Source organism: Priestia sp. BR_2, from assembly GCF_041954005.1.
GTDB classification, from domain to species: Bacteria; Bacillota; Bacilli; order Paenibacillales; family Paenibacillaceae; genus Paenibacillus_AQ; species Paenibacillus_AQ lautus_A.
In genome coordinates, this window is record NZ_JAVFHM010000312.1 from 113581 (window position 1) to 170935 (window position 57355).

A 57355-nucleotide genomic window follows, 5' to 3' on the forward strand; every position below is an offset into this window, starting at 1 on the left:
CGTAAACCTTAAAGGAAATGCCGTCCCAGGTATCGCCCTGTATGGTTGTGTACATCGTCATGCAAAACTCACCCTTTGCTTTTGTTTCGTGTATTTTTTCATCCGCTGCTCGAAATCATCGTGCTGTATCCGCGTAATCTCTTGGGCCTTCTCTTTCGAGACGTCTCCACTCCAGTAGTTTTTCGGCGCATAGGTAATGTAGATCGGGCTGGAGCTCGCAGCTGCTGAAGGTCCACCCATAATCTGATTAGCCTTATCCAGCAAAGCATGTGAACGCGGTTTGTTATTCAGTGGAATCGCCATTTCAGGACCAGCCTCGCCAAATATGGAAGGCTTGGTTGCAATCCCGCCTTTAGCGAATCCTTCAAGTTCTGGAATCAAGCCAACATTAAACCCGAGGGTACCGCCGCCTAACCAATCCGGAATATCGACGCTGACATTATTGATACCTTCGATGGCTTTGTTCACTAGGCGTATAACCGCATTGATCGGTGCAGCGACCAATGCTTTCAGCCCGGACCAAATTCCGCCAAACGTGCCCACAACACCCGACCACGCAAGCGACCAATCTCCGGTAAACACACCACTCACAAAATCCAAGATCCCGCCAAGGGTCGTCATTAAGCCATTGAACACACCAGACACTGTATCGATGGCTCCCACAACGACCGCTTTAATCACAGGGAAGGCTACGTTAAACGCACCTACCAAACCGTCAATGATCGGTTTGACTACCGTAAATACAGCGGAAATCGTTTGGCCGATTTTCCCGGCCACTGAAGTAAAGACCGGCACCATGCTGGAAAATGCACGGGAGATGGCTGGAGCAACATCATTGGCAAGGAATCCGAACACCTTGGAAGCTATGGGCCAAAGCTTGGCTCCGATATATTGACCCACGGGTAACAAGGCTCGAACAATTTTCGTGCCTGCCTGGTACACCCCGATTGCAACCTTCGCCACGACTGGAGCGAATTGCTGAAAGATCCTCTTCCCGGAATCCATAATGCTCTTGATGTGAGGCATTACATTGTCCCAGCCTTTCAGGAATTGATCTTTCAAGGCCATGACTTCGGAGAAGACACCTGCAAAGCCTTTACCAATCGCCGCTGCATCTCCATCGGACATTCCTAGCATTTTTGCGTAGTTGAATCCTGCCCCGCCGATATCACCGCTGAAAAAGCTCTCAAAAATCGGGCCAATGGTCTTCCCGATACCCCCGAACACTTTATCGATAGATCCCCCGATTTTCCCGAAAAAGCTTTGAATGCCGGGCATCGCTCCTTGAAACCAATTACTAAAATCATTAAGCAGCGGAAGCACTTTATCGCCAATGGGCATGATGAACGTCGTCATGAGCTGACGACCGATTCCCCGAAAGGCATATTTCACGGAATCATATTTAATTTCAGTGATCTCCCCCATGGTATCCTTGGTCATGTCAAACTGACTTCGGGCGGCACCCATGGCCGCAACCACATCTTTTTCAAGATCTTCGAACATGGTCCCGAAGAGTCCGACGCCAATTGCGTTTTTCTTGACCGGATCTTCAATAGATGAAATCGAATGAACAATCTGTTTGAAAGCTGCTTGCGCCTCTGGCCCGCCTTTTGCAAAGGTTTGGGACATCTTTTCCGCATTTAGCCCGAGCGCTTGGTATGCTTCAACCGATGTTTTGGACATGTCCTTGGATCGGATATTGAACTCTTTTACCGCATCCCCGACTTTATCCAAATTAAAAGCGCCGGACTCAAGTCCAGCGCTGAAAGTATCAAACATTTGATTCGCTGAAAAACCCAGCGAGGCAAAATGCGGTGCGTATTCATTTGTAGAGTCCAGCAACTCGCCGGATTTATCTAAGCCCTTTTGAGCGCCTTGAGCCATCAGATTAAACGCTTGATCGCTCGTTATCCGGAAGTTTTTTACCATCGTATCCGAGGCTTTAACCGACTCCGGAATATCTTCTCCGAACACGTCCCGATAAACAATCGCATTTCGGGCCGTCATTTCGAGCTCTTTGCCTTCTTCCTTTGTGACTTGTTTCGCCCTGCTTAACGCATCGGCCAAGTCATTCCAGTTTTCCCCGATGTTTTGGTTGTACAAATTTTTTATCGAACCAGACAGCGCGGCCATCTCTTGTTTGCTTGTCCCTGTTGAGGCTTGAAGTTGGTTCATGCTGTCTTGGTAATCCGTAATCGAACTAGCTAGATCTCCGATAGATCCAGCTGCACCTTGGACAAGGGCAAAAGCGCCTGAATACTGTGTAACACGGTAAAGAGCCTTTCCGAAATCACCTGTTACCTTGCCCAGTTTACCAAAGACTCCTCGGGCTTCCTTCGCCTCTTGGTTCACCGCTTGCAACCCATGCTCCATCTTTCTTGTTGCATCGCCGGCGGATTTGAACGTTTTTTTGAACGTCGGGCTTATTTGTCCACCCAAGGCAAATATCGTTTCATACGTTCTAGCCATCCCTAGCCCCGCCTCCTTGCTTTCACCTTACGGCTGGTATTTGGGCTCGGTTTTTGGTTCTTCTTTCGTTTTTCGACGTTCTCGCAGGCTGCAAGCCAGCCGTCAAGGTCTTTGAGCGGCTGGCTGAGCCAGAACGTTAAGGATGAACCTGGAATAAGCGAACAAAGGATGATTGCCGTTTCTCGTAGATCCTGAACAATGTCCCCGCTTATTCCTCCCTGATTAAAAAATTGGCTGCCCTTTGAGTCACTTGGGTAAAGTCTTTTGCCTTCAAGTTCAAAATCACATCAGGAGCAACGCCCGCTGCTCTCGCCGCTACCGCAACCTGATAGTTAATCGATAAGGCTCGATACACTGGAACCTCTTCCGGATTCATGCTTTGGGCTAATTTTGCACAATTCATAAGCTCGTGCCCACCTAAGCTGTCGAAATCCAGATTCAAGGATTTAATTTCTTCACCTTCAAAGGTTATTGGTCGGGTCAATTGGTAAACAATCTCGTTGTTCACCGGTTGGCTTTCTTGCTTTTTTTCTGCCATAATTCTTTGTTCCTCCTTTTATTAAAGCCCTAGATTCTCACGAACCTGGGCTAGATAATCGACGCCATCAATGATACAAATGAAATTCGTTTTATCAATTTCAACCACTGTCTCGCCGTTGTAGACAATTTTGATATAGAACGTTTCCAGCTCATTCGAGTTATCCATGGTACCACCAACGGACAAGCTTCCGAGTGGCGTTGTTTTCGGCATGCCTCGGATGGTTACGCGAACTGGGATATGAATATAGTTTTGCGTAGCGTCTAACGTTTGGATCGAGCCTCTAAAGTCAATTTGCTGCATTTCTTGCCGGGCCAATTTGAAGTTGGCGCGATCCAGCACACGCCAATTCAGTGTCGTAACCATGGAACCAAAGTGTCCAATCAACGGACTTTCGACCTCTCCGGCTATGCCTGCACCGCTGATCGTCTCCGTCAACGACTCTAAATCCGGAAGATCAACGTCGGCGACTCCCAGGTATTCCGATCCGTTGCGATAACCCGTGAAATTCGTTAATCTATCAGGTATTTGTTTGCCAGCCAAGGGTACCCCTCCTAAATTGCAGACAAGTATTCTGCATCATATTCCACCATGAATTCCAACTCTTGACCTGGAGACGGTGGTGTAAAGTAATTCCGGAATTTCAGCTTACCGTTCATCGTGGATTCCTTCGGATTGTCTTGTTTGTTAAACTCAATCCGTCCACCTAGGATAAAGCCAGACGACTGCAACCCATTTAGGCGAATGTTCAGCGAATCAACGACAGCCTCCACCAAACGTTTATTTGCCGGATCATCAACATACATCCACTGAGTCAAAATGATGGTGTTATTCCACCAGTCAAACATGCGCCTTACCGGGATAAAGGAGCTCTGAGGATCGATAGCATCCGGGAACGCCCCCGTACGATTGCCCCACGAACGAAAACCACCAATAAAATTCAAAGCGGTTACGATCCCTTCCGCATTGATCAATTCCGCCTCGTCAGGGCCAAGGGCAACTACTTTACCGTCATCGAGTACAATGCCGTCGATCTGAAGGGCCTTATTGGACGGCGAACGATATGGAACACCGTCGTTCTCTGCATCAGTTTGACAAATAACACCTGCCAAATGCGTCGATAACCGATAGGTACGGCCAGACTTGGTTACTCTAGGCCATGTATTGAACTGAGCTTTGTCTGTGTAGAGATTGTCCTCTTTCCATTTATCAACTTGAGCTGCCGTTTGATTTCCCGGAAGATCCGTAATCGCTTGAGCGTTAAAATTCCCGTTGATCTTGCGTGATTTTGCAACCATGACCGCGCCAACCACCGGGTCATGAGAAAAGCCAGGAGCTAAAATCAGACCTGGAACAACTCTTAAGCGAGGAAACACTTGTTTCAATACTTCAAGGCCCGTAACCGCTCCGGTAACGCCGTCCGTTCCGCCGACGATGACCCCCGAATCCACATCTTCAGGTTTCAGCTTGTCATATCCGACATTGACGGAGCTTTCCGCAATCATTGCCCCGCCTGGCTTCGCGGTCAGGATAAGATGCCCAGCTGAATTGAATGAAAGTGTATAATCGGTATCCCGCACATAATCCGTTGGCGTCTGACCCGTGGACGATACTTTAACCGTATTTGTCAAAATTCCCTGAACGTTAATCGTGCCAGTGCCGCTCGTCAAAGTTACCGGGGAAGGATTTACACTCTCTTTATGCACCTCTGGATCAAGCACGTTAATGAAAACGGCTGGAGACTGTTTATACAGTTGAAAATGAGAGAAAGCAAATTCGCAAAGCGTATAATTCTCCCAATCCTCCGAGTATCCTAGAGCGTCTTTGTACTGCTCCCAGCTCTCTGCCAAGAAAGGCACATTCACTGGAGGCGATACCAGCTTAGACATGTGAATAGGCGCTGTTCCGAACACGACCGGAATTGTCGCCAGTGGCGAAACCGGCGTGAGTATAGATGCCGGTACCTCTGTTACATAAACACCATGACGTTCTGCCATACGTTAAACACTTCCTTTCTGCGTCTGTCCGTACAATACTGCCTGATAGGCCGCGTGTAACGGTGTGCCTACCGTTTCGCTTTGTAACCGCACTTTGGGAAACTCAGGAACGGGAACAAATAAATCTTTGAGCGCAGGAATTTGTTCCATCAACTTTTGAATCCGGCGCGGAAAACCTGCTCGGAAAGTCGTATATCGCGCCAGCTTCGGTATGGTAGGGCCAACATAGATAACGGCTGTCTCATATTCCCAAGCGTTTGGCAATTTGTCCGATTCCGGGTTTTCTTTCTTCTTCCGTGGCGTTTTATCGAATTTCGGATTTAATATTTCTTCTTGGATTTCATTCATCGTCATCCACCTCCTGTTGAACCGCTGGCAGGGTCCAATTGGTTTCTGCTCCGCCGAAATAATACGGATGCAGGTCTTCATCATCATAAATTTGCCAGTTGTACGGATACTGAATAGCAAACTTCCCGTCAATGATTCGTTTTGCCAACAAATGCGTTTGAATCCGCTGCAAGATATTCAAAATAGTCTGATTTCCCTGATAATCCGGATTCGAATCGTAGATGCCTGCAACGAACACCATTCGGCAAGCCGCTGCTTCTTCCTCACTTCCAATCCCGCCGTCGATAATTCGAACGACGATATATGGGAAATGGGCAGAATCCTCTTCATCCGTCTTTTCTGGCAGCGATTGAGGATAAACATTCAACGACACCAGTTCCCCCGCTGCATTTTCCGTTTCAAAGCCAGCAAAAAGGACCTTGATCTCTTCGACCAAGGCTTTTTGCAGTAGATAGGGAGTAGCCATCAGTTCCCCTCCATGACTCGTTTTATCTCATGATCCAATCGTTTTTCGAAGGTCTCCACGGCCTGTCCATCAATGAATTGTCGTACTTCCGGGTTATCCACCATTTGAGGCACCGGAGGGCCGAACAGGCGCGTTATAGGTAGCCTTTTCTTGCTTGTACGCTGGAACACCTTAACGCCACTGATATTGGCGACAAAGCCCCGTAGAATCGTTCTCAGACTGCCCTGTTTTTTGACAGCCGCTTTAAAGGTCCGTGGTTTTTTCGATGACGGTTCCCGAGCGTTGGTTTTAAATTTCTCAAGCCCGATGCTCCCGCCAGTCGAAACTACCGAAGCCCCTAAATTGTTTCGCGAAGCTCGGTTGATCTTAAAGGACTTGTTTACGTCCTGGGCTTTGATCCGGTAGATTTCGCGTGCTTTCTTCGAGGCATTGGATTTTACATTGGTAGCCGTCCGATTTAATGCCCTGGACAGGACTGCTGGCGCTTGCTTCGGATACTGGCTTAATCGCTTCTCAACCTCTTTCAGCTTGTCGGCGTCAATCGTAATCATGATCCGACCCGCTTCAGCGTAATTGTGTACATGACCTCATCCTCTTGGACATCCGCGACCTTGAAATTACGGTCATCTATCCGTATGGACGAATCCGTAATTGGCCGTTTTTCGAAGTCCGTTTTCAAGGCATAAAAGAGAAGAGAAGCGTTATAAACCCCATCTGTTGGATTTGAAGCGCTGGATTTTCGGTGCTGCAATTGATCTTCATCGATGACAATGATCATTTCACGGCCATTCACGATATGCGGCGTGCCGAACTCTTCCGGATTCAGAAAGACATTTCGTGCATCCCGCTCCAATTGCTCCTGAAAGAAACTCATTGAGAATTCGGGTCGGCGTTGGCGACCTGTTCAAAATACCAAGTTTCATATTGCTCAAGACGGTCCTCTGCCTTGCTGGCTGGCTCGATCTCCAAAGCCTTGAGGCGATCTTTTTGGTCAGGAGCAGACAACTCTTTGAAGTCTTCAGGAGAAAGAATCGTATTCCCAACAATCGGGAGATTGCCCAGGTCGTTTGACCCTCCGCCACCATAAAGATTGAAATCGTCTTGTGTCTGTTGCGTGACTTCCATCTCCGTGTCATTCGCGACCTCATCCAGCTTGTTATTCTTGCGTAAAGCGTCGATCATATCGAGGGGGAGCTGACCTTTCACGCTCTCCCCCGCTGCATACAACCGGCCAGCAAAATTCAAAGGCTCTCTCAGTATCATTTTGCTTCATCCCTTCCAGTAATAGATTATCTAAAGCTTATGGAGTCGTTGGGGCTTCCCCAGGATTTTTGAAGAGTCCGCGGCTGTCCAGGATCGTAACACCGTAATCAAAGTAGATTCGGAAATCCATGCCCAAACGATCAAACGGAATATCCGTTTCGAGCGTTGGTTCTTCCTGGCCGCGTAGGTATGTGACTTCAACGGTATCTGCAATATTCGGATCAGCAGCCAAGTACCAAGCGAACTCGGAATATTGGTCCAGTTCTGCATCCACAATGATATCCATCGCATTACGGAACACATTCGTTACACCGCTGTGTTTAGCTTCCGGATCAGCCTCGCTTCGGAGGTATTGTCCTGCTGCCGTTTCCTGTTCCGCTGGAACGATCAAGTACTTCGGAGCAATGTTCAACGTCGATTCGCCCCGAATTCCTTTTTGCGTACGCATCATTTTGCGTCCTTCGCTCATGGTTGCTGTTCCGATAGCGCCAGCGGTACCAAGATTGTTATGTGGAGAGCTGAACAACGTTTCGCCATCAAATATAACCGGGTTAGACGCAAGCATCTTGTAAACGAGTTTGTTGATGCCGCGTTTGGCCGCGATAACATAAGCAGCAGGCACCCGGCTTAAAACGCTCAAGTCGTCATTAATAAATGCTTCGCGAGTAAAGCCCCAACGTTCGGCATAGGTCAGTACCGCTTTCGTTACTTTTTCATCCTTCATAGCTGAATCATACGGAATAACTCCATTTTGCGGAGTACGCTGCAATTCACCAGCTTCCGAAATTCGATAGTGTTCAGCTGCTTTAAAGTCGGAGTTCGAACCCTTACCTGTCCAATATTGGAAGGTCGTTGGGGCTTCCTGATACGCCTGAGAAAGTGATTTATTAGCTGCATTAGATAGAATCGACTGGAATGTTGTATCCGGAGACAATGCCCGCTTCAACAATTCCTCGTCACTCATCCGGTGTGCACCTTGAATACCTGCACGCTGCAAGCACTCCACCGCTAGATCCCGCATGCGCATGGACCGGAGCTCTGGCGCTCCTGCTGCTGGCTTTACAACCGAACGGCCGGCACGCATTAACAGAGCATCGGAAGCAGCTGAGCGGAATTTGTCTTGGTCTTCTGCCCCGAATTCAATACCGGATGGATGCGGCGCATGATTCTCCCGCTGCTTGGTTAAAATCGCATCTTTGACCACTTCCAAGGTGCTACCGTCACGAATAAACAGATCCGCATCCATTCCAAAATCCCGGCAGAGCTGAGAAATCTCTGATACTCTGGATCGCTCCGCCTCCATGGCCTGACGCTTCAGTGCCTCTGTATCTATTGCAGGTGGCGTATGAACTGGAACCCCTGCCCGTTCACCGCCTTCAGGGGTTGAGCTTCCACCCACTCCTGCCCCTGTATCCGGTGCATGCATCAAACCTTGTGCTGCCAATGCCAACATTTTTAATCCTTTCATTCCTTCGTCCCCGCTTTCATCATTATGACTTCTTCCCACGCCGACCGATGGATCAGCTGGCGTAGGTTCAACACTGATTTCAAATGGCTGCCATTTCAGAGCCACGTATGCCGGACCTGCAAAGCGTCCGTTGGCTGAAGATTTTCCAGCCTTGACCTCTTCCCATGAACTAACGGAATAACCAACGGACACGCCCTTGATAATTCCCTTCAGGACCTTTTTGAACACTCGGTCGCTATCTTCATCGTCATCAAATCTAACAAGCGCTCGAGCCTTCCGCTCTGCATGATCCAGCCAGACTTTTTCAATGCTTCCAATCGGCATGCGTCCATACTTGGCATCCCGACCATGAGAAAAGAGCAGTACACCAACTTCCTGAAGCCGGGTCAGATCTATCGATTCAGGATCGTGATTCAAGATTTCAGAGCCAAAATAGCGTTCGTACGGCGCCTCACTGGAGAATGACAACTCTACTGTTCGCGCTTCTTCATTAATCGTTTCACGTTGAAATGTTAGGGTACGTGTTAATGACGGCGGTGTATCAGCTCTCGTCCTCGTCAGTGACATCGGCAGTATCGGATTCTTCCCCACCGTTATCCTCCTTTAGTAATTCATTAAGATATTTCAATTCGGCTACCCGCTGCTTCACAACGTCACGCCAGTCCTCACCCCGTTCAGCGCAGATGCGGGCAAGCGTATCCTGGTTGGACTCCAATGCAGCTTTATTGGCGTTGACTTCCTTGCCTGGATCAATCCAGTTATAGCCTGGTGGTATCCAAACATGGGTGCCATACTCTTTTCGAGACTTGAAATAATTCGGTAAATCCAACTGTCCAGTTAGATGCATGGCATCAAGAAATTCAAGATAGATCGGAGTAAGCACCTTCTTAATCAGCATCTTTTGCAGCTTCTTATACAGCTTCCGGTCCTCGATCAGCCCCTGACGTGCAGAAGAGTAATTGACTTGCGATAAGTCCCGCGAAACCGCTTCATAACTGAGTCCAATCCCTGCCGAGGATAAACGGACCAGCGTCGTAATAAACTCCTTGGTATTGGATGCTTGTCCAGCCGGTATCACGGTCTGTACGTCATCCCCCGGATTCAATTCTCCGATCATACCCGGGGATAGAGTCATGCCGCTGTAATCTTTGCGATCGCCGCTGCCAACTTGTCCAATTCCACGACCAGGACCACCACCGGATGGCGTATCCCGTTTAATAAAGACAGACAAGCAAGCCAACACTCGCTCCTTAATGGATACCGCTTCAATAAACTGATTAGCATCCTTGATCCTTGGTAAAGCTGTCGCGAGCTGAGAAATCTCACGGACCTGCTTCGGAGAATTTTTTTTGAATAAAAAAATGACGTCCTTCGCCTCTATCCGGACACTTTCTCCAGGCAGCAGCGATTGGCCGTCTAATTTCTTGAAGTGATATGCAATAGGTTTGTTGTACTTGTCCAGCTCGATCCCTTCTACAATCCGGTTTCCATTCTCCCCCGGAACAATCGTATTCAAGGTATTCAGATCATCCACCGACCGAACTTGAATTTTAAAAGGAAATTTATCATCCTTCGTGTAAACTTTAACGACCAAGATCCCACCATCGACAAAGTAACGCCGGAGTAAGGTTTCTTCAATCTCATCCAATGACTGTGTACCTGTAATGTCGATATTTTCTGCTTTGCAAAACTCTTCCCAAAGGGCCTCGATAGCTTGGTTCATCTCGCCATTTTGATTCCCAGGTTTGGTATGTGGGATCTTCGCTTGCAGCATCATGCCTGAACCAACCACATTTCGCTCTAGTGCAGATAAGATGGCGCCGGCTATGTCACTATTTCGCTCCAAGTCCTGCGCTCTGTAGCGTATCCGCGTACGCTCCCCCTGCGAAATATTGTCAAAGCCTTCCGTGCCCGGATTCCAGTTCCGGTTTAATCGCCCGGTATTCCCACTGTCAAAAGCAGACACCGCCGAACGCCAAGCCATTCGTTTATATGCCCATTGCGGACTGACCGTGGCAATGGAGCGTTCTAGCCAATTCAGATTCATCACCTCCCTTCAAAGTATGTGGTGCGAAACATACCGCCATGTTCAATTTCACTGATTTCCTTTTCGAGCCGTGTACGCTCCGCATACAGCAAACCAAGATCCGGACGGCGAACCGACTTGCTCCCGATCCGATATTCCTGAGCTCCGCCTAAAATAGCGGAAATCGCGGTCCGTACCTGTAGCAGCTCCGTATTAAGTTGAGTCAATCGTTCCTCTGGCATCATAACCATGACCCTCCACCTCCTACCCAATTGTTATTGGCAGGCTTTGCCGGAACATTTTCACTTTCCACCGCCTTCTTCTCAGGCACCTGCTCATACCGCATATATCGGATACCCAGACAATCCGCTGCGAATGCGGCATAGACCTCGCAATCCAAATAATGATTGTCCGCGTGGGCTGTTTTCTTACGCCATACTTCAATTTCACGTTTACCCTGCTTTTCTGTTACCTTTTCTTCAGCAGTGATTTGTTCAGCGTAATCCTCATCGCAGTCAAGATAAACGAACCAACCTCCGGCCTCATCTTCCTTTCTGGATAAACGACCCGCTATAAAATCCTTATAAAATCCGCCATCCACGTGATATAGTGACAAGCCATAAACCCCGCGTTCTTCACGGTCAATTTTGGTTAGCCTGTACTTCGATGGCAGCGGTGTACTGGAGCCCTTGATTGAAACGGCCCATTCAGGGTTTCGAGCGCAAAAATCATAAGTTTCATCGGCATTGTATCCGGAGTCAACCGCGCATAAATTAACAAAATGCTCTGTTCCGTCTCGGGTCAGGTACGAAATATTCATAACATCCTCGATCTCGGTCCAGGTTTCCACGACTCCATGACGAATGTTGGAGCTTTCCATTTTCTCACCCCAGGCTCTGATCGTGTAATAAAACCGATCCTTCTGAACATCGACGCCACCGGTTAACAAAAGTGTGCGGTCCGGAACAACGCCCTCTTCATATCCACTGACTCTCTCTAAAACCTTGCTGCTATTGAGCTTGATTTGAGTATTCTCCCAAGGCTCTGCCAGCCAAGAATTTATAAAGTTCATCAGTTCTTCGGGTGTGTCCTTTGACGAGACAAATTCGTAAGCCACATCACCAAACCGAACCCACGGGCTATAGATGGCATTCAAGTGGTACGCAGTTTTCGTGGCTGGAACGGTAGAACCTGTCTCGGTCCTCCACTCTCCTCCTCGTAGCATAAAGGGTTTATGCGCGTCTCTTATGATCTGCTCGCAGTGCTCACATTCGTAATGGGCCGTTTCCTTGATCTTCTCTCGGCTCAGGCTCTTGTTGTAAATGATCCGCTTATATTTAAACGTTTGAAACTGCCCACAATGAGGGCATGGGACGTAATATTGCATTCGAACGTCTGCAGATAACCACGCTTGCCAGATCGGACCGTTTTTCAGCGTCGGTGTGGAGGTTTGCATGATTTTCTTATTAAACGGGAAGGTTTTGGTGCGTTCCCGTGCAAGGGCTCTTGGATCCGCCTCCTTGCCTGCACTTTTCGGGTATTTGTCCACTTCGTCCATAAACAGATAGCGAATAGCCCGGCTCGAAAGTGACGCCGGACTGTTGGCTCCTGCAATGACCGCATACATCCCGTCGAATTGAAGTTCCAGAAGCTTGCTGTCATCGGATTTAAATCGATCATTCAAGGCAGGACTTAATTCCACCATCGGCTGCAGACGGTTTTTTGATGTGTATTCTGCCAAATCCAACATCGGATAAACAATCAATGCCGGATTCGGGTCCTGTGCAATGACGTACCCAAACATGTTGTTCAGGCTTTCTGTACCTCCGACCTGGGTCGGCTTCACGAATATAATTTCTTCGATTCGTGGATCAGTGAAAGCATCCATGATCCCCCGCAAATACGGGGTTCTGTCTGTTGACCATGGCCCCGGTTCCGCTGATGTTTTGCTGTCCAGGATCCGGTATTTATCTGCCCATTCCGATACCGTGAGTTTCTCCGGTGGCCGCAGCACTCGGAGGGCGGATAACAGCCATTCCGACCATTCCTCATCAATCTTTTTTCGCATCATACACACCTCGTACGGACAGCTGTAATAATGCGGCGTTGGTGGTATCTGAAATGCTCTGCTCGATCATTCTCACCTGATCCGGTTCCACGTATGGCGCTACCTCCATAGCGATTTTGCGGCTGAATCCGCCCATAGATCTTCTGAGTGAAACTAAAAAACGTTGGAGCTCACTCACAACGTCTTCCCTTTTAATATATTCACCTTTGGCTATCGCATTTTTTAGAGTGGCTGCCTCTGCCTGCTGCTCTTTCAGCTGTGCCTCGTATTTCAGCTTTTGTTGGGAGAGTGTCATGCCTTCTTCGTCATCCTGATTCTTCTTCACGCCTCGGTTATCCATTACCCAAGAAATGACTTCTTTTAGCGAATACCATCCTCGAGCCTTTTTGGGCATTCCACTTCGCTCCCACTGTGCAATCGTATTGCGGTGGACATCGAGCACTTCACAAAGCTCGGAAGTCGCGATACATAAGGCTCCGTCAATCATTTTAGCTTTCACTTTTTCACCCATATAACCCCCTCCTTTTTGCACAATGCCTAGTGTGCAATTTTTATGAAATCCGGTGGAATGCCGGGCTCACTCGTACCCGCATAGGCACCCACCCCCTGGGAAGGACCCGTGACCCAAAAATCCGCGAGGCCGCGCCACAAAAGGACTCTCAGCTTCTGCTATATCATTAAACCTATGCTGCACTCTGTTTTAACCCTCTGAGTTATCCTTATCTTATATTCTGGAGAACTCATAGAGTGGCCCAACCCCCTTGTGTATCAAGGCTTTGCAATACTTCACCTTTACCAGTTCGCCATGTGTAGTTTATGGATAACTCACAACTTAAATCGCTTCGTTGCGAGGTTGATTGTGTCCTGTGCAATGCCGATATATCTCAATGTAATATCGGGCGTTGCATGATTGAATATCTTCTGAAGCATGGCAATATCTTTAGTTTCTTTGTAGAAATGGTACCCGTAAGTTTTTCTGAGAGTATGGTTTCCAATGCCTTCGAGTTTATATTCCTCTGTGATTGCTCTCATGATCTTATAGGTCATGGACCGGCTTAATGGCTTATTAACACCCTCACGGCTTTTAATCAGGAACTCGTCATCTGGACGATCCTTAACCAATGCCAGCAGCTCACGCCTGATTGTTGGGTTCATTTCAAACGCCTTTTGTTTCCTCGTCTTCTTCTCCGTAATGTACAGCAACGGTCTTTTCAGATCCCTTACACGCAATGGTAAGATGTCAGATATCCTAAACCCTACATTGATGCCGATAACAAACAGAATATAGTTCCGAATATCTCCATTCAACAGGAGCCGTTTCTTGATATTTTCAATAATTTCCTTGTCTCTTATCGGTTGAACATACTTCATATCACCACCTCACAAATTCCTAAGCATTTGGAAAAAATGATTTCAAACAAAAATAGCCGCTAAAAGCGACTATTTTCTACCAATGTTGTATGTATATCTCCCATCACTATCGACAGAGAGGATTTTCATCCTTACATGATAATCTACAGCATCATTAATTAACTTCGCTAATTTGTTTTTAAAAGAGAAATTCCCTTTAAAATGAAGTGCAAATTGTTGATAAATCATTAGAAATGAAAATTTACCATCCTTGGATTCTTTACTTAGATTTTCATATACTTTAGTCAATATGTTGTTTAACAGTTCCCAGTTATCATCCTTGTTAATTGTTTGAATATCAATTGCTATTATTTGTGTTAGCTCTTCTTTAAGCTCTTCTTTAAGCTCTTCTGATAGCACTTCCCATGTAAGCTTCACTTTTTCATTGATTAGTTGACCTTCAGGAGTATCAGCGTGTTCCTCATTTTCTTTATACTCTTGAACCTTTTCTGTTAACTTACTAAAGACCTGATCTACCCTCTCGTTTATTTGGTTTATACTGGTAAAATCGATGCTACTTACCTTACTATCTACCTGGCTAATTCTTTCTCTAATCTCTACTAAAGTCGATAAAGTCTCGTCCTTGATTCTGTCAGTTTTAGTCGCTTCTCTAACTGATATATAAATAGCAATAAAAGCAAGTGCAATAGAAACGAAAGTTGAAGTGTACGAAATTAGACTCATAACTTCATTTTTATACATGTAAGACGTTCCGGAGACAAAAATCGTTAGCCCTAATAACCAAAACCAATCTCGATTTTCCCACTTCATAAGCTTACCCCCATATTTCATCTGAGGTAAGTATACAAGAATCGATATTTTTTTTCCTTATTTTTCTTTTGTCATCATCAGTCTTTGACAAACAACCCGGCTGCAGAACTGCACACTGCCTTCCCATCTGCCCCACACACATCCCCTGCATTTTAACGGCTGCTTCACCAGCTGTTTTTCTTGTTTCACTATGTAATTAATCCCTCCTTTATCGTAAAAGAAAAAACCATCCGATTACCGGATGGTCATAAAAAGGTTATGAAGAAAATCTCAATCGGCCCCGACAGGATTCGAACCTGTCTGATACCATGTAGGCCATATAAAATAATGGAGTGATCTTAACTCCATTCCCCGCACAGCACCCTTGACGATCCACGTCTAAGGTCATATTATATGACCTACAGCACAGCCGAGCGCCTACAGCGATAAGGGGGCAGTAGACATGTTCCCAGGTAACTTTTACCTGTCTCCACTGTATCCCTTATCCGCCGTCAGAACGCCGTCGTTGTGCGGTCAGTTCACCGTCAGTTATTTTGGAGATACCCCCATAACTTTAGGCTGTCTGCAATCGCTTCGACCCCTTTGTCGATGTGACGATCCACTGTCTTCTCACTCAGACCTCTGCCATTGTAGTACTTCACGGTTTCTTTCCACTTTCGAAGCTTGAAGAATCGATGCTCTACGATCCGCTTAACCTCTGGATCCTGGATCAAATTAAACGCAAGCTCTATATTCTCCACTTCTTCTTTTTTGGATTGGTAAACCTTTTGTTTCTGATCGGGTAGAGTTGCTTGCTGGGCAAACGCTTCTACCATCTGTTTGTTTAACATATAGTTCTCTAATAGCTTACGCGTGAACAACTTATCAGCAGCCGTTACCGACGGAAAGAGCTCCCCTTGCTCCCATGGTTTTTCAGCCAATAACATTCCCCTCATTCCCCTCTTATGTTATATTTATAAGAGAGGAACACTTGTTTGAGTCCACCGTGCGACGACCAAATCACTGCGGTGGATTCTTTTATTTGTCATATAACCCCGGGATAATCGAATAGATCGATCTGCCCCTCTTTCATCACCTCCTTTGCAGAAGCATCCATAATCAACCCTTCCTCTAACCATTCAGCCGGTGCCTGATGTAAATAATGAGGCCATATGGGTTCTCCAGCTCTCGAATAATGCGGATTCTTCGCTGCTGCCTTCTCTGTCCAAACCCAATGTGTATTGGCGGTTACTCTATCATTGTTTCTTGTCACTGCTCTTCCTCCTTAAACTGAATGATCCCACTTTCACTCAATGTGATGAACAACGTAGCCAGAGCCCTATTCCGATGCTTCGTATACGTATCCTTTGACATCGAAGGCTTAATGTAGCTACTGAACACCTCATAATCCTTACGATAACAATCAATCATAAACCGCTGAGTTATGATTTCCTTTTCTCTTTCAGCTAGGCGTCCTACAGCTGATTCAACAGCAAGGACGTAACTGTCCCGTTCTGAATTCCCGGGTATTCTCTTACATAAATCGTACTGTTCAAAGACGAGCTTCATCAAACGATTAAGTTCGATATTATTAAGGTTTGGGACAACCGATTTAACGATCATATTATCTGCACCTCACCACAAGATTTTCTATTCTTTTCAAACCTAATTAGCTTAGATAAACTTAGAATGCGGCTTATTTTTCAAAAGGGGACAATTTCATGATTGAATTAATTAAAGAGATATGTGTTTTTCGTCAGAATCATCCAAGTATCAAAGGTAATAAAATTCTTGTGCGCGATCCAAAATTGATTAACGTTAAAAATCATTTACTAGATTTGAAAAATTCTCTATCCCTCAAATTTCAAAACTTCCATGGAATAAATTTTGAATTTGTAGAATCCAAAGGGGAAGGTTTTTTTCCGAACGTACTCCATGTTTCAATTCTTCCCCCAAACCAGAGGGTTTCAGATGGTATTTATGTCGTAATATGTTTCGATGTCCTTGGTAGAGGAATTTTAGTTGGCTGTGCTGAATCAAAGACTAATCCCAAGGGGTTAACGACTATCAAACGTTCAGTTAATAAGGACTTGCTAATTGACGTCAACGGTGGAAGGCCTACAACGAAATACAATGATGTATTTGTAAATCCAAAAGAATTTCTGGTTAACTCAATCGAAGAAGAAGCTTTGCATACTCATATTGAAGAGTCCTTATTATATTGCCTGTATTATTTAGGTATTCTGGATGAAAAATTGTTGAGTTTTAAAAACCGCGTCAATTTGTCAAACAGTACATTTGAACCCGAAAATCTAGAAGATGCCAGAAACAAAACTTTGAAATTTATTACTGCAAGAAGAGGACAACAGAAATTCAGAAATCAGTTATTAGCAGCCTATAAAAATAAATGCGCTATATCAGGTTGCAATGTAACTGAAGTTTTAGAAGCTGCCCATATAGTTCCTTATAGCGGTAATAAGACAAATACACTCTCCAATGGGATATTACTTAGGGCTGATATACATACACTTTTTGATCTAGGTCTTTTGACAATCGATGCAAAAACTAATCGTGTTAAAATAGCAGTTTCTCTCAAGGGATCTGCTTACGAACAATATTTGGATCAGTTCATACCATTTTCAACTGATGTCACGAGATCCCTCAAATACCATAATGAGAATATATTTCAAAAGTAAAAATCATGGGGCGGTTAATACCACCGGCTGATTCTCAAAGAAAATTCCTGGATGCCGCCCTCAACTTCATCCGGATCCAATTCGCCGAATTGATTTATAAGGTCTTGCCGCGTCGGGATATGTCCCGTCGCCAGCGTCCGGTCCTTTAAGTACTCAAACACACTCCATTTATTGAGCTCCATATCATGCCGACCTCCGATCATAATTCACGAACTTATTGAAATTCTTGAGGAAAACCAGCTCCACGGTGCCGATCGGACCATTGCGCTGCTTGGCAATGATGATCTCGATGATGTTCTTCTTCTCTGACTCCTGATCGTAGTAATCATCCCGGTAAAGGAAAGCCACTACATCCGCGTCCTGCTCAATAGAACCGGATTCCCGCAGGTCACTCATCATCGGGCGCTTGTCCTGACGCTGTTCCACGCCCCGGCTGAGTTGGGATAATGCAATCACCGGCACCTCAAGTTCCCGAGCCATTTGCTTAAGGGTCCGAGAAATCTCAGAGACCTCCTGTTGCCTGTTCTCCCCACGTTTCCGGTTGCCGGCTATCAGCTGCAAATAGTCGATAACCACCAGGCCTAGCCCCTCCTGTTTCTTTAAGCGCCTGCACTTATTTCGTATTTCATGAACTGTTATGTCAGGTGTGTCATCGATCAGGATATTGGATTCACCTATGTAACTGACGGCCGTTGCTGTCTTCTCCCAATCCCCGATTTCGAAGTTCCCCGTTCTAATCTTACTTGCATCAACATTCCCTTCCGCGCTTATCATGCGCTGTACCAGCTGAGGTGCCGACATTTCAAGACTAAAGATTGCCACGGTTTCTTTTGACCTTACCGCCACATTCTGAGCGATATTAAGGGCAAATGCCGTCTTACCGACGGACGGACGAGCCGCTACGATGATCAAGTCACTTTTTTGAAAGCCGGCTGTCATCTTGTCGAGATCCGTAAATCCGCTCTCTATCCCGGTAATTCCGCCGTTGTCCCGATTGGCGTATCGTTCTTCAAGACTCTCATACACCTGAATGACAACGTCCCTCACACGGATAAACTCTTTGGTTGGTGCTGATTGATCCGAGAGCCGTGCTGCTGCTACTTGCATCTGAGTAATTGCTGCCTGCGCGTCTCCATTCTCTGACGCTTCCCGGATCTGCTTCATTCCTGCCTGAATAACCTGCCTCAGCATATGCTTGTCCCGCAAAATACCCGCATAATATTCAACGTTAGCCGATGTAGGGACAGATCCGGCTAGCCGCGATAAATATTGCACGCCTCCCACATCCGCCAAACGCTTTTGCAGATCCAGTCGCTGAGCCAAAGTAACAATATCGATAGGTTCACATTCTTCACCGAGCTCCATAGCGGCCTCATAGATGAGTCTATTGCCTGTTTCATAAAAGGCATCCGCAGATAACGTTTCGACTGCCTCAAGGGCCATAGGATCAATCAGAATAGCTCCTAGAACCGATGCCTCAGCCTCTGGACTGTGCGGTAGTTCAATTCCTGTTAGTGCTTCGAAGAAGCTTTGCATATAACGCCTCCTTCAATCCGGCCGGGGGCGGTACGGCTCCCTGTTTCCAGTTATTAAGTTGCTCAAAATAGGTCGTCGTCTCTTGTCTCATACGCCGACGCTCTACCTGTTCCCCAACTCGTCCTCTAATATCTGCGATATTCGGCGGGAACCGTTCGGTAAGAATATGCTTGTCCACGTTGGATAGTGCAGTTTGGTAGGGGAAATCACGAAGGTATTTAAGATGCTGCTCAACACTTTCTCCGCTGGCGTCAAACCCTGGGTAATTCTTCTTAATAACCTTGAGCAGCATAGCTACTTCCGCTTTGTTCACGAATCCTCTCCTCCTCGATAATCCGGTCAAGCTCATCGATTTGCTGTTGCTGCTTGCCTCTACGATCCGGCAGGTCCCTAATCACTTTTGGATTGTCCCTTGATGCTTCAAACAGTTCGTCGAGAGCAATTGCTTCTTCAAGGGTCGTGCACTTGGACCGGAAATAATCATCCAGAATCTTAGTGATCAGGTTGAAGCTGTATCCCTTTGCAGCCAATGCAGATCGTTCGATTGCCCTAATGACAACAGCCTCTTCCATTCCGTCTTGATCGATGTAAGCAATTAACTTCTGTGCTTGGAATGGATTGCATTCGAATCCATACACTCGTTTATGAGCTTGGTAAAATGATTCATTCGCTTCCGCGTCAGAAGAAGCAGAAGAAGAATTAAGATCTTTAAATAAAGCCGAACCTTTTACCTGATGTTTTACCTCATGGTTTACCGCACGTTTTACCTCATGGTTTACCTCAATATTTGCGGTAAGTGGGATCAATTTATATTTGCCTGCCTTTTGTTTCCCCTGAGACTTATACTCAAGCCTACCCTTCTGGACCAAATAGTTTCTGTGCTTGTTCAGCGTGTTTTCTGAAATGCCGGTCTTTGCCATAAGCGTAAGATTGGCTACAGTAAACCATTCTGGATAACCACTCTTATTTGCGATTGTCATAAGGTGAAACCACAAAGTTTGTGTGGTTGCTTCCAACGGGTTTGTTTCGAGCCAATCAATAAAGCCGTTCACTTCATTTAGATAATCCACGGTATCACCTCTAAGTTTTCACTTCCGATGAAGGAACCGGATCTGGAGAGCATCGATCACCAACTTTGTATTTATATCATCAAGGCGATCCATGCCGGACAGATCGACTTTATGAATGGGGTTGAATAAATGCAGTGCCAAATCAAGAAGGAACTTCTCTGAACTTGACCATGGCTTGGCAAGCTCCTTCAGCTTGCGGACATGTACGATCCCGCCCGGGATATCAAAATACTTCGTAGTCAGGTACTGCTTTAGTTTTGGGTGATTTCGAAATAGATACAACATACTTGACCAGTACTTATCAATTCCAGGCAACGTGCTCATTCAACGATTCCCCCTTGTTGGTAAAGTCAGAAGACGGTATAATATTAGTAAGTAAATTAGCTTCATCTATCGAAAAATGGTGGCCGGCCAGGGCTGCCATTTTTTCTTTTGCAGCAGTGATTTCTTCTTCGATCTCTTGTATGCTCCCGAGCAAAAATGTGCTGCTATTCTTATCCAACATGCCTCTATATCTCAATCCACGATACATCATCGTTAACTCTTGAATATGACTCCGAGCTGCCTTAAAGTCGTAATCGTTATCGTTACCCATTTTCACACCTCAGTTCAGATATTTTTTGGATTTCAGATACGCCCGATGTTCTTTCCAAACTCCTGTCCATGAGAAACAGTATTCTTTACAGAGGATCGCTACATAGTGGGTCAATGCCGTTATAGCCTCAACACACTCCATCAATGTAAGCTTGATCTGCTTCATATCAGCCTCCAACAATTGCTCCTTTGTCTTCGTAATTGGTGCCTTCATCAAAGCTTCTGTAACCTCGCGTATTTCCTCCAGGGTTTTCAAATGGACGCTTGATTTGTGAAGGTCGGCGTTATTGAGCCATGGGACGAATGCACCTTTAGTGACTTCCCCAGCTGCAGCGATATAAAGTTGTCCATCATCATAATGCTCGGTCGTCGATGACATAACTTCTTTCGATGGGTTCCGAGTGCCTTTAACAATTTTGCCTATTAGAGAAGCATCTACATGTGCTGCAGCTCCTGCTTTAGTGCGAGTTTCCCCGGTCCTTTTTAATACTTCTTCAAGTGCTGGTCCGAATTGTCCAATTGCCATCTTTGTTTTATTCTCCTTTGTCCGTTTATTAGGATGAATTAGGACAAGGGGATGACGTATTATTTAGTTGTAAGCAAGCCCTTCCCCTTATCCCCTCACTTGCCGCTGATTGCAGGTACCGCGCCAGCGGCTTTCTTCTACTCTTCTAAGTTCCTGCGATGAAGCTTTTAGCAACCTTCTATATTCCAACTGTGATAGTAAATCTGAATTGATCGAATAACGTGGAAGAGATAATTTAAGTGCAGATTCCAAATCCATCTTTTTAAGTAACGATCGAGTGACCGTAGCCGAAATGCAGGCTGTACGAGAAGTATCCTTCATCCATTGAAACCTCATTAGCTTGTCCACCCGTAGAAGCCTATAAGGCTTCGCCCTTCTCTTGAAGATCTCGAATAATGGCCCAAGCTTTCTCATGCATATTCTTGATGACCTTGTCTTTCTCTTCAGGCGTTCTTGCCATGTAATCATCACAGATGTGGATCGTACTCTCACCGATCGTATACGTCTCAACAATGTTTCCTTCCGGTAATTTCACTTTTGGATTCGGCAACTGCACATCCCTCCCGGGATTATGTATATGCAGTGCAGTCTGTGGGACAGCCATTCAAAAACACCTCCTAAACTGCGTTGTTTTCCTTGCAAACTTCGCGTACTGCGTAGCGACTAACTAAAAAAATTTGTTCAACCTTGGTTTTATACAGTTCAGCAATCTTAAGTGCCCTCTCAGAATCAATATGCCGGTGGCCATTTTCAATCTGAGATAAATAACCTACCGGAATTCCAAGGTTCTTTGCAGCCGCGCCAAGTGTCAAACCAACCGATTGTCTAGCTACTTTTATCGGACTATCCATCTTCACCACCACCTTAAAATTCTTTGCATAACGTGAAGTTATTTATATATTATATCGCGATACGCAAAGTGTCAACGCATTTTGCAAAGTTTGTGCACATATTATTTTCATTATGCAAAGTGCAAAGTATAATTAAATTTAGGTGATGAAAAATGTTTGTTGGAGAACGTCTGCGTAAATTACGCAAAGAACAAAGACTCACAATGAAAGACTTTGGTGCAAAGTTTAATCTTGCTGAGTCAACAATTTCCGGTTACGAAAACAGCACCAGAAAACCTGATTTGGATACCATTGATAAATTCGCTGATTTTTTTGGGGTCTCGGTGGACTATCTAATGGGTCGAACAATTGTACCAACACCTCCAGATGAGATAAACATGTCATTCTTCGGAGGACCAGACAAATATACTGCCGACGAAATAGAAGAAATGGAGGCTGCATTAAAGCGATACCGTGAAATGAAGCAACGTGCAGCCGAACAAGCAGAGAAGAAATGATAAATTCAAACATCTCAAAGAGAATACAGGCCAGCAATGGCTTTTCTTTTTAACATAAATAAGAACATACATTCCCGTCATGAGGTAAAATAAGTATGAATATTACATTTTATAATGAAACCTCACTTGAGTTATGGATCACAGAACGCTTCATTCTCAACAATATTCTTACACCTATAGATCTTGATATTGAGAATATAGCAAGAGCCTTTAAAATCGAACTTCAATATGCTTACTGCAGATCATTCTCAGATAATGAGAGTAGGCTAATTGTTTTAGACAAACGCGAGAATAAGATCTCAAAACATCAAATTTTCTTTCACGAGTTGTGCCATGTACTAAGACATACTGGTGACCAGCGCAACATGCCTGAGCTCTTTAAAGACGGACAGGAGAATGAGGCAGCACATTTCACTCTATACGCTGCCATGCCCTTCTTTATGATCAAAAATTTACCTCTACCTGATAACCAAAATGAAGCTGTCGAATACATAGTCAACTCATTTAAAGTAACTCATAGACTCGCCGGGCAGAGATTAAAACAAATTCAACGTCGTATTCTTCAAGGGGAGCTTGATAACAGCGTCGCTAAAGCGATTCTGAATCAGAATCATGCCCCTATGCAGGATTTACCTGTTGATGGTATCCGTGTTTCTGCCTACTATGACTCTGCATCAGATATTTCGGATCCATCCCAAATCGTTCTAGAAGTCAGCGCAAAAGCTATGAGCTCCGAAAGTGAATTTTTCTTCACAGTCGATGATCGATTCACAGCCTTTGAAGGTGAAGATCTGGACTCCATACCTTGCACCAAATTAGCCGTAAGTGACTTGTACTACCGGAACGATCAGATTGGAATCAATTTGTCCAACCTTAGCTTGAAATACGGGCAAACGGGAAGACGTTTTGTTATACAAATGCGGGACATTGAACAGGTCCTTATCTTTGAGAAGGGGTATTTCTGATTGTTGATAAACATAATTTAAACTGGGAGGGTTCGTACTATGGAAGAATACTGCATGTATTTACGTAAGTCTCGGGCCGATGCTGAGGCCGAAGCTCGTGGCGAAGGCGAGACTCTTGCTAGGCATGAGAAGCATTTACTTGACCTTGCTTTTAAAATGGGGATCAACATTTCTGCAATCTACAGAGAAATTGTGTCTGGTGAGACAATAGCTCAGCGGCCAGAGATCCAGGAGCTCATTCAGGATGTCGAGGCAGGTAAATGGGCTGGTGTCCTCGTTATGGAAATTGAGCGTCTTGCCCGCGGTGATACTGTCGATCAAGGTATCATTGCTCAAACCTTTAAATATGCCGGCACCAAGATCATTACACCAACGAAAACATACGATCCTAATAATGAATTTGATGAGGAATATTTTGAATTCGGCCTGTTTATGTCTCGTAGAGAATACAAGACAATCAACCGCCGGCAACAAACAGGCAGGAAAGACTCCGTCAAAGAAGGTAAATTTATTGGCAATATACCTCCTTACGGCTATGAGAGAATGAAACTTGAAAAGGAAAAGGGCTTCTCTCTCATCCCCCATCCTGAACAAGCGCCTATCATACAAATGATTTTTGATTTATATGTGAATCAGGGATTAGGAACCGGTCTTATTGCTAAGAAACTCAATTCACTCGGTATACCAACCGCCCGTAATTCTTTATGGACCGTGGCTACAATTAATGGCATCATTCGAAACCCCGTATATTACGGAGTCATAGCTTGGAGACGGAGGCCTGAGAAACGCGCAAGAGTTAAAGGCGTAGTTAAGAAGTCTCGCCCCCGTGCTTCGTCTGAGGAGTGGCTGGTTGCCGATGGGAGGCACGAACCAATTGTCTCGAAGGAACTATGGGATAAGGCTCAGGAAACGCTTCAGACGCGCTCTCACCCGCCTGCACCGGCCGGGATCATCGCCAGCTCACTAGCTGGTTTAATCCGATGTGAGATTTGCGGCAGGCTCATGATCAGAAGACCATATAGCAGAAATCAAGCTCCCTCGTTAATGTGTGTAACACCCATGTGTAAAAACATCAGCTCATCTTTCGAATTAGTGGAGCAACAAATCCTTGAAGGACTAAAGAAATGGCTCCAGGAGTATAAAGCACAATGGGAATTAACGATAAGCAACCATGAAGCGAATCCTGAGCAATCGCTCTTGGCAGCCAAAGAACAAATTGTTAAGTCTCTCCAAACAAAATTAGGGAAATTGAAAGATCAAAATAATAATCTACATGATCTAGTGGAACAGGGGCTTTATACTATCGAGGTTTTCATGGAAAGATCACAAGTGCTCAAGAAAAGAATCGAGGAAGCGGAACTCTCACTTTCGAAAGCTATCGAGGAATTAAAGCTGGAAAAGAAACGGCAGCATGCCAAGGTGGACATTATCCCGAATATTGAACACGTATTAGATGTGTATCCAAAAACTGAAGACCCTGCCATGAGAAATGAATTGCTTAAATCCGTGTTAGAAGTATGCACATACAAAAAAACTGTCCGAGGTCATTGGTCCAGACCTGACAGCATGCGGATGTTTGATTTGAAATTATACCCTAAGCTCCCTAAGAACTAATCCCCTCATCTTCATGACTGATAGCTATAGTGTGCGAATTCCTCGGTTCCGATATCGTTGAGCAATCCGATCACTTTGTCTGGAATCGTATACCGCTGGTTCAGATAACGCAGCGCGGCGGCCAGCTCGCCGTCAGCGCCTCCATATTGCTCCATCAAAAATTTTGCCATTCTCGGATCACATTTACTTACGCGCACCGGATACTGAAGCTTTTTTTCATATACCCACATGGGCTCTTCCGCCTCCTTGTTCTCGCTTTTCCTCTTCGTGAGGGCTGCATGCAGGTGGTGAAGCAAGCAGCAGCCCGCTGGCCAACGCCGTCAAACCTGCCAAGGCCAAGGGCCTTGGGCCCATTCGAACGGATATTTGGAATAAGCACGGCCAAAATTTTGCAGGGGCCCATACAACTCCTGGAATTGCTTCGCGAGCACCGTCCTTTCCTGCGTCAGCTTGTTGAATTGCTCGATGCTCTTGAGATCATCCGGATGGGTGTCCAAATACAGGTTCAGCTCGACGAGGACAAAATCCAATGCCTGAAGCTGCTCCAGCATTTCGTAATACTTCCGATCTCCAACCTGGGGTCTGGCTTCGTTCACGGCCGATCACTCTCCTTTAAATTTTCGCGAGGTATACGGGCTATACAAGGACGGCCATAACGTTCCGTGTCTCAATGCCTCGGCAGGGCTAAACTGCGGCAGGCCGGGCGGTTGAAACACGAGATACTGGTTAACCGGCACCACATACGTTCTGTAGAGCTTGGGCGGGCAAGGATCAAATGGCGAATGAAATACCGGGTATACGCGCACCTCAGGGTTTTCCTTCAAGGGTATTCCTCCTTATCGTTACTATCCGTCGTTTTCAAGGACTCTTCGTATTTAACATATGTCTTCCGCCCAGAAAATGAACTCCAAAATGACAAAAAAACCCTCTTCCCTGGAATATTCCCGGGAAAAGGGTTCGCATCAAGTTGTCCTTCAGAATTTGATCTTGATTTGGAACAAGCCCGCTTTACGCATGGCGGAATAGATAATGACGACCAGGGGGCCGATAAAAAATCCGATCACGCCAACCAGCTTAAATCCGACATACATGCTGACCAGTGCCGGTAATGCGCCGATGCCGACGGCATCCCCAATGACCTTCGGCTCCAGCACGCGGCGGATCACCGTAATCAGGATGAACAGGAAAATCAAGCCGATCCCAGTAAAAATATCGCCTACCGCGAGCAGGTAAATGGACCATGGGATCAGTACGGAGCCTACGCCAAGGATCGGCAGGATGTCGACAATCGTGACAAGCAGGGCGATGGCAAGCGGGTAATTGATACCTAATACCAGCAAGCCGAGCAGCGTGATCACGTACGTGAACAAACTGAGGATCAGCTGGGCCCGTAAAAAGCCGAATATCGATTTTTTCAGGCTGAGCAGCACTTCATTCACCTGCGACTGGGAAGACTCGTCGAACAGCGACAAGACCTTCTCGCGCATCGTATCGAGGCTGAACGCAAACAAGTAAACCGCCACGCAGAATACGATGAACGTGACAAACAGGTTAGGCAGCGTTTTGGCAAAGGACAGGAAGGTTGAAGATACCGAATTGACCAGCGACTGCACATAGGAAGAAATATTCGACATAAATTCGGTAAGACTGTCGGCAAGGCCCGGCGAAACGCCGTTCAGCATGTCCTGAGCCTGAATAATCGTATGCTGAAGGAATTCATTGGCCCCCGCAAAATATTGCGGAGCCCTGCTCCAGTATTCGACCAGCTGGTTAAACACCTGAAGCCCGATCAGATAAGCCAGAAGCAGCATCAAGAGAAGAAATAGCGTGCTGGTCACGGTTGCGGCCGCAATGCGGTTCAGCCGGAGCCTTTTCATCAAGAGCCGATTTAACGGCTCCAGTGCAATAGCAATCACGATAGCCAACAGGAACGGAGCTCCGACCGTAAACATTCCGTAAAGCAACAGGAGCCCCAGACCGATAAAGATCAGCTGCTTAATCGACATAATCCACTTCCTAACAAATAGAGTCTTGCTAGTTCTGGGTGAGGCTGCTTTCCAGCTTCTGATGAATCATGACACGGGTTACGCGCAACCGGGTAGATTCCTCAACTTCAAAGACCACCCCGTCAAAGGTGGTTTTCTTCCCGACTGCCGGGTTCCCTTCCAGCTCCTTGAACAACCAACCGCCAATGGAATCGACGTCATGCTCATCAATCATCAAGCCGGTCAAATCATTCACTTCTTCGATGAGCATTCGACCGTCTACCGAAAAGGACTCATCATAGACTTCGATTTCCGGCCGCTCGTCTTCGAACTCATCGTACAGGTCCCCGACAATCTCTTCCAGAATCTTCTCAGCCGTGAGAATGCCGGCGGTCCCTCCGTATTCGTCCACCACGAGCGCAAGCTGCTCATGTCTCGCCTGCATCTTCCGCAGCACCTGGCTGATTTCCATAGATTCCGATACGTCCATAATCGGTCTCACCAAGGATGTCAGATCACGCTGTTTCTCCGGCTCTGCCAGAAGGAGATCCGTAATGTGGACAAATCCGATGATGCGGTCCTTGTTGTCCGTGGCAACCGGGTAACGGGAATGCTTCGTCTCATTGACGATCCGAAGGTTCTCCTCCAAGGTAAAATTGGTGAACAATACGTCCATATCCGTCCTCGGCAGCATAATTTCCCTGGCTCTCAAATCGGAAAAATCGAACAGGTTGTCCATCAATTTCATCTCGTTCTCGTCGATGACACCGCTCCGTGCGCTCTCGGTCATCAGAATCCGAATCTCTTCCTCGGAGTGGGCTGCCTCGGCCTCGCTTGCGGGCTCGATGCCGACCAGCTTCAGAATACGGTTAGCGGAAGCATTGAGCACCCAGATCACCGGCAGAAAAATGCGGTAAAACCAGAGAAGCGGGGCTGACAGAAGCAGTGCCGTGCCCTCCGTCCGCTGAATAGCCAAGGATTTCGGTGCAAGCTCCCCTAACACAATATGCAAAAAGGTGATAATACAGAAGCCCACCGCGACCGATATCGTGCTGATCAATCGCTCATCCGCAAAGCCGATGCTGTGCATGATGGGAGCTACCAGCAATTCGGAAATGGCGGGCTCCCCGATCCAGCCGAGTCCCAGGGAAGTCAGGGTAATCCCGAGTTGGGTGGCGGATAAATAAGCATCCAGCTTTTGGTTTACTCTCAGCGCAATGCCGGCAAGCCGGTTCCCTTCGCTAACGAGCTGGGTCAGCCTGGATTGGCGCATTTTCACGAGTGAAAATTCGGCGGCTACAAACACGCCGTTCAACAAAACGAGCAGGAAAACCAAGAGTAAATTCAAAATCAGTTTCCCGACCTCAAATTCCTCTGCCATGATGACACGCCTTCTTTCTAGGGTTCTAGTTTGTCTTTGCTTTTCTCGACTTGAAATCCACACCCCGATAGTACATGTCGGCTACCAACAGGTTCGGGCCGCAGCAGCTCACTGCATCGCAGTGACAGTTGACCGTTTGATTCAACGGATGCCCTGTAGACCATGCGTCAAAAATATCGTCCAGCTTCTGTTCCTTAATATTACCAAAAGCCGGGATATCAGCAAAATCCGTTACGTACACGTCGCCCGAGAATAAATTCACATTCACCCGGTTACGGCCATCCGGATCGTTCCGCACCGTTACGTTCGGTTCTTGCCGCAAGCGGCGAATGATCTCCTGGTCATGATCGTCCGAGCTGCAGGCATAGAACGGCAGCGTTCCGAACAGCATCCACATGTCCCTGTCTCGGACATCCAGCAAATGATGGATGGCGGCTTTCGTATCGGCCAAAGACAAGACGGGCAGCGCGGATGCAAAGTTCGAAGCATACATCGGGTGAACCTCGTGCCGCTTGCAGCCCATGTCCTTGATCAGCTTATGAATGCCGCCCAGTTTCGTATGCGTTCTGTAGTTAATCATTGATTCGGCGGATATGTACATGCCGGCCGCGCTCAGCTTCTCGGAATTGATCAGCATCGTGTCGTACATCTTGTATGCCGTTTCCTTGGAGACAGGGCGAGCGCTATTCGCAAATCCTACCTCATAAAAGTCGTCCCCGTTCAAGTAATTGAACGAAATATGCATAACGTCCAGATAGGGCAGCATCTTCTCGTACCTGCCGATATCCAGCGTCAGATTGGAGTTGATCTGAGTCCGGATTCCCCGTTCCTTGGCGTACTTGAGCAGGGGAACAATCACGTTATCCACCGTTTTGCCCAAAAACGCCGGTTCACCGCCCGTCAAGCTGATCGTCTGCAGATGCTCTACCTCATCCAGCCGCTTCAGCATCGTATCCAGGGGCAGCATCGGGGCTTCCTTCATGACGAGCATATCACCGACAGCGCAATGCTCGCAGCGCATATTGCACAGATGCGTCACTGTCATTTCCACGCTGGTCAGCACGTGGCGGCCATGCTCGCGCAGGGAAGTTATCGGATCCCACGGATCATAACTCGGCGAAATAGGCCTTACGGCTGATGGAAACGGCTGTGCTGTATTACTCATGGTTCACTCACCTTATTTCTTTGAATTACCGATTCAGTCAGTACAACTTGCTTGGATGTACTCTACGGTTTTGATAATGTCCATTATGTGATTATAACATACCCAAACAGAAGGCTTCTGCTTGGTTCGGCTGGAAATCATCCGGCTTCCCCCCGTTTATCTGAACGTTCCTTGGAAGCAAGCTTAGATGCCGGAAACATCCATGCGGGACTCCACCAATTCGCTCTGCCCAGCATCTTCATGAATGCAGGCACAAGCAGCACCCGAATCACGGTCGCGTCCAGCAGAATGGCTGCTGTCAGGCCTAAACCGATCGCTTTCATCACTTCATTGTCCGTAAATACGAAGGCACCCACAACGACGGCCAGAATCAGAGCCGCGCTGGTAATCAGGCCGCCCGTACTCTCCAAGCCCTCGGCCGTGCTGAATTCGTTATCCCCCGTCCGTTCATAGTTCTCCATGATCCGCGAGAGCATCATGACTTCATAGTCCATCGATATGCCGAACACCACGCAGAATATCAGGACCGGCAAAAGCGCGAAGATGGACCCTGTAGAGGAAACGCCCAGCCACTCCGCACCAATGCCCTCCTGAAATACCCACACCACGATACCGAGTCCGGCGCCCAGGCTGAGCATGTTCATGACGCTGGCCTTTAAGGGGAGCACGATCGACCGGAATGCGAAGAGGAGGATGATATAAGTCACCGCAAATACGAATACCAGGACGTAGGAAATGTTCTGCTGGATGGCTTCCATGATGTCCAGTTTATACGCGGGGCTGCCGGTGACATAGGTCTTCAGTTCATTCGTATCCATGGTCCGCAGCGCTTGGACAAGCTGCATCGTGAGTGCATGGGATTCCTCATGCTCCGGAGTCACGGCAACGGCTGCCATATTTCCTCTGACAAAACGATGCTGCTCCAGCTGCTGGCGGATCTCTTGGCGGGACAGAACGTTTGATACTTCCTCCACCGAACCCCTGCCAACGCTCAGATAACTCTCTACCCGCTTCACGCCTGGCATGAGCCTGATTTCATCCGTGTACGCCTTCATCAGCTCGATGCTGTGCGGATCCGCATAGGAGGACGGAAGCTCCACCGCCACAACGATCGAATTCAATTGGCGTTCGTCATAAGCTTGCGTAAGCAGGTCGTGGCCATAACGGGATTCATAGGCGGGGGGCAGCACTTCGGCAGCGGGGATGGCAATGCTCATGTTTCGGACCGGATAGATCGCCACCAGCAGCAAACCGATCGCTGCTACAGAGATGGTCACGGGATGGGCCATAACAAAACCGGAGATCCTTCTCCACATACCCGAGGTCTGCCGGCCCCGAAGCGACCGGAGTTTGGCCGGAAAGAGAGGGAGCGCATCGATGCGGGGGCCCAGCATCCCCAATAAAGCCGGAAGAAGCGTGTTGCCGGCCAGCACCGAGAACAGCACGACGGTAATGCCGCCTATGCTGAAAGAGCGGAAGATCGGCAGGTCGATGAAACTCATCGCCACAAAACCGATCAACACGGCAGCACCCGAGAACATCACTGCTTTGCCGGCGGTTGCGCAAGTGATAGCCAGGGCGGATCCCACATCCCCGCTCCGTGTCCGCAATTCTTCTTTGAAGCGGCTAACGATCAGCAAGGCATAATCAATGCCTACGGCCAGACCCAGCATCGTGACGACATTCGGAAGAAAATTGCTGATCGAGCCGTCGGCCGAAGCGACAAAATACAGAATGCCCATCGTGACCACCACGCTGACAATTCCGGCGATTAAAGGAAGAAGCGCGGCAGTCAATGTGCCGAATACGACCGCCAGGATGAGCAAGGCTGCAGGAATGCCTATCATTTCCGCATGGATAATATCGCTCTTAACGGCTTGATTCATATCGGCGAAGATGGCGGTATTTCCCGTTATGTACGTATCCGCTCCCGTGATGTCGGGAACCGAATCTCTGATCTCTTCAAACTGCTGCAGGGCTTTCGAGGAATCCAGATCCAGCAGCACCGTCACGGATACGATATGATCCTGGCCGGCCTGATGAGCTGCGATATTCATATACATGTCCCTGACATATGGGCGGCCACGCAAAGGCGCAAGCTCCGTCAGTATCCGCCTCTGCGCCGTCCCTGCCGTCAGGTTCTCATCGTGTCGACTGACAACGACGATATCCAGCGAGGCTGCCGACAATCCCAGACCCTCCTCCAGCTTCTCGATTCCGATCTGGGCCGGGCTATCCTTCGGCGTAAACCCGTTATGCTGCAATATGGACGGCAGCTTGAACGCAAACGGAAGCAGCACGCAAAACAAAATAAGCCAGGTTACAACAATGGCTTTACAGTAGCGGTAAATCAGTCGCCCCCATGTATGCAGCAATGTTGCATGGCCGTTACGTCTCACGAGTCAACCTCCTTATGCTCCAGTTTGATCTATGGTGCTCTGTCCGATGCCGGCGATCATAACGGCCAGCGTCTCGGATAAATCCACTTCGTAAGGCGCGGATAACGGGGTGCCCTCGGCATCCGTCAATACGCGGACAACGGGTCGATGCGGCACATGGGCGTGGATCCTGGATACCACTCCATTCTCACCCGTATGCAATTTCACGGTGATCCCGGGAGGATATATCGCTACCCGATCCCGAAACATGGCCAGGAATGATTGTTCATACAGCGTTCCCGATCCGGCGTACATGACCTCCACCGCTTCGTGCGGCAGCAATGCAGGCTTGTACACCCGCTGCGTGGTCATCGCGTCGTAAGAATCCGTAATCGCGATCCATTTGGCGTATTCATGGATGTCAGGTCCCTTCAAAGCCCGGGGATAACCGCTGCCATCCAGGCGCTCATGATGTGACAGGGCGCAATGCGCCGATAACAGCGGAATGTTGGGCTCGTCCTTCAATATTTTGAAGCCGATCTCGGTGTGCTTCTGGACCTCGCGAAATTCCTCCTCGCTAAGCCGTCCTGGATGGTTCAGCAGCTTCTGGCTTATCCGCGTTTTGCCGATATCGTGCAGCAGGGCCCCCAGGCCGAGCACCCTCAGCTCTTCCCGGTTATACCCGTAAGACACGCCAAGAACCGTCGAGTAGACGCATACGTTCAGAGAATGACGGTACAGGTTGTAATCGTTCGTATTCATATCGGTCAGCAGCACCATGCCCTCATCATGCTCCGAAATTTCATCCATAATGGACTCCATCATCCCGGAGAACGTTTTGCCCAAATGAAGGAAGCTGCCTTTCAGAGCAGCCTGGCTCTCCAGGTTCTTGAAGCTGGTCCGAATCGATTGGATCGCCTGCAGCCGCGTCTCTTCGGTCAACAGTTCCGGAACCGTGATATCCTCCGTCATCGGATCCTCGATGTATACATACCCGAGTTCCAGCGTGCCCAGACGGCGGATCAGCCCGGCTGTCAGTTCCACGCCCTCGGCAAGCAGGATTAAACCGTCACTATTGTATATTTTCTTACCAAGAACCATGCCCGGCCTCAACGCGTTGATAGGTATAAGACGCAAAATCCGTCACTTCCTCTGCTATTCTGAAACTTGTGTGGGATATAGCGTCTAGTCTTCAGTGGATCACGATACGAAGAAGCCGGATCTCCTTCTTGTGTCTACTCCTGCTTAATGCATGATGAACAGCCAAAAAACGGCGGCGAGACCAAAACGGTAGATCGCAAAATGAGTAAGCTTTATCTTCTGTATGAGTTTCATGAAGGCCAAGACGACAAAATAAGCGACAACAAACGAAACGATAAAACCGGCTAGAAATACGCCGATCGTATCTAAAGTAAAATATCGGTAAGAATCCAGCAATTCATATCCCGATGCGGCACACATGATGGGAATCGCGATAATAAACGAGAAATCGGCCGATGCCTTATAACTCACGCCGCTAAGCATGCCCCCGGAGATCGTGGACCCCGAACGGGAAAAGCCCGGCCATAAGACGGATATGATCTGGTAGATCCCAATCAGAAAGGCCTGCTTATATGTCAAATCATCCATATCATGCGCGGTCACTTGGACTTTATGCTTATTGTACCATTCCGCAAAAATCATAAAAATGCCGCCGGCAACGAGCGCAAACAGCACCGTCTGCGCATGGAACAGGCTTTTGATGAAATCCCTCGCAAAAAACGCAACCAGCAGGGCCGGAGCAATCCCCAAAAATATATGCATCAGGTTCAATCGCCTCCGAGGCACTTTCCGGGTCAACGGCTCGCTTCGGCTCCACCCGAGCAGATTCAGAATCCGATTCCAATAAACTATCGCGATCGCCAAAATGGCTCCCAGCTGAATGACAACCTCAAACGTCTTCATGATCGGTGTTTGGTCATCGTAACCGAGCACCTTGGCCGTCAAAATCATGTGGCCCGTGGAAGACACCGGAATGAATTCGGTTAGTCCTTCCACGATCCCCAGTATGATGGATGTGATAAAATCCATGTCCTCCCCCTCCCCTTACCTTTGTCCTCCTCATATGTATGCTCGGCCAAAGGAAGTTAGTCGGGGGTTGTCAGGATATCCAGCGTGAAATCATGGACGCTTCAAGCGATCCGGGACGCGAAAGCTCGCTCCGCAGCAGGTCTCGAATAAACTCGGGCAGCATATAAACCGTATCCGTTCCAAGCGCCAGGGTCTCGTATCCGATTTTAAAAGTAAACATGTCGAGCGTTCCCACATGATATTCCCGCTGCCATTCCAGCGGTTGTCCCTTGAAGGAGATTTGCGTGATCTTCCGGTAAGGCTCTCCATCCTTGTCATATCGGATCTTTAATCCATCGACGGCCAGGCCCCCTAACAGATACCCGCGGAATCCGAAGCCCATGATCTTCTTCCCGCTAAACTCCGGAAGCAGACTCTCTTCAAGCGCCTGATAGATGTGTTCTCCCCGCAATTTCACGACACAGGGATTAATCGGTGACGGGCACAAACCATGCAGCATCCCGGTGCTGATTTCGCCCTCCGGCAGCGGTCCCAGCAGCTGCCCGGAATTGACGACCGCAATTTCGGCACCCGTGTGCTGCAGCACGGCCTGAGCCAACAGGTTCGCAAACGGCGATTCCTCCTCATAATGGATCGGCAGGCTGCGGTCGATTACGGCCACGGCTTCGGTTAACTTCTCCTTGGCCAGCTCATGATGTTTCAGGATGGCCTGCTCCACGATGGGCTCCATCAAGCTTTTATCCACAGGCAGCAAGGTTCCCTCTACGCAGGTAAACCGTTCACCAACGTCATTCCGCTCCATAACGAGGCGGCCTACGTATTGTCCGAATTTGCCCGCGCCGCATACGGCTGTCTTCCCGATCATTAGCGGCTCCTCAAGAATATGATGGGTATGGCCGCCAAGTATGACATCAATGCCTTCTACATGTTCTGCTAATCTTTTATCAATCGTTAGTCCTAAATGGGATAAAACGATAACGATATCACACTGGCCCTGAAGCGCTCGAACCTGTTCGGCAATGGCCTCCACCGGGTCTCCTGCTTCCCAGCCTAACAATTGATAAAATCCTGCAAAAGCTGCCGTCGCGCCGGTGAGCCCGATCGAAATGCCATCCCGCTCCAGGATCACATGCCGTTTCATCCATGATGGAGGACTGCCGCTCTCCGTCTCCCTGATGTTGCAGCAAACGACGGGGCACTGCAGTCCGGCATATACATGCTCCAGAACATCGTACGAAATGGTCAGGCCTTCGTTATTGCCGATCGTAATCGCGTCGTATCCTGTCAAATTAATGACATCCACATTTGCTTGCCCCATCGAGCCTTCGGTTTCCACCGATGCGCGATCCATATGGTCTCCGATATCCAGCACGATCGACTTATCGCCGGCAGCCGTCTTTTCCCGGGAAATAAGTGCCGCCACATTGCTCATCATCTCGAAATGGCTGTGTATATCGTTGGTATATAATATGGTCAGCTTTTGTTTATTGCTTTTAAGCCCCATCTGGCGGCCCCCTCCCAAGTTACTTTTACGATAATTTCCGGTCTTACAAGCATAACATTTTAGCGAAGAATATGGTATATTGTAGCCCATAAGAATTACGAGGTGATCAAAATGTCGACAACCATTTCCATACTGCTATTCGCCGGATTAGCCGATCGCATCGGCACGGCTTCACTTGCATTCAGCGTACCCGCCCTCCCCCTTACTACCGGGGATTTGAAGCTGCTTCTTAGCGAGGCTTATCCTGATGCCCAGTCCCAGATTGCCACGGCCTTCGTTGCGGTCAATCAAGAATATGCGCTGCCGGATCAGCTTATTCAGAGCGGGGACGAGGTGGCTCTGATTCCGCCTGTGTCCGGCGGGGACGGAACCAACCTGCAGGACACAGGCTCCAGTTCCTCGTCAGACGGAACGTGCACCATCACCTGCCACCGGCTGTCCGTGGAAGAAACCATCGCCAAAGTGCATGATGATAACCATGGCGCAACGCTTTCCTTTGTAGGCACGACGCGGGAGATAACCGGTCAGATGCGAACGGTAACGCTGGAGTATGAAGCTTACATTCCGATGGCCCTGAAAGAAATGCAGCAAATCTGCATGGACATCCACGGCCGATGGCCCGGCACGAAATGCGCGATTTCCCACCGTATCGGTACGGTCGGAATCGGGGAAACCAGCGTCGTTATCGCCGTATCTTCACCGCATCGGGAAACATGTTACGAAGCAAGCCGATATGCCATCGAGCAGTTGAAGCGATCCGTTCCGATCTGGAAGAAGGAGATATGGGACGATGGATCCGAGTGGAAAGGGGCGCAGACCGGACCCTGGGACCCAATGGCTAGGCAATAAGTCGCGATTATATCATTGTAAAACCATAATTTTCTTGCTAAGATAGTTTTGATCTTTTTACTTATATAAGGGCAAGAGGTGCAATGATTTGAGAGTACATGTCACGGACCTGAAACCCGGTGATCAAATACAGCAGGATGCTTACAACACTAACGGCGTTCATGTTCTGCAAAAAGGAGCTTTGCTACGTTCAGAGGATATATCCAAGCTATTGCAGCACGGCATCGATTACATAGAAATACGGCCGCGCGCGCTGTCCGTATCCCTCGATCCGTTATCTGAAATTTCGGACTCGTTCAACAAGGTTAAACCTCACTTTAACCTTGCGTTTGACGGATGCTCCGCCTTATTTACGGAAGCATCCCAATCCGGAAAGTTCAATGAATCCCTTGTAGACGATGTTTTCCAGCCACTGGTCGGCTCGCTGAACGAGCATACGGATGTGGTATCCCTGCTTCTGCTGTTTAATGGAACAGACGATTATACCTACAGGCATTCCATTCAAGTAGGGATGCTATCCTACTACATCGCGGATTGGATGGGTTACTCCGGCAAGGAAGCCTATGAAATCGGCAAGGCAGGCTATCTCCATGATATCGGCAAGAGTAAGATTTCAAGGGATATCCTGGACAAGCCCGGCAAGCTGACCCCCGAGGAATTCGAGGAAGTGAAGCTGCACACCATCTATGGTTACGAGATGATCGCCGAATCCATGGATGACAAGGTGACCGCCATGGTCGCGCTTCAGCACCATGAACGGGATGACCGTTCGGGCTATCCGCGAGCGCTCCATGCAGACCAGATTCATCCGTACTCTCATATTTGCGCGGTAGCCGATGTCTACAGCGCCATGACAACGAACCGGGTCTATCAGTCCAAGCAGCAGCTGCTAACCGTTCTGCGCGAGCTGTACAGTCTCAGCTTCGGGAAGCTGAACGGCAAGCCGACGCACGCTTTCATTCAGCAGATGCTGCCGAATTTCATCGGCAAAAAGGTTCTGCTGACGACGGGCGAATCCGGCATCATCGTCATGAACCATCCTTCGGATTACTTCCGTCCGCTTGTAAAGACCGATGATCGTTTCATCGACCTCTCCAAGGAATATCATACCGAGATTCAAGAGATTCTGTTGTGACCTGTGTTCCTAAAGATAATCCGGAAGCTGCTAAATCGCTTGCTTCCCTGCTCGAATAACCAGTATTGCCGTCAGCCTTGAGGCTGGCGTTTTTAGCGTCTGCCTTGTGACGTTTTTCACATCAAATCTTATTGGATTTTGGCACAATCGAAGACGTATCCAACCGGCCTGTGCAATCTATAAATCTCTTCGTCCGCGTCTCGGTGCCATTCCCATAAACGTTCAAGCACAAAAAAAAGAGCGAATCACCCATCCCTGAGTGATTCGCTCCTGTCTTCATATGAACTACTTAGCCGATGGAACCTTCCATCTCGAACTTGATCAGGCGGTTCATTTCAACGGCATACTCCATCGGAAGTTCTTTGGTGAACGGCTCGATGAAGCCCATAACGATCATCTGCGTAGCTTCGTCTTCCGTAAGTCCGCGGCTCATGAGGTAGAACAACTGATCCTCGGATACCTTGGAGACGGTCGCCTCATGCTCCAGCGTAATGTTGTCGTTCTTGATTTCGTTGTAAGGAATCGTATCGGACGTCGACTCATTATCGAGAATGAGCGTATCGCACTTAATGTTCGCTTTCGCGCCTTCCGCATTGCGGCCGAACGAGGCGAGACCGCGGTATGTTACTTTACCGCCATGCTTACTGATCGATTTCGATACGATCGTGGACGTCGTATCCGGCGCCAGGTGGAGCATTTTCGCCCCAGCGTCCTGATGCTGGCCTTTGCCCGCAACCGCGATGGAAAGCACCATCCCTTTGGCACCGCGTCCTTTCAGGACGACAGCAGGGTATTTCATCGTCAGCTTGGAGCCGATGTTACCATCCACCCATTCCATCGTTGCGTTCTCTTCCGCAACCGCGCGCTTGGTAACGAGGTTGTAGATGTTCGGTGCCCAGTTCTGAATCGTCGTGTAGCGAACACGCGCGTTCTTTTTGCAGATGATCTCAACCACGGCACTGTGAAGCGAGTTCGTGCTGTAGATCGGAGCCGTACAGCCTTCAACGTAATGCACGAAGCTGTCCTCGTCGGCAATGATCAGCGTGCGTTCGAACTGACCCATGTTCTCGGAGTTGATCCGGAAGTAGGCTTGCAGCGGAATTTCGCACTGTACGCCTTTCGGCACATAGATGAAGCTTCCGCCGGACCATACCGCACTGTTCAAAGCTGCGAATTTGTTATCCGTCGGAGGTACGACCGTTGCAAAGTACTCTTTCAGAATCTCCGGATGCTCTCTAAGAGCCGTATCGGTATCCATGAAGATAACGCCTTGATCCTCCAGATCCTTTTGCATATTATGGTAGACCACTTCGGATTCGTACTGCGCGGATACGCCCGCCAGGAACTTCTGCTCCGCTTCCGGAATCCCCAACTTATCGAAGGTTTCCTTGATCTCGGTCGGTACTTCCTCCCACGTCTTGCCTTGCTTATCGGAAGGTCTTACATAATACTGGATATCGTTGAAATCCAGCTCGTCGAGATCGCCGCCCCAACGAGGCATCGGCATTTTCTCGAACTGCTCCAGAGCCTTCAAACGGAATTCCAGCATCCATTCCGGCTCGTTCTTGATTTTGGATATTTCCGTAACGACTTCACGCGTCAAACCTTTACCGGTTTGGAAAATAGCCTTGTGCTCGTCACGGAAACCATATTTATACTCTTCCATTTCTGGCGCTTTTTTAGCCATTTAACTTACCTCCCTATCGATCTGTTCATTCGCTTACTTCGCGTCAATTCCTTTTCGGAGTGCGTTCCAAGCAAGTGTTGCGCATTTAATGCGTGCAGGAAACTTGTTAACACCGGATAGGGCTTCAATATCCTCGTACTCGTCAAAATCCACTTCATCGCCTTTCATAAGGGAAGAAAAGCGGTCCGCCAAACTGATGGCTTCGTCCAGCGTTCTTCCTTTTACGGCGTCCGTCATCATCGAAGCGGAAGACATGCTGATGGAGCAGCCTTCCCCCGTATATTTGGCATCGGCGACCACGCCGTTCTCTACCTTAAGCTGCAAGGAAATGCGATCTCCGCAAGTCGGATTGTTCAAATCGATGGTTACCGCATCTTCTTCAAACTTGCCGCGATTGCGGGGGTTCTTATAATGATCCATGATGACACGTCTGTACAAATCGTCAAGTTGCATCGCCAAAATACTCCTTTGTCTGGATTAAGGCGCTAACTAATCGATCAACGTCCTCTTCTGTATTATACAGATAAAAGCTCGCGCGTGCCGTGGAAGATACTTTTAACCAACGCATAAGCGGTTGACAGCAATGATGTCCTGCACGAATCGCAATCCCCTGGGCATCCAAAACGGTTGCCACGTCATGCGGATGAACGTCTCCAAGATTGAATGTGATAAGGCCCACTTTACGCTTACGGGGACCGTAAATGGAGATGCCTTCGATCTCGGAGATCCGGTCCATGGCGTAGTTCGCAAGCTGAGCCTCATGCCGTTCGATGGCGTCCATTCCGATTTCCTCCAGGAAATCGATCGCGGCGCCAAGTCCGACAGCTCCTGCAATGATGGGCGTGCCGCCCTCAAACTTCCAAGGGAGCTCCTTCCAGTTCGATTCGTACAACCCGACGTCATTGATCATCTCTCCGCCGAATTCGATCGGCTCCATTGATTCCAGCAGCGCCTTCTTGCCGTATAATGCGCCGATACCTGTTGGAGCACACATCTTGTGTCCGGACAAAGCGTAGAAATCGCAGTCCAGGTCCTGAACGTCCACTTTCATGTGCGGCGTGCTTTGCGCCCCGTCCACCACGATAACGGCACCGTGCCGATGCGCGATTTCCGCGATTTGTTTAACGGGATGCACGACGCCCATGACGTTGGACACGTATGCGATGGCTACGACTTTGGTCCGTTCGGTCACCAGTTCCTCTACATCTTCGACACGGATCGTGCCGTCAGGCTGCAAAGGAATATATTTCAGCGTAGCGCCGACGGCGATGGCCGCCTGCTGCCACGGAATGAGATTGCTGTGATGCTCCATTTCCGTCAGGACGATTTCATCCCCAGGACCGCAAACGGAGCGTGCGTAGGATGAAGCCACCAGATTCAGGGCCGTCGTCGTTCCGCGGGTGAATATAATCTGCTCCGAACTCTCGGCATTTATGAAACGGGCAACCTTCTCCCTGGCTCCTTCATAAGCATCGGTAGCACGGCTCCCGAGCGTATGAACTCCGCGGTGCACATTGGAGTTCTCCCATTCGTAGTACCGCTTGACGGCATCTATGACCACCTGCGGCTTTTGCGATGTCGCGGCATTGTCGAGATATACCAGCGGATGTCCGTTGATCTCCTGGTGAAGAATGGGAAATTGCTCACGGACGGAGGCGATCATTGTCCCAGCTTCCTTTCAACGAGCCCCTGCAGCTGGTCGCGAAGTCCCTCGAGCGGAATTTCGCTGACAACCGGAGCCAAGAAGCCGTAAATAATCAGGGATTCTGCAACGGATCGGGAGATGCCGCGGGACATCAGGTAGTAAATTTGCTCCCGGTTCACTTGTCCTACGGACGCTGCGTGACCGGCCGTTACGTCGTCCTCATCGATCAACAGAATCGGGTTCGCGTCGCCGCGGGCTTTCGGGCTGAGCATCAGAACGCGTTCGGTCTGCTGTCCGTCCGCCTTCGTTGCTCCCTTCTCGATCTTGGTAATGCCGTTGATGATGGCTTGTGCTTCTTCGCGCATGACCGCACGGGTGATCATCTGGGATGCGGAGCTCTTGCCGAAATGCTTCGCTTGCGTGGTGTAGTTGATCTTCTGGGATCCGGAACCTACCGCAATGATTTTAGCATCGGATGTCGAGCCGTTGCCCTTCAGAATGCTCATGGTGTCGCTGGCTGTATCGCCATCGTTCATCTCGCCGACGATCCACTCGATCGAAGCGTCGTTGTCAAGCACCGCGCGGCGGAACGTGACATCCGTTGCTTCTCCGGCCAATTGGTGAACGGATGCGTAACGCACCTTCGCGCCGTTCTTAGCAAACACTTCCACCACGCCGTTATGGGTTACCGGCGCAGTCAGGAAATCCGATACGTAGTTGTCTACATAAGTAATCTGACTGTTCGCTTCGGCTACGACCAGCACATGCGGAGCAAACGTGGCTTCAGCATCGTCGGTCAGCATGACCGCTTGCAGCGGAACATCGACCTCCACATTCTTGGGAACGTAGAGGAATACTCCGCCGTTCCATACGGCAGCGTGCAGAGCGGCCATGGCGTGCTCATCGCTCTTAAGCGCTTGGTGCAGATAAGGTTTAACCAAATCCGCGTGTTCTTTAACCGCTGTTTCCAAATCGGTGAAAATCACGCCTTTGGCTGCGAGTTCCGGTGCCAGGCTTGCATATACGGTTCCGGAATTGCGTTGAATAACCAAACCGCCTTCTCTCGAGCCTTCGACAAGTTTGGCCACATGCTCAGGCAATTCGTCAAGGGACGCGAGTTTATTGCTCTCTTTATATTCACCGTAGCTGTGGATGTTCCAACGCTCGATGCGTTGTTTCTCCAGCTTGGGCAGTTCCAACTGGCCGGCCAGTTCCAGGGCTGCCAGACGGCTGTCTGTAAGCCAAGCCGGCTCCTGTTTACTTTCGGACAATGCCTTCAGAGCCTCAGCGTTGACCGGAAGAATGGTTTGTGTAGTCATATCGTTTCCTCCTCCCGTCTATTTACGCGTCTTGACCTACAGTTTCATCGGTAATGCCCAGCTCTTCCTTGATCCAGTCGTAACCTTCCGCTTCCAGACGCTCAGCCAGCTCAGGGCCGCCGGATTTCACGATGCGCCCTTGCATCATAACGTGAACGTAATCTGGCGTGATATAGTTAAGCAAACGCTGGTAGTGGGTAATGATCAAGAAACCGCGCTCTTCGGACTTCATGGCATTTACGCCGTTCGCCACGATTCTCAAAGCATCGATATCCAGACCGGAGTCGATTTCGTCAAGCACGACGATTTTCGGATCCAGCATCATCATTTGCAGAATTTCATTACGCTTCTTCTCACCGCCGGAGAAGCCTTCGTTCAGGTAACGGTGAGCAAACTCGGGATTCATCTCGAGCTCTTTCATTTTGCCTTCCATTTGACGAATGAACTTGATCAGGGAAATCTCGTTGCCTTCGCCGCGGCGTGCATTGATGGAGCTCCGCAGGAAATCGGAGTTCGTCACGCCGGCGATTTCGCTCGGATATTGCATGGCCAGGAACAGGCCAGCGCGTGCGCGCTCGTCTACTTCCATCTCCAGCACGTCTTCATCGTCGAGGAATACTTTACCTTCGGTTACTTCATATTTAGGATGACCCATCAACGCGGAAGCCAACGTACTTTTACCCGTTCCGTTTGGTCCCATGATGGCATGAACTTCTCCGCCCTTCATCTCAAGGTTGATCCCCTTCAGGATCTCCTTGCCTTCGATCGTTGCTTTCAATCCTTCAATGACAAACTTGGTTGACATATTAGATTCCCTCCGTTGAATAGGTAGTGTATTTGTTGTCCCATATGATAACAGGATTGTACGCCCTGATTTCATAAAATAAAAAGTAATTCTTTATTTATAATCATTCTAAACTGATTATCAATGATTCTCAAGCCATTTTATAATAAAAAATGACGTATTTCAACCGGACAAGCCTTTTGGAGACAACATTCAGACAACTGTAACCATTAAAAACAGGCTTGGCCGATTAACCGGCCAAGCCTGTTTCATTCTGCCCTTTTCATCCGCCGTATATGCTGATGCTCCCCGTGTCGCCACAGCATCTAGGCAACGGCGTAAGCCGCGCGTCGTCAGACGGTGTTGGGGGACACATAAGCTATGAGACTCGTTAACAAGCTGCCTCAAGCTGCAGCGAATATACGGAATGAATGGGGATATCATTCTATAGGAATCACGCTTTATCCAAGGTAAGAGCGCAGCATCCACATATGCTTCTCAAGATCGGCCTTGAACCCGGTGAACATGTCCGCTGTCGGCGCATCTCCGGCTTCCTCGGCCATTTCGATGCCTTCCGCCAATTCCTCGGATACGGTAGCAAAGTCCTCGACCAAGGCCTGTACCATGCCGCGGGTATCCTCGTTGCCGGAGGCCTCCTGAACGGTCGCAAGCTCCAGATATTCTTTCATCGTTGCAGCCGGCTTGCCTTTGATCGAAAGCAGGCGTTCCGCAACCTCATCCATTTTAAGCGTGATTTCGTCATAAAGTTCTTCGAATTTAACATGAAGGGAGTAGAACTGCTCTCCGGTTACATACCAGTGATAGTTGTGAAGTTTGACGTAGAGCACGTTGAAGTTCGCAACCTGCTGATTGAGCAATTGCTCCAGACTTGCGTTTTTCGTTTTTCCTGCAGCTTTGCCAGATGTAGTTTTTGCCATGGTTTATCCCTTCCTTTTCTATATGAAATGCACCCTGTACTGCGTCAAAGGAACATTCGGCAGATCGGTGTATCCCCATTGTAACTGGAACCATCTGCTAATGCTATTCCTTCATTAATATATGAGTACATCCTGTGCTTGGGCGTCTATTTGTAGTTTACCCTCAGGACTGCGAAGCGAATCAGGTTCGGTTAACCTTGAGACTTGCCAAAAAATTATACAAAATTCGCGAAAAAACGTTATACTAAGTAATACCAAGCAAAAAAGTTGGCTTTGTTTTTCTTCTATTTTATTTGGGGGTGACCATCCATGTCTGCATATCATCCGCTGAACGCGGACGAAGCGATACAATTAGCTAAAAGTATACCGGGCCGGTTCCCGGACCATGCCGAACTCGAATGCCGCGAAATCGGCGACGGCAATCTCAATCTGGTGTTTCATGTCACCGCCAAAAATACGGCTGATAGTATCATTATCAAGCAAGCTGTTCCTTATGCAAAAGTCGTAGGCGAATCCTGGCCGCTGTCTCTCGACCGCGCGCGCATCGAGCGTCTCGCCCTGGAGACGGAGTACTCCCTGTGCCCTGACCTCGTGCCGAAAGTATACGGCTATTCGGATGAGCTCGCCTACACCGTGATGGAAGACTTGAGCGAGTACACCATCATGCGCAAAGGCCTTATCGAAGGCATCGCCTATCCCAAGTTCGCGGAGCATATCGGCCGGTTTTTGGCCAGAACCCTGTTCTATACATCGGATCTGGGCATGAACCAGCAGCAGAAGAAGGAACTTGCCGGCCGTTTCGTTAATCCGGATCTATGCAAAATTACCGAGGACTTAATCTTTGAGGATCCATACCGCGAATCCGCCAACAACAACTATGAACAGAGCATTGCCGATGAAGCGGAAGCCCTTCGCGCCGACCTGCCGCTTCACTTCGAAGTCGCGCTGCTGCGCCATAAGTTTCTGACCCATGCGCAAGCTCTGCTCCACGGGGATCTGCATACGGGCAGCATCTTCGTCACGCCGGAATCCACCAAGGTGATCGATCCGGAATTCGCATATTTCGGCCCGATGGGATTCGATATCGGCGCGGTGATCGGCAACCTCCTGCTCAACTACGCTGCACAGCCTGGCTGGAGCGGGGACGAGCAGACGCTGGCCGCCCGGGAAGCCCGACTCCTCGAGATGGCGAGCAGCGTTTGGAACCATTTCGAGAACAACTTCCGCTCGCTGTGGAACGATGATCTCTTGGACGAGATGTCCCGCACGCCAGGCTATCAGGACCATTATGTGTCGCAGATTTTGAAGGACGCCGCAGGATTCGCGGGCTGCAAAATGATTCGGCGCATCGTCGGATTGTCCCATGTTGCGGACATCGACACCATAGCGGACGATAAGGCCAGAGAAGCAGCACAGCGCAAAGCGCTCGCCATCGGCAAAAATCTCGTGCGCCATCACCGCAGCATCAAATCCTTCGAGGACATACTGACCTTGATCACGCAAGCATCCAAAGGAAATGAGGTATCGATATGAGCGGTATGACTACCGGCAATACCAGCACCTATGAACCGCTAAGCTCGGTTTACTGGGGAGGAGACCATCTGGTCCTTCTGGATCAGCGCTTGCTCCCGGAAGAGATCGTCTATCTTAAGCTCTATACGCCAGAGGATGTCTGGGAAGGGATTCACTCCATGAAAGTCCGCGGCGCACCGGCGATCGGCATCGCGGCAGCATTCGGCGCCGTTCTCGGGGGAATGCAGGTGGAAGCCGATGGTCGCGAGGATTGGCTTCAGCAAGTCGCAAAAACCTGCGCTTATCTCGCAACGTCCAGACCGACGGCCGTCAATCTGTTCTGGGCGCTGGACCGCATCAAGCTTGCAGCCGAGAAGCTGGCTTCGGCATCGGATCTCGACACGGCCGGTCTGAACGCGGCGCTGCTCGCCGAAGCCGAGGCCATCCGGGCCGAGGACGAGGATGTATGCCGCCGCATCGGCGAGAACGCGCTGCCGTTCTTCCGGGACGGCATGGGCGTTCTCACCCACTGCAATGCGGGGGGATTGGCGACCGCCAAATACGGGACCGCCCTGGCGCCAATGTATCTGGCCCATGAGCAGGGCCTGAACATCAAGGTGTTCGCGGATGAGACGAGACCCGTTCTGCAAGGTGCCCGCCTAACCGCCTTTGAACTCCAGCAGGCCGGCATCGACGTCACGCTGCTGGCAGACAACATGGCCGCCATGGTCATGTCCAAAGGTTGGATACAAGCGGTTATCGTCGGTACGGATCGCGTAGCCGCAAACGGCGATGTCGCCAACAAAATCGGTACGTATGGGGTCGCGGTTCTGGCGAAAGCCCATGGCATCCCTTTTTATGTGGCGTGCCCGTTGTCCACGATCGACCTGAATACGAAGACGGGTGCCGATATTCCGATTGAGGAGCGGCCGGCGGAAGAAATCACGGAAGGTTTCGGCAAGCGCACCGCACCACAAGGCGTCAAAGTGTACAACCCTGCCTTCGACATTACGCCGAACGAATACGTGACGGCGATCATAACGGAAAAAGGCGTCGTGCAAGCACCTTACGAAGAGAGCTTGAAAAACTTATTCGAATAAGCCGCTGCAAGATTTCACGCCATCGACGAACAAACGGACAAAAGGCCCCCGCCGATTGTCCGTTTGTTCTCTTTGATGGCGTTTCGGCGCATTTTTTCCCCTGTGAAGGTGACAAAAGCATCGCTTATCTCATTAAAAAAAGAGCGATCCGCACCGGAATCACTCTTGTACCGCTTAAGCCTGCTGGGCTCAGATCATCCGCAGGATCGCATCCTTGCCGGCGAGGCCGGGATGAATGCCCCACTTCTCCGCCTCCAAGGTTACCGATTCCAGCGGTGCCTCCAGCAGCTGCTCCAATGTGCGAACCCCCACGGCTCTCCCGGCAATAATCTTGCGGTCTGCAAGCTGTTCGTTCAGAAGGCCCACATCGAGGGCACCGCACATAATATAACCGCGGGAAGTGTATACAGCCAGCAGCGTAGTTTTCGGAAGTTTGACCTCGACGCCCATAACGGTATGTCCTTCAATCTCGATCGGCAGTAAAGTCACCAATATAAACAATCCTCCCCTCACATCGGCTTAGAATTATGTTTATTCTCTTTAAACCGACATGGTGCGAATGTCTCTGATATTGCGCAAGGGCGCCTTATGTTTATGGTGCGAACGTCTCTCGATTTAATAGAATAAAAATGAAATATCCGTGACATTAGGACTATGAAAATTCGAAAATTATGGTATATTTGATTCAGAAGAAAACCTTGAAAGCTGGTGAATGATAAAAGCTATGAACACAATTCCTGTCACCGATGATAACGGCTTTTTATTCAACGTTGATATTCTGGTCAAGAGTCCCTCCAACGCACTGGCTTTGCAATATTTGCTGGAAATGCTGAACGACAAGGCCGAAGTCGTCGATTTCCGGATTAAGTCCGGAATGGAACTTGGAGAAATTATCAACACCTTGGTCCAAGCCAAGAAAGATTCCGTTATTAGCAATGCCTCCCGGAAGATGGCTTCTTCCACGACTCAGCACGTGAAACCTGCTCCGCCTGCGATATCCTCGCCGGAAAAAAAGATCGCTGCAAGCGCACCTCCTGTCCAAACTCCACTCGCCGGAAATGATCCCTTTGAATGGATTAAAGTATACAGTAAGGACAATCGCCTTGTTCGCCTGACAACCAACCGCCACGGTAAGCAGACAAGCCTACCCTGCCGAATACTCAATTATGACGAAAGCAATTTCCTGGTCAACGTCTATCATGTCGATGAGAAGCAGGTATATACCTTCAAACTCAATGAAATCGACGAGTTCAGCGTGAGCTGAGTCGGCAGTATATTATAGGTATGTAAAAACGGCATCGCCGCCCTTTATCAGGGATCGGTGAAGCCGTTCTTTTTTTGAGTGCTATTTTTTACGGGACAGCGCCGAGGACATCAGGATCAGCCAGCCTGCGATAAAGGATACGCCGCCGATCGGCGTAATCGCCCCTAGCCATTTGATGCCGGATATACTTAACACGTAGAGACTGCCGGAAAAAATAACGGTTCCCGCGATGAATAAAGCCCCCGCCCAAAACAGCTTCCGGGATTCGCCCAGCACCTTGGCCACAATCCCCGTAATCAGGACCGCCAGTCCGTGAATCATATGATAGTGGACGCCCGTCTCATAGGTGGCAAGCTCGTCCGGCGTAATGATATCCTCCAGCATATGGGCGCCGAATGCCCCAATGGCGACGGACAATGCCATCAGGATCGAGCCCCATGCGATGAAAGCACGACTCATGTTTTTTTCAACCCCTTTTGTCAGCGGACACCCGTGTCCATATGTAATCATGTTAAGTTTAACGGATTCGCGTACGCTTTTCCACCGGCGTGCAAGCGCTTTGGACTTGATTTCAGGGCCATTTTGTGAAAGATTAATAAGGATGTCTTTTATTTCGAAACCGCATGGACCCATTAAGAATGAATCTCAAGTTAGGAGCGATTATGTACATGGATCAACAATCACCTTCCTCCCCATCCGAGGGGCAAGATTCGCCCAAGCGACCTAAAACCACCTTCATTCCTCCCGAGGACAGAAAGAACTCCCGCTTCGGCATTGCATCATTCATTCTGTCGATCGTGACGCTGCTTGGTTATATTCTGCTCGGCGCGCTCGGCACCACGATGATTGAACCTTACATGACGGAAAACGGGCCGATCCTGGAGCCGACGCAGGAAACGCTTGAAGCGATGACCACGCTGGCGGCCGTTTTCATTCTCGTGATGATCATCAATATCGTCGGCCTGGCGCTTGGCATTGTCGGCTGCTTCTCTAAGACGCGCAAGCGTGCCGTCGCGGTCATTGCCACCATCGTGAACGGCGTAGTCATCGTCACCATCGGCGCCCTTTTCCTATTCGTATTAAGCGCATAAGGATTACGTACCAGGACACTTGCCTGATCCATTTCAGGTTAAGTGTCTTTTTCATGGCAAACACGGATTCACACTCACATATCGCTCTTTCTCCCGAATATAATGAGATACTACAGCCGAAAAGACGGCAACCGTGTCAAGGCTACACTTGGGAGGTGACTGTCCGTGCAAAATGAAGACGCTCTGTCGTTTGTCGTATCCCGTGAAGACTGGTCGCTGCACCGCAAAGGCTATCAGGATCAGGTACGTCATCAGCATAAAATCCGCGAAGTGATCAAACGCAACCTGCCCGACCTTATTACTGAGGAAAACATTATTTTGTCCGACGGAAAGCAGATCATTAAAGTTCCGATCCGAAGCCTTGACGAATACCGTTTCATCTACAATTACCAGAAGCAAAAGCATGTCGGTCAAGGCGACGGTGACAGTCAGGTTGGGGACGTCCTTGGACGCGACCCTTCAGCGGCCCAGCCCGGAAAAGGAGAATCGGCCGGTGACCAGGCGGGACAGGATATTGTGGAAACCGAGGTCAGCCTGGAAGAGCTGGAGAATATGCTGTTTGAGGAGCTGGAGCTCCCGCTGCTGCAGCCCAAGGATAAAGAGCAGATCGAGACGGAGTCCATCGTGTTCAACGACATCCGCAAAAAAGGCATCATGTCCAACATCGATAAGAAACGCACCATCCTCGAGAATCTGCGCCGCAATGCGAGGGACGGCAAGCCCGGCATCCACGGCATCAGTCCGGACGACCTGCGCTACAAAACCTGGGACGACACCGTCATACCGGAATCCAATGCGGTCATCATCGCCATGATGGACACTTCCGGTTCCATGGGTTCCTTCGAGAAATACTGCGCGCGCAGCTTTTTCTTCTGGATGACCCGTTTCCTCCGCAAGCAGTACGAGAAGGTGGAAATCGTGTTTATCGCCCACCATACCGAAGCGAAGGAAGTGACCGAAGAGGAGTTCTTCACGCGCGGCGAAAGCGGGGGTACGATATGTTCATCCGCGTATCAGAAGGCGCTGGATATCATTCATCACCGGTACCCTCCTTCCAAATACAACATCTATCCCTTCCATTTCTCGGACGGCGATAATCTCACATCCGATAATGAACGCTGCGTCAAACTCATCGGGGAGCTGCTGAAGGTGAGCAACATGTTCGGTTACGGCGAGGTCAATCAATACAATCGCAGCAGCACGCTGATGTCGGCGTATAAAAATATCAAGCTGGACCAATTCATGTACCATGTCATAAAGGACAAAGGGGAAGTGTACGAGGCGCTCAAGACCTTTTTTCGGAAACGGCAAGGAGCCGCTACCTGATTTTAAAGTCGATAAGTGAAAGAAAAAAATAAATATCGGATGACCTGGACACTGGAGGAGGCAGGGACCTCCTCTTTCTTATGGCCTCCTGCGATACGGCTAACAGCCCGTTGCCGAATAATGGATATGTCAAGCATAACGGCTTGTCATTTCAAATGAAAAATCTGTCTTATTATTGACATCACAATGTAGCCGTAGGTTCATTTTTTTGTCACCTTCTGTTTTTCCAAGGATGGTAGTATTAGCTATGACATCTTGTTGCAGGATATTACAGGATTCGATAACGTCTCCTGCATATGAAATATCCTCCTATAAAGGAAAGGGAAGGTTTACCATGTTCCAAATGACACATCGACTATCCAGCACCCAGACGTTTGAGAATATGTCCTACATATTATCGCAGCGGCTGTTACAGGGCGGCATGAGCGCAGATCCCTCGAGAGGAGTGATCTTCCGTGCCGATATCCGATAAACCACATTCACGTTACATGCCCGGTCTTGACGGACTGCGGGCCCTCGCATTAATCGGTGTGATGGGATACCACTGGAATTTTGGTTTTGCAGGCGGCGGGTTTCTCGGGGTAAGTTTATTCTTCGTATTGTCCGGTTACCTCATTACGGATATTTTGGCTTCGCAATGGCATCATCATAGACGGATTGATCTCAAAGATTTTTGGATACGGAGATTCCGGCGTCTCCTGCCGGCGATGCTGCTCATGCTGTTCATCCTTGTGGTATGGGTAACGCTGTTCGACCGGTCAAGATTGGCTACGCTTCGAAGCGAAGTGCTCGGAGCGGTTACGTACATAAGCAACTGGCAGTTTATTTTTCAGCAGCAATCCTATTTTGAATCGTTTGGCCCGCCTTCTCCGCTGGGGCATTTCTGGTCGCTAGCGGTGGAAGAACAGTTCTACCTGCTGTGGCCGGTTATCATGCTGGCGGCGCTCAAGCTGTTTCCCCGCCGAGGGCAGCTCTTTGCGTTCATTGCCGCCGGTGCCGCGATTTCCGCGCTCCTCATGGCCGTGATCTATCAGCCGGGCGACGATCCGAGCCGGGTTTACTACGGCACGGATACCCGGGCGTTCGGCCTGCTGATCGGAGCGGGGCTGGCCATCGTATGGCCCAGCTGGAAGCTGTCCTCCCGCGCTTCAAGAGGCATCCGCTATAAACTCAACATGACGGGCGCCGCGGCAATGCTTATCATTCTCTACATGATGTGGCAGGTGGACCGTTACGACGCATTCCTGTATCAAGGAGGCATGTTCCTCTTTTCCTTGGCTGCTGCCGTGCTCATAGCGGTGCTGGCCCACCCTGCGGCTTCCATTAGCCGCTTGTTAAGCTGGAAGCCGCTGCTGTGGATCGGCGTTCGTTCCTATGGCATCTACTTATGGCATTACCCGGTCATGATCCTGACCTCGCCTGATTCCGGCGCTAGCGATCTCAGTTTGCTTCAGACTGCGCTGCAAATCACCGCAAGCGTTCTGCTGGCCGCGCTATCCTGGAAGTATGTCGAAGAACCGATACGGCATGGCGGGCTTAAAAAATTATGGCTTAAAGCCCGCTCGCTTCGCCGCCGTCCGGCTTCGATTTCGTTAAGAGGCTGGATCGTGTCCCTGAGCTCTCTTATGCTGATCGGCATATTCTGTTCGGGGATGATGAGCAGCGTGTCCTCTGCAAGAACGGTGGGCGATATCGCTGCCATGCTGAACATCGATGACCCTGCTCCGGAGGAAGCGGCTCAGACTCCAAGCACCGAGTCTGCTACGGCCAAACCGCCGCAACCGGTCGACACGAACGGAGACAACGCAGCGCCTCCTGCCGTAGAGCCATCGAAACAACCGGATACGGTGAAGGAGCCGAATTCTAGGGATGAAGGGGCTAAGGCTCCGCTTTCGGATGGAGCAACGGACTCTGGAAATAACGACGCCGGTGCTGATGAGAACGAAGTGCCGGACCCAGCGGCAGAGAACAACCAAGACGTCCAAGACAAGCAAACCGGCGGAGAAAGCGATCCTATGGATAAAGCCGACTCCGGAAAACCGATTCCGGATCAACCGGATGACGATAAGACTGGCGAGCCGAATGGGGATCAGGTCGATAAGCCGGATCCATCCAAGGACCCGGCAAGCGGAACTCCCGGCGGCAAGAACGATCCTGCCAAGCCGACGACGAAGCCGGAGCAGCCACCGGTAACCAAGTCCGCCATCACGGCCATCGGGGATTCGGTTATGCTCGGGGTCTCCCCTTATCTCGAAAAATCGCTGCCCGGCATTCACATTGATGCGGTGATTGGCCGCCAAATGCGCCAGGCCGATGAGCTGATTCCGGCCCTGAAATCCCAAAATCGGATTGACGGCGGCATTGTCATCATCGGGCTCGGAACCAACGGGGCCTTCTCGCAAAAGGATCTCGATTCCCTGCTGGGCCCTCTGAATTCGGCCAAACAGATTCTGCTTATCAATACGCGCGTTCCGCGCGATTGGGAACAGAACGTTAACGGCATGCTCGCCAAAGCAGCCGAACGGAACCCGAAAGTTACGCTGGTGGATTGGTATTCAGCCAGTAAGGATCATCCGGAATACTTCCGGTCCGACGGCGTCCATCTGGAGCCGGTAGGTGCCGAGGCCTACACATCCATGCTGCTTCAAGCCATCAAGAAATAAACGGATTGTCCTGATTCTTGCCATCATTCATTCTCATATCGTCGGCCTGATCTCATCATTTGATGAGACAGGTCGACTTTTTAGTTATATACGTATTCGCAAGCAGCAATATGATATAATTCGGTTACTTAATCTCATCATTTCTTAATAGAAGGCGGTGTCCTGGCATATGAACAATATCGTGACAATGAAATGGCTGCTGGCTAGACTCTATGAACCGGATCTGGTCATCGTCGACTGCCGTTTTGCCCTCGGCAAACCGGAAAGCGGCCGAGCCACATACGAGGAATCGCATATTCCGCGGGCGGTTTACCTCGACCTGGAGAAGGACCTCTCCTCCCCCATTACCGAGCATGGCGGTCGCCACCCCCTGCCCGACCTGGATCACCTTGCACAACGTCTTGGCCAGTCCGGCATTCAAAGCAGCAGCCGCGTCGTGATCTACGACGACCAGGGCGGAGCCATGGCCAGCCGACTATGGTGGCTGCTGAAATATACCGGCCACGAGCAAGCTTATGTATTGGATGAAGGGTTTACGGCTTGGAAGAACGCATCGTATCCGGTAACGGACGAACAGCCGGTCGTCATTCCGGTTACATATGACATCCACCTTAAGCCCGACAAATTGGTCCGCGTCGATGAAGTACGCAAGGCGTCGCAGCAGCGAAGCAAAACGCTCATCGATTCCCGCGAGCCGCGCAGATATGCCGGATTGGAGGAGCCTATGGACACCAAAGCCGGGCATATTCCGGGTGCTGTGAACTATTTCTGGAAAGGCGTCCTGGACGATTCCGGACATTGGAAGGATGCAGAAGCGATCCGCGAGCATTTCTCGGACATCCCGCAAGATGCCGAGATCATCGTATACTGCGGCTCCGGCGTCACCGCTTGTCCGAACGTGCTAGCCCTGGAGGAAGCCGGGTACGGCAACGTAAAGCTGTACGCGGGCAGCTGGAGCGATTGGATCAGTTATGAGGAGAACCCGGTGGCGACGGGGGAAGAATAACCTGCAAGAACCCGCGCTCTGCGCGGCTTCTTTTTGTTGGGACTAAGCTTGCCAAAAAAACAATTGAAGGGAGAATAGGCACCTTCAATCAATTTCACAGCTGTCGCTATCGGCCGGAACAAATTCCAGAATGTCTCCCGGCTGACAGTCTAGAATTTCGCAGATCGCTTCCAAGGTAGAGAACCGGATCGCCTTCACTTTCCCCGTTTTCAGATTGGACAGATTGACGTTCGAGATCCCTACCTTGTCGGCCAGGTCATTCAATTTCATTTTTTTGTCGGCCAGAACTCGGTCCAGACGTATAATAATCGGCACTATCATCAGTCTCCATTCTCATAAAGTCGAATCATGCTCTTCCTGCAGAAGAGCACCGTACTTGAAAATCTCGGAGACGAACAGCACTAGTATGCCGATGATAATTCCGATTAAAGAGATACCGCCCAGATTGATTGAGAAGATGCGAGTAACGAACAGGCAGATCAGAATGTTGAGAACGAGCTTCGCCAGCAATGAATACAGGATAACGATGATTCCCAGCCTTTTCAGACGGGCGGCATTCGCCAGACTAAACGGGCTGTTTCCGCTAAGTATGCTTCCTATTATATAGCGAATCTGGCCGATCGAGTAGATGTAGGCACAGAAGACAAGTGTGGCATTGGTCAAGCTGACGACCAGATAAGCGTTCTTGGCATCGAACATGTCGGGATTGATCGGTTGAAAATAAGTGAAAGGCACCATGACGCTCTTCGTCACCATATCCGATAACGGTACTGAAAAGAACCAGTGCGCGATTCCCTTCTCTGCGTAGAACATCTCCTGGGGCTTCAATCCGAGCCATATATTGAAACAGACGTATGCAATGAGCAGCCAGATTCCTCCCCAGTATCCGATCTTAAGCGCAGTGTGCATTCTTTTGAAGCCAGGTTTGGCTTTGAATTCAATTCCGTTCATGCGCAATCTCCTTTTCATGTGAACTTACAATATATACTAAATGATTCATTTATGAAAAACAATAACTATTTAATGATAAACATTAAATTCAAAATAAGCTGCTTTATGATGGTAAGGCGTGCACGGATCGCATAGCGCCAAACTTCTTAGACAAAGTGGAAGATCGAATGACCGAAGCAATTACCGGTACAGTGGGTTCAAGTGGACAGCATGTCCCAATGAAACTAATCTTGAGGCATAGATTCCTGCGCTCACCTACATACACTGCTAGATGTGGCGTGATACTGTGTACCCGTGTCACACCCATGGCAGTGCTGATCTCGCTTTTATCCTTATTTATGGTCTTCTGAGGTGCTTGCTGCGAGGAACTGAAGAGTGCCCGGAGGTACATGGGCAGATGTGGACATTGTGGATGTGATGCTGTGTATATCAAGAGGTTGATGCTGTTGGTCGCGATATCTCTGTCGGGTCAGGTATAGCTTATACGGTGTATTCCCCGACATAATCTTGTTTGGATAGCTAATGTGACTGACGCTGCATGAAGGTCCTCTCTCTTTGCGGTGTATTCTGCCGAGGTTACAAAAGGGAGACCACTCGCAGCAATGTGGCTGATTGGGTCCAAGACCGGCTCCGGGACCAATGCCCCTACGTAACTCGCATGGCCTGTTGTGTAGGCACTTTCTGCCATGATCGCAAGCTGGAGCGATTGGATCAGCTATGAGGAGAACCCCGTGGCGACCGGGACGGAATCACTAGGTTGAAATCGGGAAAAGCCCGCTATGGTAGCGGGCTTTTCATTATTTTGTTGATCATCTGCATTCTTTCCTACATTAAAATTCCTGACAGATGCTCAAGAGCCATCGAGTGTATCCGCTTCTCCTCAGGGATATTCTCGTAAAGAAGAGACTCTTTGCCCGCTTCCGCCATCCGCTTGCGGAGAGCAGCAATTCGGCCCTTGCCGGAATCGATAAACCGGAAGTCGAGCTGGCGCAAGCACTCCATTGTTGTTAAGCCACCCAAGGCTTCCGCCTTGATCCTTGTAGAAATCTCCTTCAGCATTAGAACCTCCAACCGGTCCGCGGTCCACAGATTCCCGATCTCCTGCAAGGATTTCATATAATCCAGTTCAAGCTGCCGAAGATTTCGCATATGCGAGAAATCGCACAAGCGCTCGACTTTCGGCAGCGACAAGTGCAGAAAGACCAGATGATCCAATGCAGCCAGGTCATCAATATTCACCAGGTTGCGGACGGAGGACAACCTCAGCATGCTTACATTCGATTCGGCCAACACGTTAAGCGAACCGTTCAAGGTACAGCTGTCTAGGGCCAAATACTTCATCAAGGGCAAATCCACGACAAAATCCAGTTGATCGATGGAGGAGTTCAGGACCAGCGTATCCAGGCGAATGCAGTCGGCAATCGGCGCTAGATCATCGAATTTACCGCTGAGTTCCAGGTATTTTAGAAACTTGTAGCTCCGGATAAAATCGATGCTTTGCTTTTTGGGCGAGCGTAACTTAAGAAACTCCATTCGATCCATCGCACCCAGCCTAGTTAAATCCTGCTGCTGTTTCAGATCCAAATATAAAGCAGCAACAAACTTCAGTCCCGCGAGCGTCTTCAGAAATTCATCGGTATATCTTCCGTTCGCTTCTGCATGATAAATATGCAGTATCAAGTCCGGACGTTTGGAAAACACCTGCTCGTCCAGCTTCAGCAGATCTTCCGCATCATCTGCCCCGACAACAAAACCGATGGTTGCACGGTTTCTCAGCTGTTTAACGGCACTATGCATTTTGTCCGTGCTCCAGGGAGCACCGCTCATCGATGCAGCCCACGGCTCGCTCATTTCGTTCGCCTCCATTCTTTGAATTGATCCGGGAGCCTCCACTCCGCCTTAAATCTAGTTAACATAGTACCAAAATATGGGCAAATCTTCCACTTCAACAGAAGAGAAGAAGCCGTCCTTCTTCGTGTCGATGAAGAGGACAGTTTCAATGCAATTCTAAAAACTCTACTATTTCATAAGCGTCAAAGAGAGCTTTCCTCCCAACCGGAAAATATAGTATGCTAAGCCATAAGAGGGGAGAGGATTATTATGGTAAAACAACTGATCATCGGCGATGCAGCGCAGGATCTGGCTCATACGCGCCGCGTTCTGGAACGCTTGCCCGAGGAGCATATGTCGTGGAAGCCGCACGAGAAATCGATGACGCTCGGCGGGTTGGCCACGCACCTGATTAACCTGCTCAACTGGCAAATCGCGATTTTTCAGTATCCGGAGTTCGATCTTTCGAGTGTGCCGCTGCGACGGGAGGCTTTGGAAAAACGCGCCGACGTTCTGGAGGAATTCGACGCGAACGTGGACAAGTTGGAGCAGCTGCTCGCCGAATGCGACGAGAAAACGCTCGGCGAGGAATGGACGCTGCGCCACGGCGACCATATCAT

62 protein-coding genes and 1 pseudogene (2 of these 63 running past the window's edge) are annotated in these 57355 nt (G+C 49.2%); 14 read left to right on the forward strand and 49 right to left on the reverse strand.

What is annotated here, in order from left to right:
* The 19 genes from RB298_RS27220 to RB298_RS27310 form a co-directional block, all read right to left on the reverse strand.
* On the reverse strand, positions 1–61 hold the start of the coding sequence (locus RB298_RS27220; protein WP_486049478.1) for a tail protein X. The gene continues 146 nt to the left of window position 1, outside the view; the window shows 61 of its 207 coding nt (coding positions 1–61); the start codon lies at positions 59–61; the stop codon falls past the left edge of the window.
* Complete coding sequence (locus RB298_RS27225) at positions 58–2469, reverse strand: phage tail tape measure protein (RefSeq protein WP_486049480.1); 2412 nt, start codon at positions 2467–2469, stop codon at positions 58–60. Before RB298_RS27225 ends, RB298_RS27220 begins: the two co-directional genes overlap by 4 nt.
* A 208-nt stretch (positions 2470–2677) precedes the next feature.
* Positions 2678–3007, reverse strand: coding sequence for a phage tail assembly protein (locus RB298_RS27230; RefSeq protein WP_486049482.1), 330 nt, complete (start codon positions 3005–3007; stop codon positions 2678–2680).
* A 21-nt stretch (positions 3008–3028) separates the two neighbouring features.
* On the reverse strand, positions 3029–3550 hold the full coding sequence (locus tag RB298_RS27235; RefSeq protein ID WP_486049484.1) for a phage major tail tube protein: 522 nt from the start codon (positions 3548–3550) through the stop codon (positions 3029–3031).
* An 11-nt stretch (positions 3551–3561) separates the two neighbouring features.
* The gene (locus RB298_RS27240; protein WP_486049486.1) at positions 3562–5004 is read right to left on the reverse strand and encodes a phage tail sheath family protein; all 1443 of its coding nucleotides are present in this window, start codon (positions 5002–5004) and stop codon (positions 3562–3564) included.
* Positions 5005–5007: 3 nt separating this feature from the next.
* Positions 5008–5352: a hypothetical protein gene (locus RB298_RS27245; RefSeq protein ID WP_486049488.1), complete on the reverse strand. Its 345-nt coding sequence runs from the start codon at positions 5350–5352 to the stop codon at positions 5008–5010.
* Positions 5345–5818, reverse strand: coding sequence for a hypothetical protein (locus RB298_RS27250; RefSeq protein ID WP_486049490.1), 474 nt, complete (start codon positions 5816–5818; stop codon positions 5345–5347). The genes RB298_RS27245 and RB298_RS27250 overlap by 8 nt, the downstream gene beginning before the upstream one ends.
* A complete protein-coding gene (locus tag RB298_RS27255; protein WP_486049492.1) occupies positions 5818–6369 on the reverse strand; it encodes a phage tail protein in 552 nt (183 codons plus the stop codon). Before RB298_RS27255 ends, RB298_RS27250 begins: the two co-directional genes overlap by 1 nt.
* Positions 6366–6671 carry a hypothetical protein gene (locus tag RB298_RS27260; protein ID WP_486049494.1) on the reverse strand — a complete coding sequence of 102 codons (306 nt, stop codon included), beginning with the start codon at positions 6669–6671 and terminating at the stop codon, positions 6366–6368. Before RB298_RS27260 ends, RB298_RS27255 begins: the two co-directional genes overlap by 4 nt.
* A gap of 17 nt (positions 6672–6688) precedes the next feature.
* Positions 6689–7081: a hypothetical protein gene (locus RB298_RS27265; protein WP_486049495.1), complete on the reverse strand. Its 393-nt coding sequence runs from the start codon at positions 7079–7081 to the stop codon at positions 6689–6691.
* A gap of 37 nt (positions 7082–7118) precedes the next feature.
* Positions 7119–9140: a prohead protease/major capsid protein fusion protein gene (locus tag RB298_RS27270; RefSeq protein WP_486049497.1), complete on the reverse strand. Its 2022-nt coding sequence runs from the start codon at positions 9138–9140 to the stop codon at positions 7119–7121.
* Entirely contained in the window at positions 9091–10596 is a 1506-nt protein-coding gene (locus tag RB298_RS27275; RefSeq protein WP_486049499.1) for a phage portal protein, read from the reverse strand. Before RB298_RS27275 ends, RB298_RS27270 begins: the two co-directional genes overlap by 50 nt.
* Complete coding sequence (locus RB298_RS27280; protein ID WP_486049501.1) at positions 10596–10826, reverse strand: hypothetical protein; 231 nt, start codon at positions 10824–10826, stop codon at positions 10596–10598. Before RB298_RS27280 ends, RB298_RS27275 begins: the two co-directional genes overlap by 1 nt.
* Complete coding sequence (locus tag RB298_RS27285; RefSeq protein ID WP_486049502.1) at positions 10817–12646, reverse strand: phage terminase large subunit family protein; 1830 nt, start codon at positions 12644–12646, stop codon at positions 10817–10819. Before RB298_RS27285 ends, RB298_RS27280 begins: the two co-directional genes overlap by 10 nt.
* Positions 12627–13154: a hypothetical protein gene (locus tag RB298_RS27290; RefSeq protein WP_486049504.1), complete on the reverse strand. Its 528-nt coding sequence runs from the start codon at positions 13152–13154 to the stop codon at positions 12627–12629. Before RB298_RS27290 ends, RB298_RS27285 begins: the two co-directional genes overlap by 20 nt.
* Positions 13155–13468: 314 nt before the next feature.
* Entirely contained in the window at positions 13469–14014 is a 546-nt protein-coding gene (locus RB298_RS27295; protein ID WP_486049506.1) for a tyrosine-type recombinase/integrase, read from the reverse strand.
* A gap of 69 nt (positions 14015–14083) precedes the next feature.
* Positions 14084–14824: a hypothetical protein gene (locus RB298_RS27300; RefSeq protein ID WP_486049507.1), complete on the reverse strand. Its 741-nt coding sequence runs from the start codon at positions 14822–14824 to the stop codon at positions 14084–14086.
* 524 nt (positions 14825–15348) lie between these two features.
* Positions 15349–15750, reverse strand: coding sequence for a hypothetical protein (locus RB298_RS27305; protein ID WP_486049509.1), 402 nt, complete (start codon positions 15748–15750; stop codon positions 15349–15351).
* Positions 15751–15848: 98 nt separating this feature from the next.
* Positions 15849–16076, reverse strand: coding sequence for a hypothetical protein (locus RB298_RS27310; RefSeq protein ID WP_486049511.1), 228 nt, complete (start codon positions 16074–16076; stop codon positions 15849–15851).
* Positions 16077–16524: 448 nt separating this feature from the next.
* Between RB298_RS27310 and RB298_RS27315 the strand changes: the two genes are divergently transcribed.
* Positions 16525–17499 carry an HNH endonuclease gene (locus RB298_RS27315; protein ID WP_486049513.1) on the forward strand — a complete coding sequence of 325 codons (975 nt, stop codon included), beginning with the start codon at positions 16525–16527 and terminating at the stop codon, positions 17497–17499.
* Between the two features lie 14 nt (positions 17500–17513).
* Here RB298_RS27315 and RB298_RS27320 read toward each other — a convergent pair whose 3' ends face one another.
* From RB298_RS27320 to RB298_RS27360, 9 genes are all read right to left on the reverse strand, one after another.
* Positions 17514–17681: a hypothetical protein gene (locus RB298_RS27320; RefSeq protein ID WP_486049515.1), complete on the reverse strand. Its 168-nt coding sequence runs from the start codon at positions 17679–17681 to the stop codon at positions 17514–17516.
* Between the two features lies 1 nt (position 17682).
* Complete coding sequence (dnaB, locus tag RB298_RS27325; protein ID WP_486049517.1) at positions 17683–19035, reverse strand: replicative DNA helicase; 1353 nt, start codon at positions 19033–19035, stop codon at positions 17683–17685.
* Complete coding sequence (locus RB298_RS27330) at positions 19001–19348, reverse strand: hypothetical protein (RefSeq protein ID WP_486049518.1); 348 nt, start codon at positions 19346–19348, stop codon at positions 19001–19003. Before RB298_RS27330 ends, dnaB begins: the two co-directional genes overlap by 35 nt.
* On the reverse strand, positions 19308–20105 hold the full coding sequence (locus RB298_RS27335) for a DnaD domain protein (RefSeq protein WP_486049520.1): 798 nt from the start codon (positions 20103–20105) through the stop codon (positions 19308–19310). The genes RB298_RS27330 and RB298_RS27335 overlap by 41 nt, the downstream gene beginning before the upstream one ends.
* Positions 20106–20123: 18 nt before the next feature.
* The gene (locus RB298_RS27340) at positions 20124–20429 is read right to left on the reverse strand and encodes a hypothetical protein (RefSeq protein WP_486049522.1); all 306 of its coding nucleotides are present in this window, start codon (positions 20427–20429) and stop codon (positions 20124–20126) included.
* Entirely contained in the window at positions 20407–20700 is a 294-nt protein-coding gene (locus tag RB298_RS27345; RefSeq protein ID WP_486049524.1) for a hypothetical protein, read from the reverse strand. Before RB298_RS27345 ends, RB298_RS27340 begins: the two co-directional genes overlap by 23 nt.
* A gap of 9 nt (positions 20701–20709) precedes the next feature.
* On the reverse strand, positions 20710–21225 hold the full coding sequence (locus RB298_RS27350) for an XRE family transcriptional regulator (RefSeq protein ID WP_486049526.1): 516 nt from the start codon (positions 21223–21225) through the stop codon (positions 20710–20712).
* Positions 21226–21583: 358 nt separating this feature from the next.
* Entirely contained in the window at positions 21584–21829 is a 246-nt protein-coding gene (locus tag RB298_RS27355) for a hypothetical protein (RefSeq protein WP_486049528.1), read from the reverse strand.
* A 13-nt stretch (positions 21830–21842) separates the two neighbouring features.
* Complete coding sequence (locus tag RB298_RS27360) at positions 21843–22076, reverse strand: helix-turn-helix domain-containing protein (protein ID WP_486049530.1); 234 nt, start codon at positions 22074–22076, stop codon at positions 21843–21845.
* A 152-nt stretch (positions 22077–22228) separates the two neighbouring features.
* On the opposite strand from RB298_RS27360, the gene RB298_RS27365 reads away from it, so the two are divergent.
* The 3 genes from RB298_RS27365 to RB298_RS27375 all read left to right on the forward strand — a co-directional run bounded on the left by RB298_RS27365 (position 22229) and on the right by RB298_RS27375 (position 25152).
* Positions 22229–22573 (forward strand): helix-turn-helix domain-containing protein, encoded by a 345-nt coding sequence (locus tag RB298_RS27365; RefSeq protein WP_486049532.1) that lies wholly within the window; start codon positions 22229–22231, stop codon positions 22571–22573.
* Positions 22574–22668: 95 nt separating this feature from the next.
* A complete protein-coding gene (locus tag RB298_RS27370; RefSeq protein WP_486049534.1) occupies positions 22669–23538 on the forward strand; it encodes an ImmA/IrrE family metallo-endopeptidase in 870 nt (289 codons plus the stop codon).
* 39 nt (positions 23539–23577) lie between these two features.
* A complete protein-coding gene (locus tag RB298_RS27375; protein ID WP_486049535.1) occupies positions 23578–25152 on the forward strand; it encodes a recombinase family protein in 1575 nt (524 codons plus the stop codon).
* Between the two features lie 29 nt (positions 25153–25181).
* On the opposite strand, the pseudogene RB298_RS27380 reads toward RB298_RS27375, so the two are convergent.
* The 10 genes and pseudogenes from RB298_RS27380 to RB298_RS27425 all read right to left on the reverse strand — a co-directional run.
* Positions 25182–25382, reverse strand: a pseudogene (locus RB298_RS27380) (manganese catalase family protein); the annotation flags it as partial.
* Between the two features lie 90 nt (positions 25383–25472).
* On the reverse strand, positions 25473–25748 hold the full coding sequence (locus RB298_RS27385; RefSeq protein WP_036659829.1) for a spore coat protein CotJB: 276 nt from the start codon (positions 25746–25748) through the stop codon (positions 25473–25475).
* A 6-nt stretch (positions 25749–25754) separates the two neighbouring features.
* A complete protein-coding gene (locus tag RB298_RS27390; RefSeq protein ID WP_096776328.1) occupies positions 25755–25976 on the reverse strand; it encodes a spore coat associated protein CotJA in 222 nt (73 codons plus the stop codon).
* Between the two features lie 150 nt (positions 25977–26126).
* On the reverse strand, positions 26127–27158 hold the full coding sequence (gene ytvI / locus RB298_RS27395; RefSeq protein ID WP_009595724.1) for a sporulation integral membrane protein YtvI: 1032 nt from the start codon (positions 27156–27158) through the stop codon (positions 26127–26129).
* Positions 27159–27186: 28 nt separating this feature from the next.
* Positions 27187–28518, reverse strand: a complete 1332-nt coding sequence (locus tag RB298_RS27400; RefSeq protein ID WP_486049538.1) for a hemolysin family protein — start codon at positions 28516–28518, stop codon at positions 27187–27189.
* A 25-nt stretch (positions 28519–28543) separates the two neighbouring features.
* Complete coding sequence (gene yfkAB / locus RB298_RS27405; RefSeq protein WP_096776330.1) at positions 28544–29683, reverse strand: radical SAM/CxCxxxxC motif protein YfkAB; 1140 nt, start codon at positions 29681–29683, stop codon at positions 28544–28546.
* 137 nt (positions 29684–29820) lie between these two features.
* On the reverse strand, positions 29821–32082 hold the full coding sequence (locus RB298_RS27410; protein ID WP_486049540.1) for an MMPL family transporter: 2262 nt from the start codon (positions 32080–32082) through the stop codon (positions 29821–29823).
* Between the two features lie 12 nt (positions 32083–32094).
* Positions 32095–33198 carry an HD-GYP domain-containing protein gene (locus RB298_RS27415; RefSeq protein WP_486049542.1) on the reverse strand — a complete coding sequence of 368 codons (1104 nt, stop codon included), beginning with the start codon at positions 33196–33198 and terminating at the stop codon, positions 32095–32097.
* A gap of 108 nt (positions 33199–33306) precedes the next feature.
* A complete protein-coding gene (locus tag RB298_RS27420; RefSeq protein WP_096776333.1) occupies positions 33307–34131 on the reverse strand; it encodes an undecaprenyl-diphosphate phosphatase in 825 nt (274 codons plus the stop codon).
* 70 nt (positions 34132–34201) lie between these two features.
* On the reverse strand, positions 34202–35635 hold the full coding sequence (locus tag RB298_RS27425; protein WP_096776334.1) for a bifunctional metallophosphatase/5'-nucleotidase: 1434 nt from the start codon (positions 35633–35635) through the stop codon (positions 34202–34204).
* A 111-nt stretch (positions 35636–35746) separates the two neighbouring features.
* Here RB298_RS27425 and moaD point away from each other — a divergent pair, with 111 nt between their 5' ends.
* Both moaD and RB298_RS27435 read left to right on the forward strand, forming a co-directional pair.
* A complete protein-coding gene (gene moaD / locus RB298_RS27430; protein WP_096776335.1) occupies positions 35747–36484 on the forward strand; it encodes a molybdopterin converting factor subunit 1 in 738 nt (245 codons plus the stop codon).
* Between the two features lie 88 nt (positions 36485–36572).
* The gene (locus RB298_RS27435) at positions 36573–37619 is read left to right on the forward strand and encodes an HD-GYP domain-containing protein (protein WP_277746738.1); all 1047 of its coding nucleotides are present in this window, start codon (positions 36573–36575) and stop codon (positions 37617–37619) included.
* A 289-nt stretch (positions 37620–37908) separates the two neighbouring features.
* Here the strand turns inward: RB298_RS27435 and sufB are convergent, their stop codons facing one another.
* The 6 genes from sufB to RB298_RS27465 all read right to left on the reverse strand — a co-directional run bounded on the left by sufB (position 37909) and on the right by RB298_RS27465 (position 43992).
* Positions 37909–39306: a Fe-S cluster assembly protein SufB gene (gene sufB / locus RB298_RS27440; RefSeq protein ID WP_486049545.1), complete on the reverse strand. Its 1398-nt coding sequence runs from the start codon at positions 39304–39306 to the stop codon at positions 37909–37911.
* Between the two features lie 33 nt (positions 39307–39339).
* Complete coding sequence (gene sufU / locus RB298_RS27445) at positions 39340–39759, reverse strand: Fe-S cluster assembly sulfur transfer protein SufU (protein ID WP_015737015.1); 420 nt, start codon at positions 39757–39759, stop codon at positions 39340–39342.
* Positions 39749–40969 (reverse strand): cysteine desulfurase, encoded by a 1221-nt coding sequence (locus RB298_RS27450; protein ID WP_009595771.1) that lies wholly within the window; start codon positions 40967–40969, stop codon positions 39749–39751. The genes sufU and RB298_RS27450 overlap by 11 nt, the downstream gene beginning before the upstream one ends.
* Positions 40966–42270: a Fe-S cluster assembly protein SufD gene (sufD, locus tag RB298_RS27455; RefSeq protein WP_486049548.1), complete on the reverse strand. Its 1305-nt coding sequence runs from the start codon at positions 42268–42270 to the stop codon at positions 40966–40968. The genes RB298_RS27450 and sufD overlap by 4 nt, the downstream gene beginning before the upstream one ends.
* Positions 42271–42292: 22 nt before the next feature.
* The gene (gene sufC, locus RB298_RS27460; protein ID WP_015737018.1) at positions 42293–43075 is read right to left on the reverse strand and encodes a Fe-S cluster assembly ATPase SufC; all 783 of its coding nucleotides are present in this window, start codon (positions 43073–43075) and stop codon (positions 42293–42295) included.
* Positions 43076–43515: 440 nt separating this feature from the next.
* Positions 43516–43992 (reverse strand): Dps family protein, encoded by a 477-nt coding sequence (locus RB298_RS27465; RefSeq protein ID WP_009595811.1) that lies wholly within the window; start codon positions 43990–43992, stop codon positions 43516–43518.
* A gap of 309 nt (positions 43993–44301) precedes the next feature.
* Between RB298_RS27465 and mtnK the strand changes: the two genes are divergently transcribed.
* Both mtnK and mtnA read left to right on the forward strand, forming a co-directional pair.
* Entirely contained in the window at positions 44302–45525 is a 1224-nt protein-coding gene (gene mtnK / locus RB298_RS27470) for an S-methyl-5-thioribose kinase (protein ID WP_486049550.1), read from the forward strand.
* Positions 45522–46604 (forward strand): S-methyl-5-thioribose-1-phosphate isomerase, encoded by a 1083-nt coding sequence (mtnA, locus tag RB298_RS27475; protein ID WP_486049551.1) that lies wholly within the window; start codon positions 45522–45524, stop codon positions 46602–46604. The genes mtnK and mtnA overlap by 4 nt, the downstream gene beginning before the upstream one ends.
* 189 nt (positions 46605–46793) lie before the next feature.
* On the opposite strand, the gene RB298_RS27480 is transcribed toward mtnA, so the two are convergent.
* The gene (locus RB298_RS27480; RefSeq protein ID WP_009595810.1) at positions 46794–47096 is read right to left on the reverse strand and encodes a YunC family protein; all 303 of its coding nucleotides are present in this window, start codon (positions 47094–47096) and stop codon (positions 46794–46796) included.
* Between the two features lie 220 nt (positions 47097–47316).
* Between RB298_RS27480 and RB298_RS27485 the strand changes: the two genes are divergently transcribed.
* On the forward strand, positions 47317–47868 hold the full coding sequence (locus tag RB298_RS27485; RefSeq protein ID WP_213579565.1) for a hypothetical protein: 552 nt from the start codon (positions 47317–47319) through the stop codon (positions 47866–47868).
* A gap of 81 nt (positions 47869–47949) precedes the next feature.
* Here the strand turns inward: RB298_RS27485 and RB298_RS27490 are convergent, their stop codons facing one another.
* Positions 47950–48327 carry a DUF423 domain-containing protein gene (locus tag RB298_RS27490; protein WP_486049553.1) on the reverse strand — a complete coding sequence of 126 codons (378 nt, stop codon included), beginning with the start codon at positions 48325–48327 and terminating at the stop codon, positions 47950–47952.
* 209 nt (positions 48328–48536) lie between these two features.
* Between RB298_RS27490 and RB298_RS27495 the strand changes: the two genes are divergently transcribed.
* From RB298_RS27495 to RB298_RS27510, 4 genes are all read left to right on the forward strand, one after another.
* A complete protein-coding gene (locus tag RB298_RS27495; protein WP_228468856.1) occupies positions 48537–48959 on the forward strand; it encodes a hypothetical protein in 423 nt (140 codons plus the stop codon).
* A gap of 165 nt (positions 48960–49124) precedes the next feature.
* Positions 49125–50285, forward strand: a complete 1161-nt coding sequence (gene yhbH, locus RB298_RS27500; protein ID WP_009595852.1) for a sporulation protein YhbH — start codon at positions 49125–49127, stop codon at positions 50283–50285.
* 455 nt (positions 50286–50740) lie between these two features.
* On the forward strand, positions 50741–52948 hold the full coding sequence (locus RB298_RS27505) for an acyltransferase family protein (protein WP_486049556.1): 2208 nt from the start codon (positions 50741–50743) through the stop codon (positions 52946–52948).
* Between the two features lie 169 nt (positions 52949–53117).
* Positions 53118–53954, forward strand: a complete 837-nt coding sequence (locus tag RB298_RS27510) for a sulfurtransferase (RefSeq protein WP_486049558.1) — start codon at positions 53118–53120, stop codon at positions 53952–53954.
* A gap of 84 nt (positions 53955–54038) precedes the next feature.
* Here the strand turns inward: RB298_RS27510 and RB298_RS27515 are convergent, their stop codons facing one another.
* The 3 genes from RB298_RS27515 to RB298_RS27525 all read right to left on the reverse strand — a co-directional run bounded on the left by RB298_RS27515 (position 54039) and on the right by RB298_RS27525 (position 56756).
* Positions 54039–54269, reverse strand: a complete 231-nt coding sequence (locus tag RB298_RS27515; protein ID WP_009595835.1) for a helix-turn-helix domain-containing protein — start codon at positions 54267–54269, stop codon at positions 54039–54041.
* A gap of 18 nt (positions 54270–54287) precedes the next feature.
* Positions 54288–54905 (reverse strand): DUF2975 domain-containing protein, encoded by a 618-nt coding sequence (locus RB298_RS27520; RefSeq protein ID WP_096776345.1) that lies wholly within the window; start codon positions 54903–54905, stop codon positions 54288–54290.
* 825 nt (positions 54906–55730) lie between these two features.
* Positions 55731–56756: a leucine-rich repeat domain-containing protein gene (locus RB298_RS27525; RefSeq protein WP_096776346.1), complete on the reverse strand. Its 1026-nt coding sequence runs from the start codon at positions 56754–56756 to the stop codon at positions 55731–55733.
* A 249-nt stretch (positions 56757–57005) separates the two neighbouring features.
* On the opposite strand from RB298_RS27525, the gene RB298_RS27530 reads away from it, so the two are divergent.
* Positions 57006–57355 carry the 5' portion of a DinB family protein gene (locus tag RB298_RS27530; RefSeq protein ID WP_486049561.1) on the forward strand. The gene runs 148 nt beyond the window's last position, so only the first 350 of its 498 coding nucleotides appear in the window; its start codon is at positions 57006–57008; its stop codon lies beyond the right edge, outside the window.

Coding starts and splice junctions, on each gene's coding strand:
- RB298_RS27495 (WP_228468856.1), top strand. CDS start 48,537: ATGGATCAACAATCACCTTCCTCCCCATCCGAGGGGCAAGATTCGCCC.
- mtnA (WP_486049551.1), top strand. CDS start 45,522: ATGAGCGGTATGACTACCGGCAATACCAGCACCTATGAACCGCTAAGC.
- RB298_RS27345 (WP_486049524.1), bottom strand. CDS start 20,700: ATGGGTAACGATAACGATTACGACTTTAAGGCAGCTCGGAGTCATATT.
- RB298_RS27225 (WP_486049480.1), bottom strand. CDS start 2,469: ATGGCTAGAACGTATGAAACGATATTTGCCTTGGGTGGACAAATAAGC.
- RB298_RS27255 (WP_486049492.1), bottom strand. CDS start 6,369: ATGATTACGATTGACGCCGACAAGCTGAAAGAGGTTGAGAAGCGATTA.
- RB298_RS27250 (WP_486049490.1), bottom strand. CDS start 5,818: ATGGCTACTCCCTATCTACTGCAAAAAGCCTTGGTCGAAGAGATCAAG.
- RB298_RS27365 (WP_486049532.1), top strand. CDS start 22,229: ATGTTTGTTGGAGAACGTCTGCGTAAATTACGCAAAGAACAAAGACTC.
- RB298_RS27370 (WP_486049534.1), top strand. CDS start 22,669: ATGAATATTACATTTTATAATGAAACCTCACTTGAGTTATGGATCACA.
- RB298_RS27230 (WP_486049482.1), bottom strand. CDS start 3,007: ATGGCAGAAAAAAAGCAAGAAAGCCAACCGGTGAACAACGAGATTGTT.
- RB298_RS27340 (WP_486049522.1), bottom strand. CDS start 20,429: ATGAGCACGTTGCCTGGAATTGATAAGTACTGGTCAAGTATGTTGTAT.
- sufD (WP_486049548.1), bottom strand. CDS start 42,270: ATGACTACACAAACCATTCTTCCGGTCAACGCTGAGGCTCTGAAGGCA.
- RB298_RS27490 (WP_486049553.1), bottom strand. CDS start 48,327: ATGAGTCGTGCTTTCATCGCATGGGGCTCGATCCTGATGGCATTGTCC.
- RB298_RS27465 (WP_009595811.1), bottom strand. CDS start 43,992: ATGGCAAAAACTACATCTGGCAAAGCTGCAGGAAAAACGAAAAACGCA.
- RB298_RS27295 (WP_486049506.1), bottom strand. CDS start 14,014: ATGAAGTATGTTCAACCGATAAGAGACAAGGAAATTATTGAAAATATC.
- RB298_RS27420 (WP_096776333.1), bottom strand. CDS start 34,131: ATGGATTTTATCACATCCATCATACTGGGGATCGTGGAAGGACTAACC.
- RB298_RS27285 (WP_486049502.1), bottom strand. CDS start 12,646: ATGATGCGAAAAAAGATTGATGAGGAATGGTCGGAATGGCTGTTATCC.
- moaD (WP_096776335.1), top strand. CDS start 35,747: ATGTCGACAACCATTTCCATACTGCTATTCGCCGGATTAGCCGATCGC.
- RB298_RS27355 (WP_486049528.1), bottom strand. CDS start 21,829: ATGGCTGTCCCACAGACTGCACTGCATATACATAATCCCGGGAGGGAT.
- RB298_RS27275 (WP_486049499.1), bottom strand. CDS start 10,596: ATGAATCTGAATTGGCTAGAACGCTCCATTGCCACGGTCAGTCCGCAA.
- RB298_RS27525 (WP_096776346.1), bottom strand. CDS start 56,756: ATGAGCGAGCCGTGGGCTGCATCGATGAGCGGTGCTCCCTGGAGCACG.
- RB298_RS27360 (WP_486049530.1), bottom strand. CDS start 22,076: ATGGATAGTCCGATAAAAGTAGCTAGACAATCGGTTGGTTTGACACTT.
- sufB (WP_486049545.1), bottom strand. CDS start 39,306: ATGGCTAAAAAAGCGCCAGAAATGGAAGAGTATAAATATGGTTTCCGT.
- RB298_RS27240 (WP_486049486.1), bottom strand. CDS start 5,004: ATGGCAGAACGTCATGGTGTTTATGTAACAGAGGTACCGGCATCTATA.
- RB298_RS27485 (WP_213579565.1), top strand. CDS start 47,317: ATGATAAAAGCTATGAACACAATTCCTGTCACCGATGATAACGGCTTT.
- RB298_RS27305 (WP_486049509.1), bottom strand. CDS start 15,750: ATGTTATTGGCTGAAAAACCATGGGAGCAAGGGGAGCTCTTTCCGTCG.
- yfkAB (WP_096776330.1), bottom strand. CDS start 29,683: ATGAGTAATACAGCACAGCCGTTTCCATCAGCCGTAAGGCCTATTTCG.
- RB298_RS27265 (WP_486049495.1), bottom strand. CDS start 7,081: ATGATACTGAGAGAGCCTTTGAATTTTGCTGGCCGGTTGTATGCAGCG.
- sufC (WP_015737018.1), bottom strand. CDS start 43,075: ATGTCAACCAAGTTTGTCATTGAAGGATTGAAAGCAACGATCGAAGGC.
- sufU (WP_015737015.1), bottom strand. CDS start 39,759: ATGCAACTTGACGATTTGTACAGACGTGTCATCATGGATCATTATAAG.
- RB298_RS27300 (WP_486049507.1), bottom strand. CDS start 14,824: ATGAAGTGGGAAAATCGAGATTGGTTTTGGTTATTAGGGCTAACGATT.
- RB298_RS27290 (WP_486049504.1), bottom strand. CDS start 13,154: ATGGGTGAAAAAGTGAAAGCTAAAATGATTGACGGAGCCTTATGTATC.
- RB298_RS27320 (WP_486049515.1), bottom strand. CDS start 17,681: ATGGAGCTCAATAAATGGAGTGTGTTTGAGTACTTAAAGGACCGGACG.
- dnaB (WP_486049517.1), bottom strand. CDS start 19,035: ATGCAAAGCTTCTTCGAAGCACTAACAGGAATTGAACTACCGCACAGT.
- RB298_RS27510 (WP_486049558.1), top strand. CDS start 53,118: ATGAACAATATCGTGACAATGAAATGGCTGCTGGCTAGACTCTATGAA.
- RB298_RS27375 (WP_486049535.1), top strand. CDS start 23,578: ATGGAAGAATACTGCATGTATTTACGTAAGTCTCGGGCCGATGCTGAG.
- RB298_RS27400 (WP_486049538.1), bottom strand. CDS start 28,518: ATGGCAGAGGAATTTGAGGTCGGGAAACTGATTTTGAATTTACTCTTG.
- RB298_RS27245 (WP_486049488.1), bottom strand. CDS start 5,352: ATGAATGAAATCCAAGAAGAAATATTAAATCCGAAATTCGATAAAACG.
- RB298_RS27280 (WP_486049501.1), bottom strand. CDS start 10,826: ATGGTTATGATGCCAGAGGAACGATTGACTCAACTTAATACGGAGCTG.
- RB298_RS27450 (WP_009595771.1), bottom strand. CDS start 40,969: ATGATCGCCTCCGTCCGTGAGCAATTTCCCATTCTTCACCAGGAGATC.
- RB298_RS27425 (WP_096776334.1), bottom strand. CDS start 35,635: ATGGGGCTTAAAAGCAATAAACAAAAGCTGACCATATTATATACCAAC.
- RB298_RS27350 (WP_486049526.1), bottom strand. CDS start 21,225: ATGGCAATTGGACAATTCGGACCAGCACTTGAAGAAGTATTAAAAAGG.
- RB298_RS27520 (WP_096776345.1), bottom strand. CDS start 54,905: ATGAACGGAATTGAATTCAAAGCCAAACCTGGCTTCAAAAGAATGCAC.
- mtnK (WP_486049550.1), top strand. CDS start 44,302: ATGTCTGCATATCATCCGCTGAACGCGGACGAAGCGATACAATTAGCT.
- ytvI (WP_009595724.1), bottom strand. CDS start 27,158: ATGTCGATTAAGCAGCTGATCTTTATCGGTCTGGGGCTCCTGTTGCTT.
- RB298_RS27315 (WP_486049513.1), top strand. CDS start 16,525: ATGATTGAATTAATTAAAGAGATATGTGTTTTTCGTCAGAATCATCCA.